This is a genomic window from Brevundimonas sp. UBA5713 (assembly GCF_002419815.1).
In the GTDB taxonomy this organism is placed as follows: Bacteria; Pseudomonadota; Alphaproteobacteria; order Caulobacterales; family Caulobacteraceae; genus Brevundimonas.
Genome location: NZ_DIGV01000061.1, coordinates 57,672 through 102,670 on the forward strand (window position 1 = coordinate 57,672; position 44,999 = coordinate 102,670).

Below are 44,999 nucleotides of genomic sequence, written 5' to 3' on the forward strand. Positions count from 1 at the left end.
AAGGCCAAGGAGAGCAAGGGCTGGAGCTTTGGCCTGTTCTGCGCGATCAGCGTTTGCGCCACCCAGATGCCGCTGCAGTTCCTCGTGTCGCTTCCGGTTCAACTGGGCCAGATCGACGCTGTTCCTGCCACTGTCGGTATCATCGGCTGGATCGGTGCCGCGATCGCCATCTTTGGCCTGATCTTCGAATGCATCGCCGACTGGCAGCTGAGCCAGTTCAAAAAGGATGCCTCGAACAAGGGCAAGGTCATGCAGGCGGGGCTGTGGCGCTATTCGCGTCACCCGAACTATTTCGGCGAGGCGCTGGTCTGGTGGGGTCTGTATATGATCGCCGCCGAGAGCTTTACCGGCCTGTTCGCCATTGTCGGTCCGGCCTTCCTGACCTGGACCCTGATGAAGTGGTCGGGCGCGCCGACGATGGAATACCGTATGCGCAAGACCAAGCCGGAATATGCCGACTATATCGCGCGTACCTCGGGCTTCATCCCGATGCCGCCAAAGAAGATCTGATCTTCCGGTCAACAGATAAGAAGAAGGGCGCGGGATCATCTCCCCGCGCCCTTTTTGTTTTGTGGCTGTTTCTAGCGACCCTGCCATGCCCCGGATGGGTAGAAGGCAAAGAAGCCTGCCGGAGCCGCCACGACATCTTGGACGCCGCGCAGGGCACCGGAGACCGTGGCATCGGTCAGCGCGCGGGACTGGGGCTTGGTGGGATCGCCTTCGTCGATGGAGAAGGTCATCGTCATGTTCGGGCGGCCCTTGATGTCCACGACCCAGTGACCGTTCGTATCCTTGCCATGCAGTTTGGGATCGGACGTCCAGATGATCGATAGGGTGAAGCTGACGTCTTGCGAATAGCGGGCGGACCAGCGCCATTCGGTGGCGGCCACGGTGCCCTGTTTGATGGTGCCAGCGCCGATTTCCATATCCTGTGGGGCCAGCGTCAGGGCGTGTTCGGGCGTGATCTCGATCAGATCGACATTCAGCGCCTTGCCGACAAAGTGCAGGATTTCGCTGAACAGCGAGGTGTACATGGCCGCCAAGGGGCCTTTGGTGATGTCATTGACAGCCGGGTCGGCGCCAAAGCCCATCAGGCCGAACACAAACTCCTTGGACACCATCTCCGAGGCATCGACGGTTTCACTGACGGTGATGCTGTCCAGTTTTGAGCTGAATCCGGTGGCGGCGAGCACGACACGCTCGATAAAGCCGCCGGGGTTCACGCCCAGACCCGCCAGCGTCGAGTTCCCCTTTTCGCAGGCCGCCTTCAGCGGGGCCCAGTAGGCTTCGTCATGCGCCAGAGGATAGTGGAAGCCCGCCGTGGAGATGACGTTCTTGCCGCTTTCCAGCAGGCGGATGACATCGGCATTCATCTTGTCATAGGGCAGGGTGATACGCGGCGTGTGGATCACCACATGGGCATCGAGCGCCAGAATCTCTTCGATATTGTTGGTGGCAAGAACGCCCGTATCGGGCCGCTTGGCGAGTTGGCCTGCATCGACGCCGTTCTTCTTGTCCGAATAGACATAGACCCCGACAAGCTCCAGGGCTGGGTCATCGATGATCCGGCGCAAGGCGGTGCGCCCCATCGATCCCGTTGCCCATTGTACGACCTTGATCACTCACAACTCCCCGACTTTTGCATTTTGGTCTTTTCAGACCGTAGTTAGTCTCTTTATGAAAGTAATACATAAGGGAGGGAAGCGCGATGATCGTGACAAGTGCCGAAAGGCTCGCAGATTTTCGCAAACGCGGTTGGTGGGGCGATCTGACGGTCGACGACCTGCTGCAACGAAATCGCAAGGACGTGCCCGAACGGACGGCTCTGGTTGATCCGTCCAACCGCGCGGCGCTGGATGGCGTCGAGCCGCGCCGCCTCACGTGGGCGCAAGTGGGGCAGGAGGTTGACCGCATCGCTGCGGCGCTGCTGGGGCAGGGGCTCAAAAAGGGCGATGTCCTCAGCTATCAACTGCCCAATGTGGTCGATACCGTGCTGCTGGCTTTGGCCTGCTCGCGTATCGGCCTGATCATCAGCCCTGTGCCCACCATGTATCGCGAGCACGAGTTTTCGTGGGTGCAGCAAAAGGTGAAGCCGCGGGCCATCGTCACCGTGCGCGAACTGGCCGGATTCAACCACGCCAAGATGATGAGCGAGCTTGCAGCTGGCCACGACACCAAGGTTCTGGTGTTGGGCGATGCCGAAGGCGAACAGATCGATTTCCGTACGGCCATTGCGGCAGCCGATCCGGCAGTAGCTGAGGCCGCGGCAAAGGCCGATCCGGCCAAGCCCGAAGAGGTCTTCACCATCTTCTGGACCTCGGGTACCGAAAGCCGCCCCAAGGGCGTGCCGCGTGACCACAATCTGTGGATCGTCAACGCCAAGATGGTCACGGAAGCGGCCGAAATCAGCGAAGGCGAGGTGCTGCTGAACCCGTTCCCGCTGGTCAACATCGGCTCGTTCGGTCTGGTGATGCCGTGGCTGTGGCAGAAGGGGACGCTGGTCCTGCACCACCCGTTCGATCTGGGCATCTATCTGAAGCAGATCGAGCAGGAGAAGGTGAACTATACCATCGCCGCTCCGGCCATTCTGAATGCCATCCTTAAGACACCCGCCATGGTCGAGAATATCGACCTGTCCAGCCTTCGGGCGATCGGTTCGGGGTCGGCACCGCTGGCCCCGTGGATGATCGAGGGCTGGGCGCAGAAGTGGGGCATCGAGGTGTGCAACATCTTCGGCTCTAACGAGGGGGCCTCCCTGTTCAGTGGCCCTATGCATGTGCCGGATCACACCGAACGCGCCCGCTATTTCCCGCGTATGGGGGCAGAAGGTATAGAATGGTCGGGCGATACGGCGTCCATGATCAAGACGCGTCTGGTCGATCCGGCAACTGAGCAGGTCATCACCGAACCCGGCGTTCCGGGTGAACTGCGCTTCTGGGGCGCTGCCACCTTCGAGGGTTATTTCGATGCGCCGGAACTGACCGCCAATGCCTTTGACGCCGAGGGCTACTATCGAACCGGCGACCTGTTCGAGATCGCAGGCGAGGGGCACCTATCGCGCTATTACCGCTTTGTCGGTCGCTGCAAGGACATCATCGTGCGCGGGGGTGTGAACATCTCTCCGGCGGAACTTGACGATTTGCTCTCGGGCCATCCGGCGCTGAAGGAAGCGGCCGTGTGCGGCATCCCCGATGATGTTCTGGGCGAGAAGGTCTGTGCAGCCATCGTTCCGGCAGGGGAAGAGGTGCCCGATGTCGCCTCGCTGGCCGAATGGCTGAAGGGGCAGGGGCTGGCCACGTTCAAACTGCCGCAAGCTGTGGTGCAGGTCGAAGCCCTGCCGCGCAACTCCATGAACAAGGTGGTTCGTACCGAACTGCGCGAACACGTACTGGGCCTGCTGAAGGCCTAAGGGGTAGATATTGAAAGGGGCGGCTTCCCCTCAGAAGCCGCCCCTTTCTCCCCCGAACCGGTGACCAGATTACGCGGCCACCACTCCGTTCTTGATATAGGCCCGATCGGCCCAGCAGGCGTGGGTGCCGCTGGAGATCTTGTGCGGCAGAGCAATGCGGCACACGGGGCCTTCTTCGAACTTCTTGCAGTCCACCAGAATGCATTCGGACGTGCCGGCATTCTCGTCGATGATGAAGCTGATCAGATAACCGTCGTCCTCGTCCTTGGCATTGATGCGCGGGACGAACGGGCTTTCGCTGGCATAGCGGCCATCGGGCAGGGTGATCTGCCAGCTTTCGCCGGTTTTCAGATCGTGCTTCACGAAGCCGTTGAACAGGAACCAGCCCGGCTTGGTCGTCGTCGAATAGCAGTAGCGGTTCTTGCGACCGGCATAGCGGTTGTTGATGACGCCGAACTCCAGCACGCGGTCATCAAGATGGCCCTCGGTGGTTTCGCCGGTCTTCAGGTTAAAGCGCCAGCGGTGCAGCTTGGACTTGAAGCTGTGCTCGTCCAGATAGGCCATCATGCGGTCCAGACCCTTGGGCTGACCGGCCAGCGGTTCGGGCATGGGGACTTCCTGGAAGTAGCCGTCCATGACGATCTCATCGCCTTCCTCATAGGCATTGAGGAAGTGCAGCACATAGGTCGGATCCGCCTCGAACCAGCGGATGTCCTTTTCGGTGCCATAGCGCGGGATAACCGCAAAGCGCGACGGCAGGTCATGCAGGCGGGCCGCGTGATAGCCCTTTTCCAGCAGGTCTCCGTCCCAGAACAGCGGGAAGTCGTTCAGGATCGAATAGTTCTCGCTGAACGTCATGTCGTGCGGCAGGCGCGGACCGGGCAGGGGCACAGGTGTGTAGTGGACCTGTTTGCCGTCCTTATCGATCACACCATAGTGCATGTAGGGCGCGTATTTCGAATAGTTGAAGAACAGCATCTCGCCGGTGCGTTCATCGGTCTTGGTGTGGGCCGACACGCCGTCCAGCGGCACCCACGGGGCCACGCCGACCTGTTCCAGCGTCTCGGGGTCCAGCAGATAGGCCTCGCCGCACTGATAGAAGGTCGAGACAGCCTTACCGCCATGGATGACGACGTCGGTGGAGGAGGAATCCTTCAGGCTGCCGTGCGCGCCAAAGCCGGGGCGTTTGGACGTGCCGGGGCCATCCTGAATGCCGCCCCACAGGGAGCCGCCCTCGATCTGTTCGGCGACGAAACCACGGGTGCGGACAAAGCGGTTGCGATAGTCCGCCTTGCCATTCTGGATGCTGATCTGGTGCAGCATGCCGTCGCCGTCAAACGGGTGATAGCGGCCCAGCGGCTGGTGCAGGGGGTTTTCGGTATTACGCAGATAGACCCCGTCGATATCGGTCGGGATCGTCCCCTCGATCACATCCAGATCAAGGGCGGTCACTTCCTCCCACTGGGGGGTCCACGGGCCGGTCATATACGGGTGGTTGGTCGGCCCCAGAGTGGTTTTTACTGGCTCAAGACGCTCGAGTTTCATCACAGCCCCATAAGGTTGATGGAACTGGCGTAACATCGTGCGTCTTTTTATGCAAGCGACCATTGCCGAGCGCGGTCACCCGACCCGCTACAGTCCTTGCAGGCTCTCGCGGGTCAGCTCTTCGCCGCAGTGTGAGCAGGTCAGAACTGGGGTGATGATATGACCGCACGTCTTGTGCCGGATATGTTCGGGCGGGCCTTCAGGGCCGCTCATCCAGCGGGCACCCCAGCGCACCAGTTCCAGCACCAGCGGGAACAGGTCGAGGCCCTTTTCCGTCAACCGGTACTCATAACGGGCAGGGCTTTCCTGATAGAGCTGCTGCTCCAGTATCCCCAGCGAGACGAGGCGGTTGAGGCGTTCTGACAGGATGTTGGTGGCCACGCCCAGATACTGCTGGAAGTCGCTGAAGCGGCGGTGGCCGTAAAACGCGGCGGCGATCACGTGCGAGATCCAGCGGTCGCCCAGAACCTCGACCGAGCGTTCGATCATGGCCGAGGTGCCGTTGTGGCCCTCTACGATAGAGCGTCGCTGGGCGCGAGCCTTGGGCGCGGGCTCCTTGCCATAGCCGGGCCCCGGTTCACCGACCGTTTCACGCGCGATCAGTTCCTGCCGGCAGTGGTTGCAGCGGCATTCGGGGATGAAGTCGTGACCGCACGAGTGTTTGATGTTGTGGGCGCGGACCTTGGGATCATAGTACCAGCGCTTTTCCCAGCGGATGATCATCATGCTGGGACCAAACAGGTCGCGGCCCATGTCGGTCAGCAGATACTCATAGCGAGGCGGGCGCTCGCAATACTGGCTGCGGACCAGCACGCCTGCGGTCTCCAGACGGCGCAGGCGGTCGGTCAGCAGACTGCGGGCAATGCCGATCCGTGACTGGAAATCCTCAAATCGGGTGGTGCCGACAAAGGCCTGACTGGAAATCATCAGTATCCAGCGGTCGCCCATCAGGTTCAGGGCACGGGCCGCTGAACTGGCATCGATCAGGCGGTGGGTGTCCTCGGCCTCTTTCGAGGTTTTGGCGGTCGAATCTACTGAGGTCATGGATCCCTTCAGGCGCTGCCCGTTGATGACCCTCATAGGGGCAACTGTCTAAGTCAAGAAAAGGCTGGGCGAGTCAAGAAAAGGGCGGGCCGTCTCCGACCCGCCCCGAAAGTTTCATGGGTAAGTTTCAGGGAGTTATTTAGTAACGCACGCCCAGACGGACACCGAAAGTACGTGGTGCGCCGAACAGCGAAACCTCGTCACCTGCGAACGGGATCACGCTAATGCGGTACAGTTCGTCGGTGATATTGCGGCCCCACAGGGTCAGGCTCCAGCGACCATCCTGCGAGGCGACACCGATACGTCCGTTAAGCTGGCCATAGCCGTCTTCGCGGTTGGTGTTTTCCGGCCCCCAGTACATCTGGTCCTGATAGGAGTAGTTGGCCGAGGCGATGAAGCTGAGCTTGTCGTTGATCGGATAATCGACGTCGGCCGCCACAGTGTACTGGTATTCCGGCGTGCGCTGGATGCGGTGGCCGTCATAGCTGATGCCGCGCAGCGGGTCGGTGTATTCCTGATATTCCGCGTCGATCAGCGAACCGGAGGCCGACAGGGTCAACCACGGGGTAACGCGGCCCTTCACTTCGAACTCGGCCCCCTGAATCAAGGCGTCGGCGGCGTTGGCCACGATCAGGGTCATCGACACGTCGTCCAGCAGTTCGACCTGCAGGTCTTCGAAGTCGGTGCGGAACAGGGCCAGATTGGTGCGCAGGCGACCGTTCAGCCAGTCAGCCTTCAGGCCCAGTTCCCAGCTGGTTGCGGTTTCCGGATCATAGGCTTTGTTTGCCGCAGCGGCATCGGGAGCGGCCCCTTGCCAGCCGCCGCCCTTATAGCCGGTGGAATAGGCACCATAGACGAGGATGTCGTCATTGGGTTTCCACTCCAGCGCCACGCGCGGGGTGAACTCGGACCAGTCTTGCGACGGAGTGATGTGATACTCTTCCAGCAGTGGAGCTGGAGAATACAGGTCGCCGTCCGGACCGAGGCTCAGGATCTCGGCGCGGCTGTCCAGCGACTTGTCGTCGGTGGTGTAGCGGCCGCCGACGGCCAGCGTCAGGTTCGGCATGATGTCGTATTCGATCTCGCCGAACACGCCGTAGCTGGTGGTTTCCGAAGAAGCGATATAGCGGTTGTCGCCATCCAGCGTATCGCGGGTGCTGCCCGGCCCGCCCGGAAGGAAGGAGTTGGCCGTGTTGCGCGACTGACGCTTCACATCTTCCTTCAGATAATAGACGCCGGTGGACCAGCGGAAGCGCTGTTCCGGATCGGATTGCAGGCGTAGTTCCTGCGTCAGGCCGGTGTAGTCTTCGTACTGGGTCAGGGTGGAGTCAGTGATCGACGGCGGAGAGCCGACGCCGGCTTGGGTCCAGCGGATATTGCCTTCACCGTTCCGCAGACCGGCCAGATAAATCAGGCTGAGATTGCCGATGTCCCATTCAAAACGAGCCGTCAGACCCGAGGTCTCGCGGTTGGCGTACTGCTCATACGGCGAATAATTGGTGCGCGGATCGTCCGAGATGTTCGGCGTGATGAAACCGAAGCCCGGTGCATTCGGATCATCCACCGCGTGGCGGGCCGAGCCGCCCGAATCCGACTTGCTGGCATCTGCCGTCAGGGTCAGCCGCATAGTGTCGCTGATGTCCCACAGCAGGGTGCCGCGAATGGCGGTGGACTCAAGGTCCTCCATCTCTTCGTCGCGCACCACGTTATGGGCATAGCCGTCGTGTTGCTCGTGATTGATGGCGATACGCGCCGATACCTTGTCGCTGATCGGGCCAGAGACAAAACCTTCGGCCAGAAGGCTGGAGTAGTTGCCGATGGCCAGAGAGGCACCGGCGTCAAACTCTTGCGTGGGCTTGGCGGTGATCATGTTGATCGCGCCGCCGACGACGTTCTTGCCGAAGATGGTGCCTTGCGGGCCGCGCAGGACCTCGATGCGTTCCAGATCGAAGATCGGCGGTGTAGCGGCACCGCGACGGCCGATGTAGATTTCGTCAAGGAAGGTGCCGATGGACGGATCGGCAGTGGCGCTGTTCAAGCGGACCGAGCCGACGCCACGGATAAACATTTCCGACTCAAGAGCATTCTGGGTCTGGAAGGTGAAGCTGGGCACCTGAGAGGCGACTTGCGAGATGTCGGTAATCAGCTGGGTGCGCAGTTCCTCGGCACCCATGGCCGACACGGCCAGCGGCACGTCCTGCATGGCTTCCTGACGGCGGCGGGCCGTCACGGTCACTTCTTCGATGGCGTAGGACTGCTCATTGGTCGGCACTTCCTGCGCCGAGGCCACGGCGGGCAGGCCGGCAGCGATTGCGATCGAGGCCACGCCGAGGCGCAGCCGCGTGGAAAGCGGCTTGTTCATTATGTGTCTCCTCCCTAAGCCAACTGGTGTTGGTCTTTTTATGCAAGCTATATGGAAGAAGGCACTTGTCAATCGACTTGTATAGAGATGAAATCAAGTCAGCGAGTTTTCGGAAATGATTACAACCCCGATTTCATCGCTTTCATAACCAGATGAATGATTTAGGGGAGGAGTACCACTTATGAGTGATAAGGACCAAAAGAGCCTGGCGGTGGCCCGCGAGATGGTTCAGGCCTGGAATGACCAGAACTGGGACAAGGTCGGCGAGCTGTTTGCGCCGGACGGTGTGCTGCACTCCATGATGCTGGATCCGATTGAGGGGCGTGAGGCTGTGGCCTCGCGAATCAAGGCTTTGGGCGCAGGTGTGTCTTGGATCGAGCTAGAGATCGAGCATATGGGCGTGATTGACGGTCGCGTCTACATGGAGCGCATGGACCGCTTTGTTTACAACGACCATCGCGGCAATGTGCCGGTCATGGGTGTGCTGGTCATCAATGACGATGGTCTGGTTCAGCTGTGGCGCGATTACTATGACCGCGCCCAGCTTCTTCGTGAAATGGGCGTAGACGACTTTACGCACTAAAACGATTACTGGAGCGGGTTTAGACCCGCTCCAGTACCATGGCGGCCCCGACGCCGACACCGCCTGTGGTGACAACCAGACCATGCTCGGCGTCTTTCACCTTCATGGCGTCCAACAGGGTGGTGAGCAGAATGGCACCGGATGCGCCCATGGGATGACCCATGCCGAGGTGGCCGCCCAGCACATTGACCTTGTCCCAGTCAGGCTGACGCGACTGGGCAAACATGACGGGCACGGCGGCAAACGATTCCATAAACTCGATGGCCCCCATATCCGACAGGCCAAGGCCCGCGCGAGCCAGCGCTGTGTCCATGGCCTGCAGGCCCGCAGTTAGCTGCAATACAGGGTCGCCTGACACATCGGCAAAGCTGCGGATGCGCGCGACCGGTTTCAGGCCATGGGCCTCTCCCGCCTCACGTGACCCGATCAAGGCCAGTCCGGCTCCGTCTGAAATGGGCGGGCAGTGGGCAATAGAGTGGATGTGTTCCACCGGTGCCAGATCGGGGTGGTGCTCGGCAGCAATGGCGTCAAAGCCGGCTTCGCCCATCTGGGCAAACACTGGCGGCATGATGGCCAGTTTGGACCCGTCGCCGAAATCCCGGATATTTTCATCGTGGGCGAGGGCCACGCTGCCATCGCCCGCCATCACCGGAATGACCCGATCGGCATAATGGCCCGCGGCCCAGGCTGCGGCTGCGCGGCGATGCGAGAGGAGGGTGATGTCGTCCAGAGCCTGACGCGAAATGCCGTGACGTGCCGCCAGCCAGTCGGCGGCCACCCCGACGGGCGTCCAGCCCATCCGGCGGGCCAGTGCCTGATCTTCGTAATAAGGGGCCTTGTCCTCAAGAAAGGGAATGCGGGACATCGATTCAACGCCGCCGCCAAGCGCCAGTCGCGCTTCGCCCGTGATGACGCGACGCGCGCCTTCGATAACGGCGCTCAGGCCGGAGACGCAGAAATTGTTCAGTGTGGCAGCCGCCATCGTGTCGGGCAGGCCCGCTTGAACACGTGTCGCCAGAGCCAAATGTCCGCCTTGATCTCCGACCTGTGTGACGGCACCCAAAGCCAGAGTTTCGGCGGCAACGACGGCATCGCCGTTGCGGGCTTTGAGCGCATCGACCAGCGTGATTACTAATTGAGCTGGGGCGATATCGTTCAGGCCTCCGCCCGGGCGACCCTTGCCGCGCGGCGTGCGTACGGCATCGAAAATAAATACCTCTGACATCATCCCCTCAATGTCCTGATTTCACCGTAAGTCTTATTGAGCAAGCTATCGAGTTTGATGGGGAGTGCAAGCGTCGAGAGGCGGTTCCGATAGCCAGCTCAAGGTCGCCGTATCGCTGTTCGATAAATAGATTAGCAAATCAATGTTCGGCGAACATAAGACTAAACGTTACAGCAATGACACAATACAAGGCAAAATCTCGCTGATTTTCCGAGTTAGGCAAAAATGTGCCTTTCAGCTTAGCGGCAAGCCCTTTAAGGCCGAATCTGTTCCAGTGTTCGCTGGTCCGTGGTGTGTGACCCTTGGGTGGTGAAAAATTCCAACACAACCGCAGGGGGAGTGCGATTTTTAGGAGGGGATCTCTTGAAGAAGGGATTTATGCGCGAAGCTTTGCTGGCTTCGACGATCATCGGGGGCGTGGCTCTGACGGGCCTGGCAGTGACCCCGGCAGTTGCTCAAACGGCTGAACAAGAAACCACCGAAGTCCAGTCCATCGTCGTGACCGGCTCGCGTATTCGCCAGCCGGGCTATGAGGCTTCGAGCCCGATTTCGTCGGTGGGGGCCGAAGAAATCTCGTTCAAGCAACCGGCTGCTGTTGAAGAGCTGGTCAAAGAACTGCCGGCATCGGTTCCGGCCGTCGGCACCGGCACCAACAACGGTTCGGGCGGCGGTGCAACCGTCAACCTGCGTGGTCTGGGTTCCAACCGTACGCTGGTTCTGATCAACGGCCGTCGCGTGGTGCCGTTCAACATGTCGGGTGTTGTCGACACCAACGTGATCCCGGTCGCCCTGGTTGACCGTATCGACGTGGTTTCGGGCGGTGCCTCGGCTGTGTACGGCGCTGACGCCGTGGCTGGTGTTGTGAACTTTGTTCTGAAGAACAATTTCGAAGGCATCGAACTGGCCACTTCGTACGGCCTGTCGGAAGAGAACGACGCCATCCGTCGCAAGGTCGACCTGACCCTGGGTGGCAACTTCGCTGAAGATCGCGGTAACGCCGTGGTCAGCTTCGGCTACACCAAGACCGATCCGCTGTATCAGGCCGACCGTCCGTGGGGCCTGGTGGCTCGCGACTCGAAGACCGGCAATCCGCTGGGTTCGGGCACCTCGGTTCCGGGCCGCTTCGGCACCAACCCGGTTGCAGGCGGTATCGCTCTGCCGCGGAACGCCGAGCTGAATCCGGCCACCGGCGCGCTGATCGGTGCTGATGACCCCGCCTACAACTCGGCTGGTTACAACTACAACCCGTTCAACTTCTACCAAACGCCTCTGAAGCGTTACCAGGTGAACGCTCTGGGTTCGTACCGCATCAATTCGGCGGCTGAAGTCTATTCGCAGGTGATGTTCGTCAACAGCGAGGTCCGTACGGCTCTGGCACCGTCGGGCACCTTCGCCAACACCTACGATGTGCCGATCGGCAATCCGTTCATTCCCGATGCCATGCGTCAGCAACTGTGCGACGCCCGCGGCATCAGCGCTGCGACCTGCGTTCCGGGCGCTGCTGGCAACACCATCGTTCCGCTGATGGTCAACCGCCGCTTCTCGGAGTGGGGTGATCGTCAATCGAGCTTCGAAAACAACACCTTCCAGATCACTGCTGGTGTCCGTGGCGACATCAACGAAAACTGGAACTACGACGTCTACGCCTCGCACGGCGAGACCGAGATGCTGTCGAACCGCATCAGCTGGGGTTCGCTGTCGAAGCTGCGCAACGCGCTGAACACTGTTTCGGCGACCGAGTGTCTGGCTCCGGGTGCTACCACGGCGATCGCCGGATGCGTGCCGATGAACGTGTTCGGTCCGGAAGGCTCGATCTCGCAAGAAGCCCTGAACTACATCGACCTGTCGTCGATGGTTAAGACCACCGTCGTGCAAGACGTGGCCTCGGCCTCGGTGTCGGGTTCGCTGCCGGAACAGTTCGCCAGCCCGTGGGCTGACCGTCCGATCGCTGCAGCGTTCGGTGTGGAATGGCGTCGTTCGTCGGCAGGCGTGAGCTCGGATGCTCCGGCTCAGCTCAACGGCGAAGTTCTGGGCACCGGTGCCCCGAGCCCGGACTCATTCGGCGAGTTCGAAATGCGTGAAGCCTTCGGTGAGCTGTCGGTGCCCGTCATCGCCAACATGCCGTTCGCCCACAGCGTGAACCTGGAACTGGGTTACCGCTACACCGAGTTCGAGGCCGGTGGCACCAAGAACGACTACGGCAGCTACAAGTTCGGTGGTGACTGGTCGCCGATCGAAGACCTGCGTATCCGTGCCATGTACCAACGCGCGACCCGTTCGCCGAACATCAGCGAACTGTTCAGCCCGGAAGTGACCGGTCTGGGCAACGCCGCTATCGATCCTTGCCAAGGCAACCTGATCAACGCTGCTGAGGCCAACACGGCTGGCACGCTGTCGAACCTGTGCCGCCTGACCGGCGTCATGCCGGGTGCGATCGGCTACGTCGCAGAGCCGAACTCCGGCCAGGTCAACACCCTGACCGGCGGTAATCTGGCCCTCGGCCCAGAAGAAGCCGACACGATCACCGTGGGTGCCGTGTGGCAGCCGGCTTTCGTTCCGAGCCTGCGTCTGAGCCTGGACTACTACGACATCAAGCTGGACAAGACGATCAGCCGCAACTCGATCGCGGACGTGATTGAAGGCTGCTACAGCGCCGATCTGAACCCGGGTCTGACCTTCAACGAGTTCTGCTCGCAGATCTTCCGTAACACGGCCAATGGCTCGCTGAACGGTGTTGAAGCCAAGGGCATCGCTCGTCCGTCGGCCAACCTCGGTCAAGAGCGCGTGTCGGGCTTCGACGTTGCCGCAAACTATCGCGTCAACCTGGACGACTACGGCTTCGAAAACGCTGGCCGTATCGACCTGAGCATGAACGGTAACTACGTTACCCGTAATGACTCGCAGCCGACCCCGAACGCTCTGAACCGCGACTGCGTGGGCTACTATTCGACCTCGTGCGGCGAACCCCGCATGAAGTATCGTCTGAACTCGCGCGCGACGTGGTCGAAGGACGACTACACCGTCTCGCTGGCCTGGCGTCACCTGGCTGACGTCGAAGTCGAGCCGATTTCGGGCACCTGGTACGCCCCGTACGCCAAGATCGGTTCGTACAACTACTTCGACCTGAGCGGCCGTTGGAACATCACCGACACCGTCCAAGTCACGGCAACCGTCGCCAACCTGTTCGACGAAGCGCCGCCGGAAGTGGGTTCGAGCATCGGTTCGACCTCGACCAACAACGGTAACACCTTCCCGCAAACCTACGATGTGGTGGGCCGTTACTATACCTTCGGTCTGCGCCTGCGCTTCTAATCGCAGTCTAGACTGAACGAAGAGGGGCGGAGGGCCATGGCCTTCCGCCCTTTTTTGTGGTCGATGCGCGAATTCCTCTAGTCAGTCCTGTTGAGCAAGTTACAGTGCAGGCGCTGTTCGAGGTGCCATATGCACCGCCAAGAGTGCGTTGCTCGAACCGCGCTTGAGGGGAGAGTGAGTATGAGCCAACAGGCCGAGGCCGCACCGAAAAAGGTCGGCGTATATCCCTATGTGGTCGTTCTGATCCTGGGGCTGGTTTACACCTTCAACTATCTGGACCGGCAGATTCTCGCCATTCTGGCCGAACCCATCAAGGCCGAGCTGAACTTGACCGACACCCAGATCGGCATGGTGTCGGGCCTGATGTTTGCGCTGTTCTATACGGTGTTCGGTATCCCCATCGCTTGGCTGGCTGACCGTAGCCACCGCGTCGGCATTGTGGCCGCGGCCTGTATGATGTGGAGCGTATTCTGCGGCCTATGCGGTCTGGCCCAGAACTATGTGCATCTGGTGCTGGCGCGGATCGGTGTCGGCATCGGCGAGGCCGGTGGCGCATCGCCGTCCATGTCTGTGATCTCTGACTATTTCCCGCCGCACAAGCGGGGCGGGGCCATTGGCCTGTTCTCGCTGGGCGTACCGCTGGGGGCGACGATTGGCGTAGCCTTCGGGGCGTGGGTGGCGGCCCACTATGGCTGGCGCCAGGCCTTTGTGGCCGTGGCCATCCCGGGTGTGGTGCTGAGCCTGTTGCTGCTGTTTATCGTGCGTGAGCCGAAGCGCGGTCGCTACGATCCGCCCGCCGAGGCGCAGGCCAAGCCCGCCTCTATCGCTGAATGCATCCGCACCTATGTGCGCACTCCAACCCTGTCGCTGCTGCTGCTGGCTGCGGGCACATACAGCTTTGTTTTCAACGCCTTTGCGGCGTGGGCTCCGGCACTCCTTCTGCGGGCCAAAGGCGCGAGCATGGCCGACATCAGCATGTGGTACAGCTTGGTGTTCGGCCTGGCCATGGCTGTGGGCATGTTCGGTAGCGGCTTTCTGGCCGACCGCTTTGCCCAGAAGAAACCCAGCGCCTATGCCATCCTTCCCGCGTGGGCCTTGGCCATCGGCGTGCCTTTCTTCATCGCAGGCGTGATGGCTCCATCGTGGCCTGTAGCACTGGGCCTTCTGGCGATCCCCATGGCCATGAACATGATGTTCGTCGCTCCCGGCTTTGCCATCTGTCAGAACGTGGCACCGGCCAATCAGCGCGCGACTATTTCGTCCATTCTGATGCTGGTGAATAATCTGGTCGGCATGGGTCTGGGCCCGTTGTTCGTCGGTGCGCTGAGCCAGTATTTCAGCAATGACATGGACAGCGGTGCGGCGCTGACCAAGGCCATGCTGTTCGTCGCGCCCTTTTATATTCCGGCCATCGGGGCGCTCATCCTCGTGGCGCGGGCGTTGGACAAGAGGCACAAGGCCTCTATGGCCTGAGGCTTGCTCTTGCATAGGTTTGTCCCGAAGCTGCGCGCGGGAGTAGGGCGCGGCGGATTCGCTGCGCCAGCGTAGAGGGACGAACCTATGAGCGATGCCGCGCCGACGCCGGTCAAGGCCGGATGGATCCGCCGATACTGGCTGGACGTACCCTTGTGGCGTCGCATTCTTATCGGCTTGGTGCTCGGCATTATCGTCGGTCTGTTGCTCAAGGAACGGGCCGCCGATCTGAAATGGATCGGCGACATATTCGTTCGTCTCATCCGTATGCTGGTGGTGCCGCTGATCTTTGTGACCGTGGCAGGGGGCGTAGCCTCCATGGGCGATCCGGCCAGACTGGGACGGATCGGCGGGCGCACCATGATCCTCTATTTCAGCTTGATGGTTGTAGGCTCTGCGGTGGGGCTGAGCGTCGGCAGTCTGATCCGGCCCGGCGATGGCGTGGATCTTAGCGGCGTGGTGCCCCAGACCATGGGCGAAGCCAAACCGCTGGGGCAGGCGCTGATGGAGATCATCCCGCTCAATCCCATTGCGGCATTGGCGGCGGGCGAAACCCTGTCAGTCATCTTCTTTGCCGTTCTGGTGGGCATGGGTCTGCTGTTCGTGGGCGAGGAAGGCAAGCCGCTAAAAGCGGTCATCCAGTCGGCATCCTCGGTCATGCTGAAACTGGTCTACTTCGTCATGGAGGTGGCTCCGTTCGGCGTGTTCGCCCTGATTGCGTGGGTCGTGGGCACCAGCGGACCGGCAGCATTCATCAACATCTTTAAACTGGCCATCTGTGTGGTGATTGGCTGCGCCATTCAGACGCTGCTCATCCATGGCGGGCTGATAAAGCTGCTGGCGCGCCTGCCGGTGCGGCCATTCTTTCGCGACATCGGCGATGCGGTGATGGTGGCGCTGTCGACCTCTTCGTCGTCGGCGACACTGCCGGTGGCCATGCGGGTGGCACAGCGCAATCTGGGGGTCAGCCCCGCTGTGGCCTCGACCGTTCTGCCGCTGGGCGTGACGCTTAGCATGGATGGCACGGCGCTGTATGTCGGCCTGCTGGCGACGTTTTCGGCGCAGGTGTTCGGCGTGGACCTACAGTTGGTGGACTATCTGGCCATCATGGCGGTGACGACTCTGGTGGCGCTGGGCACGGCACCGGTGCCATCGGCCTCGCTGTTCCTGTTGGCGGCGGTGCTGTCGGTGATCGGGCTGGGGCCGGAGCAGACAGCCCTGATCGTCGGCTTTATCCTGCCGTTCGACCGTCCTTTGGACATGCTGCGCACTGTGCCAAACTGTACGTCGGACCTGTCTGTCTGTGTGGTCGTCGCCCAATGGGAAGGCGATCTGGACATGGACAGCTATCTGGCAGCGCCGGTGGAGTGACGAGATGAAGCCTTGGCTTTGGGGGGTAGCTGTCGCGGCCTTGGTCGTCGGTGGATGCGCAGGACGGGCGGGCGGCGCGTGGGATTTCGTGCGCGGCCATATCGCGGCCAAGTCGACGGTGCTGGAAAACTGGACACCCAGTGATGACGCCGTCGCGCGCGGAGCCATGCAGTTTGCCTTTGGCGACTATGGCGGCCTGAACTCCGATGCCATGGAGACGGTGGCCCTGCCTTGGCGGCTGACGGCGGCGGCGCTGGTGCTGCACCTGTCGCCAGAGAATGTGTCTCGGGACGCGTTACGCCGTATCATGCAGGATTACGGCTTCTTCTATCCGGAAAGCATCGAGAACTGGCCTGCCAGTGCGGGGCCTGCGCCACGGCCCGAGGCGGCTATGGGCTTGGTTCTGGGCACCGGTACACGCTCCATCCCGCAGATCGAGGTGCAGATCGCCAGCACGGGTTGTGCCGCCTGCCATTCCGGCCCGACCTATGACGCGCAGGGTTTGCCGCAACCCACCAAAATCTGGCTGGGCGCGCCTAATCCGTCGCTGGATCTGGAGCGCTATACGCAGGACATCTATGCCGCCTTGGTGAAGGCATCGGGCGATGTGGATGGATTGATGGTGGCCACGCGCGCTCTCTATCCGCAGATGTCGGTGCGCGAGGAAAAGACCCTGCGCGATTTCGTCTGGCCGCGCGTCGAGGATCGGCTGCAAGCGATCGCCAGCACCGGCAACGGCCCTCTGCCGTTCCCTAATGGCCATGCGGGCGTGACCAATGGCGTTGCGGCCCTGAAGATGCAGCACGGTCAGCTGGTGGGGGATTCCGCCGCCTATGATCGCGAGCGGGGCTTTACCTCCATACCGCATCTGGCCGACCGGACGTTCCGGTCCATGCTGATGTGGGATGGCGGCTATGCGCCCGCCGGGGCGCCTGCGCGCGAGCGGGTCATTACGGCAGACGACATCACGCCCGACCATGTGGCCGATATCGCCAGCATCGCGGCCTATTTCGCCGTGCCGACCATGGGTGTTTCCAGCCCCACCGCCGTGCGCGCCATTCCTCAGGTGAAGGAGGCGTTCGGCTTTGTGGGCAGTGTGCGCCCGCAGCCCTTCCCGGGGCAGATCGACCTGACGCGGGCCGAGCGGGGGGCGCGCCGGTTTGAGCAGACCTGCTCTACCTGCCACGGCAACTATCAGGAAACGCCGCAGGGGCCGCGTCTGGTACGCTTCCCCAATGTGCTCAAGAGCGTCGGCACCGATCCGGTGCGGGCCGAAATGCTGGATCAGGCCTTGGTCGATGCGGTGAACCGTAGCGCCATACGCCCCTACATCCGCGCCGAAAGTACAGGACGGTACGCGCCTCCACCATTGACCGGAATCTGGCAAAGCGCGCCCTATCTGCACAATGGTTCGGTGCCGTCTCTGGCGGCCCTGCTGGGGCTGGAGGAGCGGCCAGTGACCTTCCGCGTCGGGGGGCACGCCATGGATTTGGACAAGGTGGGGGTGGCCTATCCGGCGGGCTATCAGCCCTATAGCCGCCGATCACAGGTCGACACCCGCCAGCGTGGCATGGGCAATGGTGGCCACACCCGCATGTTCGAGGCGCTAAGCCTCGAAGATCGACGCGACCTGCTGGAATATCTGAAGCGCCTCTAAGGCAGGATCAGCTCATTCACGGGCAAGCGTGCAGGCGGTGGCAGGCGCTGTGCGTCGACCATACCCACGCGTAAAACGGTCACGACGCGCTGGTCCGGCGACAGTTGCAGCCGCTTGGCCATTTCGGCTGCGGCCTCGGCATCATCGCCCAATATGGTCAGCACGCCAGCGCTCAATCCCAAGGCCGTCAACTCCAGCCACATTCGATGCCAGTCCCGGCCCGTCTGGAACGGGTCTGCGTCTCTGTCTTGTACAAAGGCGATCAGAGCGGCAGCACTTTGTGTGGCGGCAGCTTCGGCGGTGAGCGGACCGGCCAGTTTTAACGCATCCAGTATCTCGAAAAGCGGCCAGCTCAACACGGCACCCGCAGCCAGCGCCATGGGCGTCGGCATATTCATGGCCTTGGCGTTCAGCCCGTCGCGGTGCCAGTCGGGGTGGCGAGAGGTGAGCCGCATCCATGAGGTCAGCTCCTCGCGATAGGCACGATTGCGGAAAGCGCGCATGGTGGCCCGATCGGTCAGGCGAGCAATGCGGGCGATGTCGGTATCGTCCGAGAGGATGCGAATATCCGGTCGTGACAGGGCTGGGATTGCGGCACGGGCCTGCGTTTTGGCGGTCTTGTCGAAATGGCCCCGATAGGTGCGCCGCTGTGTCAGATAGGGAGCCAGCGGATCGGGAGCCGTAGTCCGTGTCACCCCAAGGCGGGCCACCTCATCGGATTCTGGGACTGTGACAGACAGGCCAATGCCGCGTGCGCTGGCGGCAATGATCATCCCCTCGGCAGCCGCACCGTGGCTGGCTGCGGCATCGCGGCCTGTGGGATCGCCCACCGGCAGGCGGCGCGTGGGCGACTGAACAAGGGCGACGGTGTTGGCATCAACCATGCGCCAAAGCGTCGGCTGGATGTTGTGGACGTTGGGCGACAGGCTGGCCTCGGCGACCAATTCGCGGAACAGGTCGGGGGTCATGCGATGGCCCTTCTGAACAGGTGGGTGCGATGCAGACGCCGCGCGCCCAGCCGTTCCATCTGGCGCAGCGAGGCCTTGTTCACATCGGCAATCCACGTCACGCCACAGGTCCTGTAGCGGCCCTTCTTCAGCGCCCCGACCACGCGATGGAGCATGGCGGCGTTCACACCCTTGCCCTGATGTTCGGGCATGACCGAATAGAGGATGATGACCGCACGTTTGGGCGTGAACAGGCCGCGCAGCCACGACCAAACCATTCGCACGCCATAACGCGCGCCTGCGTGGCGAACGAATGGATTAAGGTCGGGAATACAGATGACTACGCCCGCAGGTTTGCCCTGATAGTGAAGAATGGCAGCCAGTGACGGGTCCATCACCCACATCATCTCGCCCGCCTGAAACTGGAACTCTTCGGCGGTCAGGGGCACGAACATCGGGTTCTGGTCAAACCCGCCGTTCAAGCATAGGCGACCTTCCTCCATCCGCAGCTTGAAGTCCTTGCGGGTGATGGGCGCAAAGCTCCAGTCGGGCGAGGCGAGGATCTCGCGCGCGCCTGTGTTCAGCAGGGCTTCGGGATCGACCGTCTGCGGCGTGAACTCCCACGTCGACATGGGAAACTCGGCGGCAAACCCCAGTCGTTCGAGATGGGCTGCCAGATAGGGCGGTTGCCACATCATGTCGGTGGTGGGGGCGTTGTCGAACCCTTCGGTCACCATGCCAACCATCTGCATGGCCGTCAGGTTGAAGGGGCCGACGACCACGGTGTCGCCGTGGCGCTTGGCGAAATCCTCGATGGCGGTGAACAGCAGATCGATGGCCTCGGCATCGTCCGCCGCATCGAAATAGCCGAAGCAGGTGCGCGCCCAGCCGTGGCGTTCGTTGGATTGCAGATGGCGATGCGCAGTGGCGCGGGCGACGGGTCTGCCGTTGCGTTTCACCACATAGAACTCCAGCACACCGCCCGACTTCATCATCGGGTTCTGCTTCGGATCGAGGTACTTTTTCAGGTCCGAACGCATCATCGACACATAGGGCGACGATGCCGGATAGACCTCGAACGGTACACGGAAGAAGGCGTCGAAATCGCCGCGAACCAGTTCCATCGTCATCAGGCGATCTCTTTGGCGGCCAGCGGGGCGGCCAGTTTCTGGAATAGGGCCATAGCCCGCTCGTCTTCGTCCAGCAGGGCCGAGCCACCCAGCGCGACAAGGCCGATCTGCAAGGGCTGATGGCCAATCAGAATAGCGTGGGTCGAGTTGTGACGCAGCAGCAGGTCGCGCATCTGTTCGCGCGCATCGGCCAGTTCGTGATCGGCCCACAGGCTGGACAAATGCACGACCGGCTTACCCTCGAATGCAGCGGGAAGGAGGGCGGCGTCATAGTCGTTCAGATCCGCCCCCTGCGCCACGATCAGCCCTTCCAGCGGCGCGACGCGGCTGGCCTCGGCGATGAAGGCGGACAGGCTGGAGGTATCGGCGGCGATCACCGTTTTTTCAAACAGGCGGCGTTGTTGGTCATTACCGCCCGAGCGCAGGCGCAGCAGCACCGAAAGGGCCAGAATGGCCGCTACCGTTACAGCCAGCACCGATCCGGCCTCCAACCAGCTGGCCGGCGTGTTCAGCCATAACAAGGCACCGGTTAGCAGAAGCGCTGTCACAAAGGCCAAAGACAGCTCTTTGACGGTGTCCAGCCAGCCCTTGGGCGCATTGGCCCCCGCCGCTGCGGCATAGGCCAGCCCCAACATGCCCAAGGCCGACAGTCCGATAGGCGAGCCGATGCGGAAGTCCGTCACTGCCAGCAGTCCAGTCGCCAGTAGGGCACGCGCATAGGCGTTCAGCGTCGAGTTCTCCATCGGCGACAGGCTGTCCCGACGGCGAAACACGATCAAACCCAGCACCAGTAGCAAGGCGCACGGTACATAGATGGCGAGGCTGAAGGCACGCTCTATGCCGCTGCCTGCCAGCACCGCCGCCAGTATCCCCAGTACGGTGCCGCCGCCTATAACGATCTTGATCCACAGGGGCGCATGCCGACGCAGCAGGATTTCGGCTAGCAAAAGCGCCGCCGTCGGCAAGGCGCAGGCCAAAATCAGCGACAGGGCACTGAACATGCCCCAACCCGTCGCGGGCGACAGAAACCGGCACAGGTAAAACAGCCCCGACAGGCCGAACACCAGCAAAAGCACATTCTGCACGGTGGAGCGACGCGCGCGTCGCCATAGCACCAGCGCAACCGCCAGTGCGCCGATGGCACCAAAACCATCGACCAGCATCCGCGTGGTTTCTGCCAAAGATGTGTCCATCAGCCCGCCAGCAGCTTCTGCATAAAGCGGCGCACCACCATGGCCTTCAGCGCGCCGATGGGGGCGGGCAGGGGCCGCTCGCATCTGGCGTCACGGGTATTCATAAACCAGCCACGGCAGTCGGTTTTGGTCTTGCGGCCCATCAGCAGAGCCAGCGCCTCGCCCGCCATCAGGCATCCGGCGGTAGTGACCATGGGGGCAAAGCTCATGCGCTTGCGCTTGCCCGCGGCCATTTCGGCGGCGGCGGTCAGGTCGATATGGGTGTGACTGGAGGAGTGGGTCATCACCCATTCCAGCTCTTTCATGAAACAGTCGGCGGCCTGTTCCTCAGTGATGGCTTTCCAGTCCGTACCCCTGATCGGATAGCGCAGCCGCTCTTCCGGGCGCGGATCAGTGGGGCGAACCACAATCACCGAGGGCAGGGGCGAGGCATAGGCGTCTATCACCGTCGCGCCGTGCTGTTTGGCCTTGCGGTAAAGCTGCGCTGTGGCCGGAATGTCGTCACAGCCGTTGATGATGACGCTGTATTCGGCGCACAGTTCATCGAGTTTATCGGTCCATTCGGCCCCCAGAACCGTCAGGTCCAGTTCGGGATTGATGCGCTTCAGCCCTTCTGCGGTGACCTCGGCTTTCGGGCGGTCCACCGTGTCGGTAAAGGCGAATAGCTGGCGGTTCAGGTTTGATGTCTCGAAGGTGTCCAAGTCGGCAATGGCGATCTTGCCCACGCCCGCGCGCACCAGCATTTGCACCGCAGCCCCGCCCATGCCGCCTACGCCAACGACAAAGACGGCTCCGTCTTTCAGCCGCTGCTGCTCGGCATCAGAAATGAAGCCGATATTGCGGGTGGTCATTTCGGAATAGAAGTCGGTCATCAGCTCATCTTCGCAGGTCGCAGCACGCCCCAGGCGCGGTTGGGCGACAGCCAATAGATCAGGGGCAGGATGGCCATGCGCGCCCCCAGCAACAGGATCAGCCCCGTCAGCCCCATGGCCGTGGTCGGCGGGGCGACTTTACGCAGATACTGGCCCGCCGCAGCCATATCGATACGCCCGATCTGGATCAGGTCATCGCCGCGGTCATAGTCCAGCTGCTGACGGCAAAAGTCGTTGTATTTCTGTTTTCTGTGTGGGGCGGCCTGTTCGAACGTCTTCTTCAGAGCGTCGGAGCCGCCCGTATAGGCGTTGGTGATGACGAAGCGCCCCTCGTCAAAACCGGCCTCGTCGCCCACGCCGAACGCGGCGCGGTGCTTGGCCATGATCTGGCGGCCCAGCGACAGGTGATCAAAACTGCGCCGCGCATCAGGGCGAGGCGAGGGGAACACGTCGGTGAAGGTTTCGGTCACCATGCCCGCCACGGCAGGCACTTGGGTGACGTTGGAAATCCACATCGGCCGCCCCTGACCAGTCAGGAACATCAGCACGCAGGTCAGTCCGTACAGCATGGCCGAAAACCCGCGCCCGCGTGCGTTCGGGTCCACCATCACCAGCCCCAGATGCATAACCTGCGTCGGTCGGCTCGCCAGCTCTACATCCAGCAAGGACAGCACATTGAACGCTACCGGCTTGCGCGGGCCTTTAGGCGTATCGGATTGATAAACGACCGTGATGACGCAGTTGTCCAACCGCTCTCGATCACCGCCGAGCACGCCATAAGCCAGCTCTTCGTCCGTCAGCGTCAAAGACGCCACCCGGCGCAAATCTGCCACCAGCCGCGCTGTTTCCTCCGCCGGCAAATGCCGCCCCGGACGCTCCACGATCCGCGTCCACAACGTCCGGCCTGACCTCCACGTCAGATTGATCATCCGAACGCGCGCTCCCCTTCATGCACTGACGATATCAGGACCTCTCAGCGCAGGGAGGTCAATGGCAGCTTAGTGCGATGAGGGCAAACCAGACTCAACGTCATCGTTAAAGAAGCGAATACCAAGACCAGCTGTAGAACTTTAATGCAGAAGCACGACGAATTAGTCCCCGAAGGGATGGTGTTCTGTTCAAACTGTTCTGAAAAATCAGTCCCTTAGAGGGACCTGGCGGAGAGGGGGGGATTCGAACCCCCGGTACGCTTCCACGTACGCCGCATTTCGAGTGCGGTACATTCAACCACTCTGCCACCTCTCCGCGGGTCGTAGTCCCTAATGGGGCTGAGCGAGGAGCGCTATGTAGCCAAGGTGCCCTTGGGCTGCAAGCTGATTCTGCGGAAAAATTTCAGAAAATTCCGATATGGTTCAACGCTGTCCCGGAAGGGCCAGGCCAGGGGCGGAGCCGGTGGCCACATCGGGCCCGATATAGCGGAAAAGCTCGGCGGGCCGACCGCCTGTGTCGGTGGCCAGTTGGCCGGTCGCCGAGACCAGTCCTGTGCGCTCGACGCCACGGCGGAAATTCTGTTTATGCAGGGCCAGACCCGATACAGCCTCGGCGGCGGTCTGAAGGTTGGACAGGGTAAAGCGGTCCGGCATCAGGTCGAACAGCACCGGACGATATTTCAGCTTGGCACGCAGACGGCCCAGACCGGTCGCGACAATGCGCCGGTGGTCGGAGGCCATGGACAGGTCGCCCAGAGACGGTGGTGCGGGGCGATCATGGTCGCGCGAGGCCTCATCCACCAGACCTGCCTCATAAAGCAGCTCATAGCGCTCCAGCACGCGCTCTTCGTTCCAGCGGGTGTCGGGCGACAGGGGAAACAGACCGTCGATGCGCGACAGGCGGCGGGCGTCGTTGCCGGCCCAACGCTTCAGCCCATCAATGAGATTTGGCAGGCTGGCAGGCGGGCCGCAGCGCCAGTCTTCCCACGGGAAGATATCAAACAGGGGCGTCCATGCCGCAGCGCGGCCTTCGGTGGCGAAATCAGCGGCATTGGCGCTGTTGGTGGTCAGGGCCAGATAGCCGACTGACACTTCACGCGCGGCCTGTGGCCCCGGCGTGGCGCGCGGAGAGGCGCGGCCAATGTCGCCGAAAGTGTAGAGCTGTTCGACGAATCCCAGCGGAAAGCCGGTCTGCTCGGTCACGAACTGGCGCAGGGCCAGTTCGAAGGTGCGGTCTTTGACCGGATCGAAGGGACCGAAGGGCAGGGCGGGCGTGCCGTCAGGCGCACGGGTGGTGAGCACTACGGCCTGACGGTTATGCAGGGCGATGACGACCGCAGACAGGCCGATCCGCACGCCAACCTCGGCGGTATGGGGCGCGTCTGCGGATGATGGTGCCGTCATGCCAGCCCTGCGGAGTTCAGCCTAACGCGTTGATGCGATGCCGACAGCTTCGGACAGTTCGCGGTAGCGGTCCAGATAGGCCTTTTGTGCCTCGGCGGCGGGCATGGGCGTCAGGGTGACGCTATAGCCAGCGGGGGGCGCGCCGAAAATCTGCACCGACTCGCGCTTGGTAAAGCCCGCCAACTGGGTGGCTTCGAAGAAGGCGCTGGCTTTGTCGGCCTTTTTGATCAACGTCTTGATGTTAACCGGCGTCTTGGGCGGCAGCTGGAAGCGCACGTGAATGGCGGCTTCCAAGCGGGCCTCGAAATCCTTGTACGACGAGCCAAGCGCCGACTTGAACGGCGAGATCATGTCGCCGATGACATATTCGGAGGCATCGTGCAGCAGGGCCGCCAGCTGCCACTTGGGTTCCAGCCCCGGGCGAATGACGCGGCACAGTTCTTCGACGATCAGAGAGTGCTGGGCCACGGAAAAGGCATGGTCGCCGACCGTCTGGCCGTTCCAGCGGGCCACACGGGCCAAGCCGTGGGCGATGTCTTCGATTTCGATATCAAACGGCGAAGGGTCGAGGAGATCCAGCCGACGGCCCGACAGCATGCGCTGCCAAGCACGCGGGGGCTTTGGCGTGCGCGGCTTTTTCGGACGCGGTGCCAGCTCGTCGTCGATCTCTTCGGCCAAAAGTACAGTCCTGCTCATGTCGCAGGTCTGGTGAACCAGCTTGGTGGCCCTTTCAAGGGCGACCTCTGTAAAACCTCGGATTAATCCCCGACGTTCAGAGCCACCAGCGCCTTGGCGGCCTCGATCATGTCATCCGGGTCACGGTCGCGGCTGCGGTATGTGGCCACGACAATGGGGCCGCTGGACGGACCGCGCGCCTCATAGCCGACCACGCGCCAGCCGGAAGGGCCGGGGTTGGCGACCACATTCATCATGGTGGCGCGCACGGCGTTTTTGCTGTCGGTGCGGATTTCGGCGCCTGCGTCGGTGGCCTTGATAACCGCTTGCCGGTCGCCATCGGTGGCGGTGATATGGCTGCCGGTGTCGTCGGCGCGTATGGTCAGGCCGCCAATACGGATGTTGGCGCGGTCACCATCGGCTTCGATCTTCATGCCGGGCAGGGCGACAGTAGCGCGGTCACCCTGTGCATCGACCGACATACCCGGAAGGCGCACCGTGGCGCGATCGCTGTCACCGCCAGCGCTGGCCTCGGCGTCGCCGGCAAAAGCGTCCGTCTCTGTGACGGGGCCATCGGCAGCGGCGAGTTGCGCACCCATGCCCAGATCGTCCTGAAAACGTTTCAGAACCGCATCGGCCCCCTGACCGTCCAGCGAAACGAGATGCAGCTTGACCTCGGAGCCGCGGGGACCGGCATAGGTGCAGGTCTGACCGCCATCGCTGGCGGTGCCGCGACGGGTCAGAACGCCCTGATCGGTGGGACATTGCAGGGCGTCGATGACCTTAAGCACGGAACCGGAATCCGAGCTGGAAGTGGTGGTGATGCGCACATTGCTGTTGCTGTCGCAGGCGGACAGGGCCAGCAGGGCAACAATCGGCCAGATCATCTTCGACATCGGCAACTCCTATACGCGCAATACTGATGCGCATTCGACATGCGCACCAGTGAAAAGGCGGTAACCTGCGGTCAGACTTTAGCCACCCGGCCTCATGCCTTCGCGGCGGGCCAGAAAGGCCAATCGCTCGAACAGGTGGATGTCCTGCTCGTTTTTCAGCAGCGCGCCGTGCAGCGGCGGGATCAATTTGGTCGGCGATTTTTCGCGCAGGGTTTCCGGATCGATCTCGTCCACCAGCAGCAGTTTCAGCCAATCCAGCAGTTCGGACGTAGATGGCTTCTTCTTGAGGCCGGGGGTCTCGCGGATTTCATAGAAAGTCTTGAGCGCCTCGGACACCAGACGCGGCTTGATGCCTGGGAAGTGGACATCGACGATGTCCTTCATCGTCTCGGCGTCGGGGAAGCGGATGTAGTGGAAGAAGCAGCGGCGCAGGAAGGCGTCCGGCAGTTCTTTTTCGTTGTTCGAGGTGATGACCACCACAGGACGTACCTGCGCCTTGATGGTTTCATTGGTCTCCTGAACGTAGAACTCCATCCGGTCCAGTTCCTGAAGCAGGTCGTTCGGAAACTCGATGTCGGCCTTGTCGATTTCGTCGATCAGCAGAACGGGGCGCACGTCGGAGGTAAAGGCCTCCCACAGCTTGCCCTTTTTCAGATAGTTGCGAACGTCCTTGACCTTTTCGTCGCCCAGCTGGCTGTCGCGCAGACGGCTGACGGCGTCATACTCATAAAGGCCGTTGTGGGCCTTGGTCGTGGACTTGATGTGCCAGGTGATGAGCGGGGCGTTGAGCGCCTTGGCCAGCTCATAGGCCAGCACCGTCTTACCGGTGCCGGGCTCTCCCTTGATCAGCAAGGGGCGCTCCAGCGCCACGGCGGCATTGACCGCGACCTTCAGGTCGTCGGTGGCGATATAGTCGGACGTGCCTTCGAACCGGCTGCTCATACGAAACCTGCTCCTGAGATGTGTCTCAAGAGCAGGTAGCTTAAAGATACTCTCCTGAATAGATCAGGTGATATGTTTCGGCGACGGCGGATCGCTGGCGTCCATGGTTTCTTCGACGGCTTCGTCTACCAGAGCTTCCTGCCGGTTCTCGGCGTCCTTCAGCTTGTCTTCCAACTGATCGGGCTTTTCGTGTTTGTCCGGCTTTTGGTCGTCGCGGGGTTTATCGGTCATCTATTCCTCCTTAGTCGGGTTTTGGTCATTGGCCCCGTATCCCAGCGCGTCGATGTCCTGATCGGACAGGCGACGCGCTTCCCAGTGGGCCGCCGAGCCTTGGGCTCCGCGCTGGTTTCGCATCAGGCCGGTGTAGACCAGCTCGATTTCGGTGTCGGCGACGGGGCTGTCGTCGGTGTCTGTGTCCGGGGCCTCGATGCTTTGGCCGAGAAGATTATCGGCCTCGGCCTCCAAGGCGCGGCGGCTGTCTTCCGCACGGTTCTCGTGGGGCGTCAGGCGAGACGGATGGGGCAGGGCACCATCACCGCGTGTAGCGTCATAGACGTCATCCAGTTCGTCCAGCAGGGCATCGCCTTCGCCCTCATCATCCAGATGGGTTTCGTCGTAAATCTCGGCCGTATCCTGCGGATCGGTCTCCATGGCGGGGACACCTTCAGGATCAGTCATGTCTGCCTCCTGTCTCGTCTCTGCAAAGTGTAACGGCGGTGATTGACGGCTGTTCCGCCCCATCCGCCGATCGTGATCGTATCGCGAGGGGAACAAGTTCATGGGAAAGCCCCGGTTTCTGCCGTGGAAACTTGGCGGTGCGGGGCAAATCAGAATAGATGATTAACCACGTCGGGTTACGTTTCGTCAGCCGACTACCGTCACGGTGGACTTGATTACGGAGACTCCGCCCTTGCCTCTGAAACTGTCGCTGAAGCCCGGCGAGAAATTCGTGCTGAACGGCGCTGTTGTGCAAAACGGCGATCGTCGCGGTGTTCTGGTGCTTCAGAACAAGGCCAGCGTGCTGCGCGAGAAAGACATCATGCAGCCGGAGCAGGCCAATACGCCCGCCCGTCGCATCTATTTCCCCGTCATGATGATGTATCTGGACGAGGGAGATGCCCCGAAATTCTATGACGAGTTCGCGCTGCGTCTGTCGGAGTTCATGGGGGTAATTTCCAATCCGGAAATCCTGAACGAGTGCGTCACCTGCTCGCGCCACGTCATGAACCGCCAGTACTACAAGGCGCTGATGTGCGCCCGAAAGATTGTTGATTACGAGGATCAAAGGCTCGGCAATGTCGCTTCAAGCGTACAAAACAGCGTCGACGCGGGCTGAGACCCCGCGTCAGGCCGAATACCGCCTTTTCGGTCAGGTCACGCGCGCCCTGATGCATGCCTCGACGCTGGACAAGAACCAGTTCGCCGAGCGCATGGACGCGCTGGACTGGAACCGCCGTATGTGGAGTGCGCTGGCCACGGCCTGTTCGGAGCCGGGCAATCAACTGCCCGCCCCGCTGCGTGCCCACATCATCTCGCTCAGCCTGTTTGTGTCGCGTCACACCTCCGAGGTCGCGCGCGGTGATGATGATTTCTCGACCCTGATCGACATCAACCGCATGATCATGCAGGGGCTGAGTGGCCAGACCGAGTAGGGCAGCCGGTTAAAACAGGTTGCCGAACCAGTCGGCGATGCCGGTCAGGATGGCGACAGCCGCCCTCCACACGAACAGGAAATAGATGCCGCTGGCCACTGTGCCGGCGGCTCCGGCCAGAATGAACAGGCCGTCGCGCTGCAGCACGCCCATTCCGAACAGCGCCAGCGCAAAGCCCGGCAGCATGTCACCGCCGGGAACGGGCAGGGCCATCATGATCGCCAGAAAAATGCACGACACGCCGATCAGCACATCGGCCACCTCTCCTGTCAGCACCGGATAGCGCGGACGGGTCAGTTTTTCGACACGGCGCATCACGCTGATGGGCGTGGCGCTGTCAGGGCGCACGGCAACCTTGCGATTCAGCCAGCCGCGAAACCCCGAGCGCTTGGTGGACAACAGTCTGCGTCTTAGCCAGCGCGGCAGGCCAATGGGCGCATGCAACAGGCGGCGATAGGTGGCTCTGGAGACCTGCCGGTTCAAAATAGCGCGCGGCAACCACACGCGTGTCATCTGCAACGCCATCTCTGCCGAGATCAGGATGATCGGGATGGAAAAGATAGCCTTGCTGCCCGGTGGCCACGGAAAAAGCGCCAGCAAGGACAACAGCAGCACCAAGGCCCCGAAACCCCGCTCTCCAAAAGCGCTGACCAGTTCCCCCAGCTTCAGATGCGGGGATGCCCCATGGCTCAAACCTTCGAGCACATCGGAAAACTTCTGCTTTTCGTCGTAGGGCGGAATTGCGAGGGGTCGCGTCATTAAACGGGCCGAAGAAGGCAGATATGCCCACACGTTAAAGGGATATAGCAACGGTCGCCAAGGGGGATTTGCGACCTGTTTGCTTAACCCGCCAATGGTCCCGTCAGTTCCGCGCGCTGAGGACTTGTGTTGTGGCTTTAGTCGGACGTTTACCCGCACCATAGGCCCAGATGGCCACCCCGATCAGGGCAACCCCCAGAACCACCAGTCCGCCGCCGATGAGCGCACCGTGTGTCTCGGTCAGGTCTGAGCCAATGCCTTGCTTAAAGGCCGTGATCGACGCCAGCCCCACCATGAGCCCGACGCCGCCCAACAGCGCCGCCGAGGCGATGCTTTGCCAGTCGATTTCGGGCGTCTTGCGACGTCTGGGCGGGGTGTGGGGCGTGGTCTCGAACAGGCAGACGGTATCTTCGTGACGCACGACACCAGTCTGGCCAAAGGGAACTTCTGGCGCGGGCAGCACCAAATCATCGCCCGGTCGGAATATCGGGGCCAGCAGGATGCCTTGGGCAGTGACGGTCATCTGCTCCGGCGTTTCGAACAAGGCGCGTTCGGCGCTACGACGGCGATAGGGCAGGTCGGAAGGGGGCGGCTTTCGGTCTGGCACCGCCGCCAAGGCTGCTGCGGCCTGTTCCATCCGCCCCTGACGCAGGTGCGTCAGCACGTCAGACCGGCGGAAACGGTCTAGTCCGATGTTGAAGATAAAACTGATCAGGGCATCGAACTGATGCTGGTTCAGTTCGTGGGCGATCCCGTTGTGGAGGAAATCCACAATAGGGATCAGATCGTGCATCAACAGCAGCTCGGCTTCGGCCTCGACAATCTCGACATCGGCGCGGGCGGACTGGGTGTGGCCATAGCCAATCGTCAGCACGCCATCGCGGCGGGTGACCGCGCGCGGGCGAAAGCCCTCAAGGCTTTTGATCAGAAGCAGCCCCTCGCGGGACAGCTTGCGTTTCCGCAAGGATGCTTTCGCTGACACGGTGTGATCCAAATCGAAACGAAGTGCAGGTTTCGGGAGCCAACCCAGCAAGCCGCATTCCACGGCCCGGTTCGATTTCGAGAGAGGGGCTGCCTTAAAGCAGGACGATGGTCGCCAGACCCAGAAAGATCAGGAAGCCGAAGAAATCGGTCGTGGCCGTGACGAACACTGCCGAGGAGACAGCCGGGTCGAACTTCAGCTTGCTGAGGGTCAGAGGCGTCACCACGCCCACAATGGCCGCCACCAGCATGTTCAGGATCATGGCGGTGGTGATGACCGCCCCGATCTGCCAGTTCTGGAACCACAGGCCCGCGGCCACACCGACCAGAGGCGACAGGATCAGGCCGTTCAACAGGCCCACCGTCAGTTCACGCCAGAAGGTGCGCACGGCGTTGGACGAGTTCAGCTCGCGCGTGGCCAGCGCACGCACTGTCACGGTCAGTGCCTGCGTGCCCGCATTGCCGCCAATGGCCGAGACGATCGGCATCAGCACGGCCAGAGCCACAATCTCTTCGATGGTCCCTTCGAACACAGCGATGACCGCTGCGCCCAAAATGGCGGTGAACAGGTTGATACCCAGCCATGGCACGCGCGAACGCACGATTTCAGCCACCGAAGACGAACGGTCTTCGTCGGCCACACCGGCGAGGCGCATGAAGTCCTCGCGGTTTTCTTCCTGAATGATGTTCACCACGTCATCGACGGTCAGCTGACCGACCAGACGACCGGCGACATCCACAACAGGGGCCGAGATCAGGTGGTATTTTTCGAAGATGTAGGCGACTTCTTCCTGATCGACGTTGACGGCGATTTCGTTCACCGGCTCCATCAGGTCGGCCAGTGCGGCAGTGCGCGGGCTGCGCAACAGGCGGCTGATCGCCACGCTGCCGACAGGGCGGTTCAGCGGGTCGACCACATAGATATCAAAGAACAGCTCGGGCAGGTCGTCGCCATGCTGGCGCACGTGATCGATGGTATCGCCTACCGTCCAGAACTGCGGCGCGGCCATGAACTCGCGCTGCATAAGACGACCGGCGGTGTCTTCATCGTAGCCCAGCGAGGATTCGATGGCGGCACGGTCGGTTTCCGGCATGGCAGCCAGAACCTTCTCGCGCTGATCGTCCTCAAGGTCTTCGACAACTGCAGCCGCGTCGTCTGAATCCAATTCCTGCAGGGCCTCGGCCAGTACGCCGGAGGGAACGCGCTCTAGCACTTCCTCGCGGATACCGTCGTCCATTTCCGGCAGGGTTTCGGCCAGAAGCTCGGGCGGGAGCCATTGGACCACAACGGCGCGATGTTCGGCCGTCAGGAAGCCCATCAGATCGGCGACGTCGGCGGGGTGGAGGTCTTCCAGAAGGCCACGCAGACGCATGCCGTCGCCATCGTCGGCGGCATCCACCACCATCTCGACGAAGTTGGCGGTCAGGGCGTAGTCATCGCCCAGAGCGACATGCTCCTCGGCAATTTGCTCGAGGGCGATGTCATTCTCTGTTTGAGAGGGGTTCAGATCAGGTTTCAGGTCGGCGGGGTCCGTGTGTGTCACGTCGTAGCCTCCCTGAGGTGTTTCGTCAGCTTGGTAGTAGCCGAGATTCGTCCTGTCTGATCAATGGTGCGGTCGAGAAGACTCGAACTTCCACGGGTTGCCCCACAGCGACCTCAACGCTGCGCGTCTACCAATTCCGCCACGACCGCTCGCATCGGAGGCCGCTGAATAGGCGAGGCTTTTGAAAAAGGAAAGCCCGAAAATGCATGGGATGGTTGATGTTTTTGACCCTAGCCACGCGAAACCCAGCAAAAAGCCCGCCGAAGCGGGCTTGGATGCATCAAATAAAACGCGGCTATCAGGCCTGACCGGCCATATAGTCATAAACATCGGCGGTACGGGTGACCGTGATCGCGATTCTGTCGTCGCGAATCTCGATCTCGCCGCGCGCGACGGGATGGTTGTTAGCCAGAATCCAGACCTCGTCCTTTTCAGACGCATCCAGCGGAATGACCGCGCCACGGCCCATACGCAGAAGTTGCTGCATCGGCAGGACGGAACGGCCCAGTACGACGGAGATCTCGACGTCAACAGCTTCGATTTGGCTCACGGAAGAACACTCACCATTTGAAAGACGGCCTTGCCATGCCGTTCATCGCGGCACATTGAACCCGCTATGCTTGCTGAGCCGTTAAACATGTCCGAATCCGCATTGATCCGTGCCGATGGCCGTCCGGTCGAATGGGCCGTCTCGACCGGCTATGTCGACTATGAACAGGCCGAGGCCGCCATGGAGGCGCGCGTCGCGGCGATCGCGGCGGGCGAGGCCAATGAGCTGGTGTGGCTGCTGGAGCATCCGCCGCTGTACACGGCGGGCGTATCGGCCAAGGCCGAGGATTTGCTGACGCCGGGCCGCTTTTCGGTCTATAAAACGGGTCGGGGCGGACAGTTCACCTATCACGGCCCCGGCCAGCGCGTGGCCTATGTGATGCTGGACCTGACACAGCGCGGGCGTGATGTGCGCGGCTTTGTTCACGGCATGGAAAACTGGATCATCAGCGCGCTTGACCGCTTCGGCGTCGAGGCCGGCATGCGCGAAGGCCGTGTCGGTGTCTGGGTCGAGCGCAAGGGCGCAGGCTGGGCGCGCGAGGACAAGATCGCCGCGATTGGCGTAAAGGTGCGAAAATGGGTCAGCTTCCACGGCATCAGCCTGAATGTTGAGCCGGACCTGGATCACTTCGGCGGTATCGTGCCGTGCGGCATCACCGAACATGGCGTCACCAGCCTGATGGACCTTGGCATTCTGGCGTCGATGGATGATGCCGATGATGCGCTGAAATCATCCTTCATCAACCACTTCGGCCCTGTGGTTGCAGGCCTGCCGCCGGTCTAGGCCGAGGGTTTTGGCGACGAGGGTGGAGGGCCATACCGGTTAAACGCCTTCTGGCCCGGCATCAGGGCCAGATCGATCAGCCAGCCGGCCGTCACCAGGGCTCCGATAATGCCAATCGGCGTCACCGTCCCCATGGTCAAGGGCCAGAAAAGGCTGAAGCCCAGCAGGATCACCCACCCCCACCAGCCCGAACGCCCACGGTCGTGCAGACGCAAGGACAGCACGCACAGGCCGCAATAGGCGATCAGAAGTTTAAGCGGGACGGTCGCCCATAAGGACCACCCCCACGCCGCCAGTTGATCTGTCCCCCACAGGGCTGTCACCAGAATCGCCGCACCCGTCGCGAAGCCGCGACGCCCGACGCGGTGCGTCGAATGCAGAAAGAGGGTGGGGAGGTGGATCATATATTGGGGGTAAGGAACTGAATCTGCGGCCTATTCGGGGCATGATTGCGGGTGTTTGTGACAGAAATAGCCGCCCTGCGTTCGATTGGCACCTGACGAAAGCTTGATAGCTGGATTGTGGGCGTGGGAGGCCAGCGGGGCAAAGGCACTGGCCGCGCCGTGCAGGTGTGCCTATTTATAAAACATGAGCACCACAGATACCCCCCGCATTTCCGCTGCCGGATTTGATCTGACCCCGCCGAGTGACGAAGAGCGTCGCGCACTGGAGGCTGATCTGAGCGAAGAGGAAAAGCGCGTTCTTCTGGCCCACGGCACCGAGGCCCCTTTCTGCGGGACCCTGCTGGGCGAGAGTCGCCAAGGTGTGTTCTGTTGCCGCCAATGCGGTCTGCCGCTGTTCCAGTCGCGCACCAAGTTCGAAAGCGGCACCGGCTGGCCCAGCTTTTGGGAGCCTGTCGATCCTGACCATGTGAAGGGTGTGCGCGATACCAGCTATGGCATGGTGCGGATCGAGACCCGTTGTGGCCGCTGCGACAGCCATCAGGGCCACGTTTTTCCCGACGGCCCGCCGCCGACCGGCGACCGCTACTGCATCAATTCGGTGGCATTGAGCTTTACACCCTCTGGCGAACCCTATCCTGATCCTCTGGATCGCGGAGACGGTCGCGCGCCCGAATAAGGCCGTCTTTGGGGCGCTAGTCTAACGATCGAGGGTTTTCGGATTACAGATGATGATCGAACTGGTTTCCGCACTGGCACTGATGTCGGCCCCGCTGGCCGATAACCCCGATGGCGTCGTCACCACCGCACGCGAAGGCGTGGGGGCCTTGCCGGTAGCGGAACAGCCCATCCAGACCGCCAGCCCGTCCTCGACCGTGTCCAGCGCCGCCCATGGCCTGACGACCGAACAGCAGATCGATCGCTGGTTGGGCGATCGCCCTGTGGTCGACGATGCGCCGGTCTGGCGTGAAGCCAGCCAGCCCCGCCGTATGACCGGCGAGGTCAATCTGGGCATTGGCAGTCAGGACTACAGCCATGCCTCTGCACAGGTGACGCTGCCTTTGGGCGAGACCGGATCGCTGAGCCTTGCCTATAGCCAGACCAAAAACGGCTACATGTATCGCCCCTATGGCGTGGATGGCCTGTTCTGGAGCCCGCGGGACGAATGGTTGGGTCCGCAATGGACCACGGCCACGGGACGTAGCTATAGCCCGCTGGCCGCGCCCAGCCGTCTAAGCCCGCACGATATGCGGATGAACGGCGATGTCGAACACGGCCGGAGCCCGCACGCGCACGACTAATGTCGGGGGCGGGGCGCGTCGTTTCCGACACGCTGATGCGACATATTAGGTCGGCGTCGCATCGCCGCATTCCTTCGGGAGTGCGGCAGCACTAAGTGTCCGGCGTTGCCGGATTCAGGAACAATATGGACAGTATTCTAAGTACGATCGCCGATTTCATCGCGCGTAATGCGGTATGGGCCGGTCTGATTCTGGGGAGCATAACCTTCCTTGAATCTCTGGTGGTGATCGGGGCCTTTATTCCCGCGACGGGTTTGCTGGTGGTGGCGGGCGGCATGGCTGCGGCCGGTATTCTCGACCCATGGAACGTGGTGGTCGGCTGTGTGGTCGGTGCCGTTCTGGGCGATGCGGTTTCGTATTGGATCGGTCGCAAAATGGGCAGTCAGGTGCTGCATCACCGCCTGCTCGCGGCGCATCGCCGCAAGGTGGCTTGGACCCGCTTGTACTGCCGTCGCTATGGCATTGCGGCCATCTTCATCGGTCGCTTCTTTGGGCCGCTGCGGGCTTTTGTACCGGTCATGGTGGGCGTGCTGAGCATGCGCCACCTGAAGTTCCAGATCGCCAATGTGACATCGGCGATTGTCTGGGTGGTGGCGATGGTCGCACCCGGTTGGTTGGCGGCCAAGGGGCTGTCGCATCTGGCGGAGGGGCAGGGGACCACAGCGGCGATTGTCGCCTTTGTCGTGGCTGCTGTGGCCATTCTTGGCATACAGCGGTACTTGAAGGGGCGCAGTGCCGCCAAGAACCGCATCCTCAAGAATGCAGTCGATTAAGAGGCTCGGCTAACAGTCTGAAGGCAAAGAAAAAGGCCCCGATCCTCAGATCGGGGCCTTCTCGTTTGGCCGTTGCCCTTAGTTGTGGGTGTGGCCGTGCGTGTTGGAATAGGTTTCCAGTGCGGCCTCGGTCACTTGCGTGCTGTGAGCCGGGTTCTGCCCATCCGTTGCCTCGAACCAGAACGGTTTGCGGGCGGCTCCGCCCACCTCGTTCATACGGTTGTCGTACAAACGACCGTTCAGCATGGTGGCGCTGATCTCGCGGGTGTTGCGGATGTTCTCCAGCGGGTTGGCATCCAGCACGACCAGATCGGCCAGCTTGCCGACTTCCAGCGAGCCGACGTCGCGGTCCATACCCAGAGCGCGGGCACCGTTGATGGTGCCGGTGGCCAGAACCTTCATCGGTTCCATGCCGCCCTGATGGTACATCCACATATCCCAGTGCGAGCCGAGGCCTTCACGCTGGCCGTGGGCACCGATCTGGACGTCAATGCCGAGGTTGTTCAGCTTGGTCGCTTCACGCGCGACGTTGATGTGGTTCAGTTCCTCGAACGGCACCTTGGTCGGGCGACGGGCGACCGAATCCAGCAGCGGACGCGGGACGTACTGGGTCAGGATCGGATCCTTCCAGACGTCGGTGGTTTCGTACCAGTGCATTTCGCCCCAGGCACCGCCGAACGACACGACCAGAGTCGGGTTGTAGGCGGTTTGGGTTTGCGACCACAGTTGCAGGGCATCGTCATACATGACGGCGACCGGCACCGAGTGCTCAATGGTGGTGTGACCATCGACCAGCATCGACATGTTGTGGTGATACAGGCTGCCGCCTTCCGGCACCACGCTCATGCCCAGTTCGCGGGCGGCCTGAATGATCTGCTGGCGCTGGTCACGGCGAGGCTGGTTATAGCTCTTCACCGAATGGGCACCCGATTCCTGCAGGCGGCGCAGGTGGCCACGGGCATCGTCCAGATTGTTGACGACAGCGGTGGTCGGCGTGGTCGCACCGTACAGGATGGTACCTGTCGAGTGCATACGCGGAGCCGTCACCAGACCGGCCTTGGCCATCTCGCTGTGGGCGAAGAAGTTGGTCGTTTCCGAGGACGGGTTGTGCAGGGTGGTCACGCCGAAGGCCAGCGAGGCGTAGTTGATCCAGCTCTGCTGTGGGATGATGTCGCCAGCGCTGACGCCGCCGTGCCAGTGGGTGTCCACCAGACCCGGGATGATGGTCTTGCCAGCCATGTCGTGCGTGGTGGCACGGGCAGGGATGGTGACCGAACCACGCGGGCCGATCGATTCGATGCGGTTGCCGTTGATGACGATGACGCCATCCTCGATCACTTCATCACCCTTCATGGTGATGATGCGCGCACCGGTTAGCACGGTGTAGCCTTCCGGCTTGTCGTGCGCGACCTGGAAGCCCAGCGGGATGCCTTGTTCCGGCGGGGTCGGAAGAGCCTCGGCAGCACCTTCAACGAAGCTGAAGCTGTCGGTCAGCTTGCGCTGGAATAGCTGCGGGCCGTGCGACCATTGCAGGGCGCTGGAATCTGCCGACCAGTGCAGCCACTTGCCTGCGTCGCGGGTCATGCGGGTCTGCGGTAGGGCCTTTCCGTCTGCCGACAGGGTGATCGCGCGGCCCGACGAGGCGAACGGAGCCACGTAGGCGTTGAAACGCTCGTTCCATGCCACCCACTGTTCGTCCGGCGAGACGGCGAACTCTGCAGCCCATTCGGAGATCAGGTGATCACGGCTGTCCGAACCGTCGAGGTCCATCGAGCGCAGCACGCGCTTGCCGTCCGCCGAGGCATTGACGAACAGGCGGTCATTGCGCGCGCCGAATTGCGGCTGGCTGCCGCTGGTGGTCACGAGGGTCGGCTCACCGCCACGAACCGGCACAGCGTAGATGCCCGGGTTCATGCTCCACAGCGGGGTGGTCAGATAGCCACCGGTCGCTGCGCGATAGACGATGGTCTGACCGTCCGGCGAGAAGGTCGGCTCGACGTAGTGACCCGGCTTGCTGGTCACGACACGGCCTTCGCCGCCCGAGGCCGGAGCCACGCGCACGGTGCCGAGGGTTTCATCGTTCCAGGTGGTGTAGACGATGTTGCGACCGTCACGCGACCACTTGGGCTGGCTTTCGAAATTCTCGCTCTGGCGGGTCAGACGACGGGCCGGACCTGCGGTGCCGTCGGCACGGATGTCGCGCACATAGATGCGGCCCAGAGCCTCGAATACCACCTTGGTGCCGTCCGGCGAGGTGTTGGCAAAGCGGATTTGCTTCACATCGAACTGGTCAGGGGCGACCTCGACCGAGGCGCGGACAGTGTCCTGCACGGTACGGGTGTCGTTGACGCGGAACGGGATTTCCGTGGCTTGGCCGGTGGCAGCGTCAACGCGGCGGATCTTGCCGCCAGCCCAGATGATGATGGACTTGTTGTCAGGCGTCCAAGCGAAGTCCGGATAGACGCCGTGGACAGCCCAGGTTTCCTGCATGTCGCGGTCCAGACCCGAATAGATCGGGGTCTCGCGGCCCGATTCCAGATCCTTCAGGTACAGGACCGACTGGTAGCGGTCGCGACGGATGAAGGCGAGGGTCTTGCCGTCCGGCGACGGGGTCGGGGTGATCGAACCGCCCGGGCCGGTCACGAACGGCGCGATGCGGCCGGTTTCGCGATCAAGGCGCTGGATCACATAGATCTGCTTGTTCGGGTCTTTCGAATAGTCGAACACACCGCCCGGCGTGGCGTCGTCGCTGAAATACAGATAGCGGCCGTCCGGCGAGAAAGCGGGTTCGCCCGTGTCTTTCTGCTGGGTGCGACGCTCGGTCAGTTGAACGCCCGAGCCACCGCCATTGCGGTGCCACATCCACATTTCACCAGCGCCCAGCGAGCGCGAGGAGGTGAAGTGCTTGCGGCCGACGATGAACTGGCCATCCGGCGTCCAGGTCGGCTGGGTGATCAGGCGGAACGATTCGTTCGAAATCTGGCGCGGGTTGGAGCCGTCGCGGTCCATGACCCAGATGTTGTCGCCACCGCCACGGTCGGACGTGAAGGCGATGTGGCGACCATCGGGCGAGAACTTGGGCTGCATGTCCCATTGCACGCCGGAAGCGATCGCGCGCGCCTGACCGCCGCTAACCGGCATCACATAGATGTCGCCCAGCAGGTCGAAAACGATCTCTTGACCGTCAGGGCTGACGTCCAGCGACATCCAGGTGCCCTGATCGACGTTGATGCTGACATCGCGGGTCTGGCCCGTCAGCGTCTGCACGTCCCATTTCGGCGTAGCCGTGTCCTGCGCCATGGCCGGAAAGCCAATGGCCAGCGCTGCGGCGGTGCCCAGCAAAATGCGTTTCATAAACGCCCCCTCCCTCAGATGCGTAAGCGAAATACAGAGGTATGAAGCTAGCGGCGCGAAGGTGGGGTTGGCGAGGGGGGTAGTGGTGAATTCACTGCAGCCTTTCAGCGCAGTTCCCGAATAAATGTCGAATTCGCCTGAAAATGGACCGGCCCTCTGTGCGTAAACACAGAGGGCCGGATGGTGCCGCCGGGCAGGATTGAACTGCCGACCTCAGCCTTACCAAGGATGCGCTCTACCACTGAGCTACGGCGGCGACGACGAAACGGATTCCCGTTCGTTCATTTTAATCAGGACACTACACCAAAATGGACCGGCCCTCTGTGGGTCGCACAGAGGGCCGGATGGTGCCGCCGGGCAGGATTGAACTGCCGACCTCAGCCTTACCAAGGATGCGCTCTACCACTGAGCTACGGCGGCGTGTCGCTGAGGAGGCGGCTTTTAGCCAACGACTCTTGGAGGGCGCAAGAGTAAAAATGCGCGCTTGATCAAAATCTTTGCACGATGTCTGCTGTGAGGATGGATATCTCAGATCATGATAGCGACGGTATGTCGGACGAGACTGAAACCCCCACCGCAAAGCCTGCGCCGAAAAAGCCTATGGATGCCAAGGCCGAGCGCGCCGCGCGACTGGCAGCGGCCCTGCGCACCAATTTGCGCCGCCGCAAAGCACCCGGCGCAGCGGCCCGCCCGCAGGCGAAGGATCAGCACTGACCCCGCCGGTCGAGCCCGAGATCAGGGGATTGCATCGCTTTTCACGAATGGCGACGATTCAACCCCTTTCAACACGGGCAACGGCCTTGCTAGATAGCCAATCCACCGAACCACAGTGGTCCGGTTTGTGAGTGTTTCCATGGACAGCATCGTCATTCGCGGTGGCAATCGCCTGAACGGCTCGATTCCCGTAAGCGGCGCAAAAAACTCCGCCATCAAACTGATGGCTGCATCGATTTTGACGCCAGAGCCTCTGCGCCTGACGAACATGCCGCGTCTGGCCGACACGCGCTTTCTGGGTGCCCTGCTGCGCCAGTTCGGCATCAGTGTCACCGAATCGGACGGTGCCGATGGCCAGCAGACGGTGTTTGATGCCAAGGAACTGACCTCGACCTTCGCGCCCTATGATCTGGTGCGCCAGATGCGCGCCTCGTTCAATGTGCTGGGCCCGCTGCTGGCGCGGACCGGACATGCCAAGGTTTCCCTGCCGGGCGGCTGTACGATTGGTGCGCGTCCGGTGGACCTGCATCTGATGGCCCTGTCGGCCATGGGCGCGGTGATCGAACTGGAAGAGGGCTATGTCACGGCTCAGGCCCCCAAGGGGCTGCGCGGGGCCGAGATCGAGTTCCCGTTCGTGTCCGTGGGAGCCACCGAGCACGCTCTGCTGGCCGCAGTCATGGCCAATGGCACCACGGTGCTGAAGCGCGCCGCCAAAGAACCCGAGATCGGCGATCTGGCCCGTTGTCTGATCTCCATGGGGGCCAAGATCGAAGGTCTCGACACCGATGAACTGGTGATCACGGGCGTGAGCAGCCTGTCGGGCACCGACTGGTCGGTCATCCCTGACCGGATCGAAATGGGCACCTATGCCGTGGCCGGTGCGATGGCAGGCGGCGAAGTGCGCCTGACCAAGGGCCGTGCCGACCTGATTGTCGCTCTGACCGACCTGATGCGTCAGGCGGGCGTGGACATCACCGAAGAGGCCAACGGCGACTATGTGATCCGCCGTGACCCGACCCGCCGCCTTCAGGCCGTGAATGCCACCACCGAAATCTATCCGGGCTTTGCCACCGATCTACAGGCCCAGTTCATGACCCTGATGACGCTGGCCGAGGGTGAAAGCGTTATTCAGGAAACGATTTTCGAAAACCGTTTCATGCATGCGCCGGAACTGATGCGCCTTGGGGCCGATATTACTGTGTCGGCGGGCGAGGCGCGTGTCCGCGGGGTGGAGGCTCTGCACGGCGCGCCGGTGATGGCGACCGATTTGCGCGCCTCGATGTCGCTGGTGATTGCCGGTCTGGTTGCCGAGGGTGAAACCACGGTGTGCCGCGTCTATCATCTGGATCGCGGCTTCGAGCGGATGGAAGAAAAGCTCGGTGCTTGCGGGGCTGATGTGAAAAGGATCAAGGGCGAGGGCGATGAACACTGAGATCAAGGCCACCGCGGAGCAGCTGGAACAGGTCGAGGGCCAAAACAGCGCCATCGCCCCTTTGCGCCTGCTGGCCGAGGATGCCCATGATCTCCAGATCATCTCTGCGGCCCTTCAGGACGCTGTCATGCGCCCGGTCGACATCCGCTGGGAGAAGGCGCAGCGCCGCCTGACGGTGGTGCTGTCGCGCTTTTGCTGGGAATGCGGGGGCACGCGTGTCGCTGCGGCTCTGCAGTTTGGCGATGTGGAAACGGTCAAGAGCCGCCGCCTGCCGCGCGCGCCGGAATCGGCGCTGGAGCTGCTGGCGATGGACTTTATGCCAACCGAAGCCCCTGGTGGCCGCATCATTATGATGTTTGCCGGCGGTGGCGATCTGCGTATCGACGTGGAATGTCTGGATGCGGTTCTGACCGACCTGTCCGAACGCTGGCCCACCCGTGTGGCCCCCGAACATCCGGCAGATGAGGCCTGATCGATGACCCAAGACCTGCACGCGATTGAAATCGACAACGGCTCCTTGCCTGCCGCCACGGCCGAGATCGAACACGAGCGCCGCGTGGCCATCTTCGATCTGGTCGAGGACAACCACTTCAAGCCGGAAGGCGGGCAGGGTGGCCCGTACAAGCTGAAGCTGTCGTCGCAAGACAATCGTCTGGTGTTCGACATCACCGGTCCGGATTTTGCCCGCACCCACGCCCTGTCGCTGACCCCGCTGAAGACGGTGATCCGCGACTATGGCCTGATCTGCGAAAGCTATTACGAAGCGCTAAAAGGCTCGTCGCCCAGCCAGATCGAGTCGGTCGATATGGGCCGTCGCGGCTTGCACAATGAGGGCGCAGAACTGCTGAAATCCCGGCTCGAAGGGAAAATCGAGCTGGATAAGGAAACCTCGCGCCGCCTCTTTACGTTGGTATGCGCGCTGTATCGTCGTGGATAACCTCGACTAATCCGCAGTTTTAGTGCATTAGGGCGACCCCTATTCCAAGCTCGCGTCCAATGCCCGGCGCGGGCTTGTTGCTGTTTCAACGGGCGAGAGAGGCCGCATGGCTAAGGAAGAACTGCTTGAGTTCCCCGGCGTGGTCAGCGAACTGCTGCCGAACGCGACGTTCCGCGTCACGCTGGAAAACGATCACGAGATCATTGCCCACACTGCGGGCAAGATGCGCAAGAACCGCATTCGCGTTCTGGCGGGCGACAAGGTGCTGGTCGAAATGACCCCGTATGACCTGACCAAGGGTCGTATCACCTATCGCTTCAAGTAAGGACGCGCCTTGTCGCGTCCTGACGCCCCGGCTCCGAAGCTTGTCCTGGCTTCATCGAGCCCGCGCCGGATCGAGCTTCTGGCGCAGATCGGGATTGTTCCCGACCTTGTGGACCCCGCAGACATTGATGAAGCGCCGCTAGCCAATGAGCTACCGGCGCGTCTGGCGCGCCGCCTGGCCTGTTCCAAGGCCGAGGTGGTGGCCGGTCGTCACCCGGATGATGTGGTTCTGGCCGCCGATACTGTGGTGGCCGTAGGACGTCGCTTGTTGGAAAAACCGGCAGACGAGGCCGAGGCACGGCGATTCCTGTCGCTGCTTTCGGGCCGCAATCACCGCGTCTTTACCGGCGTGGCGGTTGTGACGGGCGGGCGTACCGTCTGGCGCGTGGTGGAAACCCGCGTCTCCTTCAAAGTGCTCAGCGATGCCGAGATCAGCGCCTATGTCGCCTCTGGCGAATGGCGCGGGAAGGCGGGCGGTTACGGCATTCAGGGCCGCGCTGCGGCTTTCGTCCAGCGCATTGTCGGGAGCCATCCGGCTGTCATGGGCCTGCCGCTGTTCGAGACCACCAATTTGCTCAAGGGTGCCGGCTGGCATCCAGCGGCCTGATCCACTGTGGCGGACGTCGAATATTTTCTGGATGAGACCCCCGGTGAAACGCGCGGCATCGTCGCGCGCGGGGGCGAGTATCACGCTCTATATATAGAGCGCTCCAGTGATCCGGTTCAGCACCGCCGTGGCACGCGCCAGATTGGCCGTGTCGCGCGGGTCGAACCGGGCTTGAAAGCCGCTTTTATAGATTTGGGCGTGGGCGATCCGTTCGCCTTCATGGCCTTGCCCAAAAACATCCGTCTGGATGTCGGGGCCAAGGTCGAGATTACGGTCTCGGCCGAGCCTCGCGAATCCAAGGGAGCAGTCGTCAACTATGTCGCCCCTGCCTCGGGGGATGTGCGGGTGCTGGAGGCCGGGCCGTCGGTCCGCGATCGGATGCAATCCATGGCGGGTGATCAGCTGATTACAGGTTTGCCCGCCCTGCGCGCCTCGCTGGAAGCGGAAGAAGCGGCCCTGACAACCGTCTTCAAAAAGGCCGAATTCGGACTAGATATGTCGGTAGAGCGGACGCGCGCATTGGTTTCAGTCGATATCGACTATGCGCCGCTGCCGGGCCGCGACTCGCGCAAGGGCCGCGAGGCGGTGAATCGGGCTGGTCTGTTCGAGGCGGCACGTATCATTGGCCTGAAAGGGTGGGGCGGTCTGGTAGTTGTCGATCTGGCCGGTGTCTATCTGCAAGCCGAGTCGGTGAATCAAGCCGCGCGTCAGGCTTTTGCTCAGTTCGAGGACGTGGCCTTTGGACCGCTAAGCCGTTTTGGGGCGCTGCAACTGTCCCTACCATGGCATGGACGGCCCGTTGACGAAGTTTTACGTGATTCCGTCGCAGCGCCGCTTGGCGCTTTGAGACGACTTAATCTGGCGATTCACGAAGATCGCACCCAGCCGGTTTGGACGCTGGAAGCGGGGCCGCAGTGGTCAAACCTTCTTAAGCCTCTGGTTGCCGAATTGGGCCCCAGGGCGCGTTTAGTCATAAAAGAGCAGGGCGCTGCCCTGAAAGTTTCGAAAGGCTAATTCCATGGCCCAATGCCCGATCTGCCGCCAAAAGCCTGCCGTTCCCGAATATAAGCCCTTCTGCTCGCGCCGGTGTGCCGACGTGGACCTCCAGCGCTGGTTTTCGGGTAGCTATGCTATTCCAGCGGAAGAAGTTGAGCTCGACGAAAAAGATCGCGGAATTGAGTGAATTAGCCTCTAGACAGGCCGAAACACTCCCCCTATAGACACACACCTCGCCGCGGCGCAGACGCCCGCAGCGAAGACAAGATGCCCGGATAGCTCAGTTGGTAGAGCAGCGGATTGAAAATCCGCGTGTCGGTGGTTCGAATCCGCCTCCGGGCACCATCTTCTCTTAAAATCGAAAAAAGCCAGCGTTTGCATAACGCTGCTCTTTTTATGCCACAAAATGGCCCTTATTTTGTCACGGGGCGCGTCATGCGCGCCAAGTGGTGCTTTGAGCAATACTCTTGCAGCGTGGCTGCTGGATTTCGAAATCTCTTTCCTTATCGGGCGTGCGTCACATGGCGGCGGGGTAAAACCTATTTTCCGGCCTTGACGCTGAGTTTGCCGTTCGTCAAAGGGACTTTAACCGCATTTCCTGACTTGCAGGGTTGGAGAGCCGCACTATGGTGAGGTCAGCCGACTTTGCTGGTGCTCTCGGGCGCAGGCAGGGAATGAGGCACCGACCGGCGGGGGAGAAATCCGGCGGTGGGAAGATTTCATTTGAGAGGCGTTCGACTGACGCGGGCGTCTCTTGGGTTCCACGAGTCAGACCAAAGCAGGAACTGGCGAAACATGCTCGATAGCAAGAAGACGAATATCCTCCTGGCCATGGCCGGCGCTGCCGTCCTTATGGCAGGTTCGCCGGCTCTGGCGCAGGAAGCCGCTCCGGCCGCTCCGGCCGCCGAAGCCGCTGCCGCTC

The 44,999-nt window shown here is 61.9% G+C and carries 43 protein-coding genes and 5 tRNA genes (1 of these 48 only partly in view); 22 read left to right on the forward strand and 26 right to left on the reverse strand.

Features of this window, described 5'->3' with window-relative positions:
• Positions 1–510: the 3' portion of a DUF1295 domain-containing protein gene (locus tag B3B04_RS14255; protein ID WP_292043829.1), read on the forward strand. The gene continues 288 nt to the left of window position 1, outside the view; only the last 510 of its 798 coding nucleotides appear in the window; its start codon lies beyond the left edge, outside the window; it ends in the stop codon at positions 508–510.
• Between the two features lie 71 nt (positions 511–581).
• On the opposite strand, the gene B3B04_RS14260 is transcribed toward B3B04_RS14255, so the two are convergent.
• Positions 582–1,622: a hypothetical protein gene (locus tag B3B04_RS14260; protein WP_292043830.1), complete on the reverse strand. Its 1,041-nt coding sequence runs from the start codon at positions 1,620–1,622 to the stop codon at positions 582–584.
• Between the two features lie 86 nt (positions 1,623–1,708).
• Between B3B04_RS14260 and B3B04_RS14265 the strand changes: the two genes are divergently transcribed.
• The gene (locus B3B04_RS14265) at positions 1,709–3,409 is read left to right on the forward strand and encodes a class I adenylate-forming enzyme family protein (protein ID WP_292043832.1); all 1,701 of its coding nucleotides are present in this window, start codon (positions 1,709–1,711) and stop codon (positions 3,407–3,409) included.
• 69 nt (positions 3,410–3,478) lie between these two features.
• On the opposite strand, the gene B3B04_RS14270 is transcribed toward B3B04_RS14265, so the two are convergent.
• The 3 genes from B3B04_RS14270 to B3B04_RS14280 all read right to left on the reverse strand — a co-directional run bounded on the left by B3B04_RS14270 (position 3,479) and on the right by B3B04_RS14280 (position 8,360).
• Positions 3,479–4,954 carry a carotenoid oxygenase family protein gene (locus B3B04_RS14270; RefSeq protein WP_292043833.1) on the reverse strand — a complete coding sequence of 492 codons (1,476 nt, stop codon included), beginning with the start codon at positions 4,952–4,954 and terminating at the stop codon, positions 3,479–3,481.
• Positions 4,955–5,041: 87 nt separating this feature from the next.
• Positions 5,042–5,998, reverse strand: a complete 957-nt coding sequence (locus B3B04_RS14275) for a winged helix-turn-helix transcriptional regulator (RefSeq protein ID WP_292043834.1) — start codon at positions 5,996–5,998, stop codon at positions 5,042–5,044.
• Positions 5,999–6,137: 139 nt separating this feature from the next.
• On the reverse strand, positions 6,138–8,360 hold the full coding sequence (locus B3B04_RS14280; RefSeq protein WP_292043835.1) for a TonB-dependent receptor: 2,223 nt from the start codon (positions 8,358–8,360) through the stop codon (positions 6,138–6,140).
• A 181-nt stretch (positions 8,361–8,541) separates the two neighbouring features.
• Between B3B04_RS14280 and B3B04_RS14285 the strand changes: the two genes are divergently transcribed.
• Positions 8,542–8,943 (forward strand): nuclear transport factor 2 family protein, encoded by a 402-nt coding sequence (locus B3B04_RS14285; protein ID WP_292043837.1) that lies wholly within the window; start codon positions 8,542–8,544, stop codon positions 8,941–8,943.
• Between the two features lie 19 nt (positions 8,944–8,962).
• Here B3B04_RS14285 and B3B04_RS14290 read toward each other — a convergent pair whose 3' ends face one another.
• Positions 8,963–10,168: an acetyl-CoA C-acyltransferase gene (locus tag B3B04_RS14290; protein ID WP_292043838.1), complete on the reverse strand. Its 1,206-nt coding sequence runs from the start codon at positions 10,166–10,168 to the stop codon at positions 8,963–8,965.
• A 378-nt stretch (positions 10,169–10,546) separates the two neighbouring features.
• On the opposite strand from B3B04_RS14290, the gene B3B04_RS14295 reads away from it, so the two are divergent.
• From B3B04_RS14295 to B3B04_RS14310, 4 genes are all read left to right on the forward strand, one after another.
• Entirely contained in the window at positions 10,547–13,480 is a 2,934-nt protein-coding gene (locus B3B04_RS14295; protein ID WP_292043840.1) for a TonB-dependent receptor plug domain-containing protein, read from the forward strand.
• A gap of 180 nt (positions 13,481–13,660) precedes the next feature.
• Positions 13,661–14,953, forward strand: a complete 1,293-nt coding sequence (locus tag B3B04_RS14300) for a spinster family MFS transporter (protein ID WP_292043841.1) — start codon at positions 13,661–13,663, stop codon at positions 14,951–14,953.
• Between the two features lie 87 nt (positions 14,954–15,040).
• A complete protein-coding gene (locus B3B04_RS14305; protein ID WP_292043843.1) occupies positions 15,041–16,324 on the forward strand; it encodes a dicarboxylate/amino acid:cation symporter in 1,284 nt (427 codons plus the stop codon).
• 4 nt (positions 16,325–16,328) lie between these two features.
• A complete protein-coding gene (locus B3B04_RS14310) occupies positions 16,329–17,981 on the forward strand; it encodes a hypothetical protein (protein WP_292043845.1) in 1,653 nt (550 codons plus the stop codon).
• Here B3B04_RS14310 and B3B04_RS14315 read toward each other — a convergent pair.
• The 12 genes from B3B04_RS14315 to B3B04_RS14370 form a co-directional block, all read right to left on the reverse strand.
• A complete protein-coding gene (locus B3B04_RS14315; protein WP_292043847.1) occupies positions 17,978–18,949 on the reverse strand; it encodes a hypothetical protein in 972 nt (323 codons plus the stop codon). The genes B3B04_RS14310 and B3B04_RS14315 overlap by 4 nt on opposite strands.
• On the reverse strand, positions 18,946–20,058 hold the full coding sequence (locus B3B04_RS14320) for a GNAT family N-acetyltransferase (protein ID WP_292043849.1): 1,113 nt from the start codon (positions 20,056–20,058) through the stop codon (positions 18,946–18,948). Before B3B04_RS14320 ends, B3B04_RS14315 begins: the two co-directional genes overlap by 4 nt.
• On the reverse strand, positions 20,058–21,251 hold the full coding sequence (locus B3B04_RS14325) for a hypothetical protein (protein ID WP_292043852.1): 1,194 nt from the start codon (positions 21,249–21,251) through the stop codon (positions 20,058–20,060). Before B3B04_RS14325 ends, B3B04_RS14320 begins: the two co-directional genes overlap by 1 nt.
• A complete protein-coding gene (locus B3B04_RS14330) occupies positions 21,251–22,123 on the reverse strand; it encodes a HesA/MoeB/ThiF family protein (RefSeq protein ID WP_292043854.1) in 873 nt (290 codons plus the stop codon). The genes B3B04_RS14325 and B3B04_RS14330 overlap by 1 nt, the downstream gene beginning before the upstream one ends.
• Positions 22,123–22,956, reverse strand: a complete 834-nt coding sequence (locus tag B3B04_RS14335) for a hypothetical protein (RefSeq protein WP_292043855.1) — start codon at positions 22,954–22,956, stop codon at positions 22,123–22,125. The genes B3B04_RS14330 and B3B04_RS14335 overlap by 1 nt, the downstream gene beginning before the upstream one ends.
• Before the next feature lie 322 nt (positions 22,957–23,278).
• Positions 23,279–23,368, reverse strand: a tRNA-Ser gene (locus B3B04_RS14340).
• Between the two features lie 107 nt (positions 23,369–23,475).
• Positions 23,476–24,456, reverse strand: a complete 981-nt coding sequence (locus B3B04_RS14345; RefSeq protein WP_292043857.1) for an NUDIX hydrolase — start codon at positions 24,454–24,456, stop codon at positions 23,476–23,478.
• A gap of 21 nt (positions 24,457–24,477) precedes the next feature.
• Positions 24,478–25,053, reverse strand: a complete 576-nt coding sequence (locus B3B04_RS14350; protein ID WP_292043895.1) for an HD family hydrolase — start codon at positions 25,051–25,053, stop codon at positions 24,478–24,480.
• A gap of 161 nt (positions 25,054–25,214) precedes the next feature.
• Positions 25,215–26,027, reverse strand: a complete 813-nt coding sequence (locus B3B04_RS14355) for a methyltransferase type 11 (protein WP_292043859.1) — start codon at positions 26,025–26,027, stop codon at positions 25,215–25,217.
• 78 nt (positions 26,028–26,105) lie between these two features.
• Positions 26,106–26,969: an AAA family ATPase gene (locus B3B04_RS14360; protein WP_292043861.1), complete on the reverse strand. Its 864-nt coding sequence runs from the start codon at positions 26,967–26,969 to the stop codon at positions 26,106–26,108.
• 63 nt (positions 26,970–27,032) lie between these two features.
• Positions 27,033–27,200 carry a hypothetical protein gene (locus B3B04_RS14365; protein ID WP_292043864.1) on the reverse strand — a complete coding sequence of 56 codons (168 nt, stop codon included), beginning with the start codon at positions 27,198–27,200 and terminating at the stop codon, positions 27,033–27,035.
• Positions 27,201–27,647 carry a hypothetical protein gene (locus B3B04_RS14370; protein WP_292043865.1) on the reverse strand — a complete coding sequence of 149 codons (447 nt, stop codon included), beginning with the start codon at positions 27,645–27,647 and terminating at the stop codon, positions 27,201–27,203.
• 232 nt (positions 27,648–27,879) lie between these two features.
• Between B3B04_RS14370 and flbT the strand changes: the two genes are divergently transcribed.
• Together flbT and flaF are read left to right on the forward strand one after the other, a co-directional pair.
• On the forward strand, positions 27,880–28,305 hold the full coding sequence (flbT, locus tag B3B04_RS14375) for a flagellar biosynthesis repressor FlbT (protein WP_292043867.1): 426 nt from the start codon (positions 27,880–27,882) through the stop codon (positions 28,303–28,305).
• Positions 28,265–28,621 carry a flagellar biosynthesis regulator FlaF gene (flaF, locus tag B3B04_RS14380; protein WP_292043868.1) on the forward strand — a complete coding sequence of 119 codons (357 nt, stop codon included), beginning with the start codon at positions 28,265–28,267 and terminating at the stop codon, positions 28,619–28,621. Before flbT ends, flaF begins: the two co-directional genes overlap by 41 nt.
• Before the next feature lie 9 nt (positions 28,622–28,630).
• Here the strand turns inward: flaF and B3B04_RS14385 are convergent, their stop codons facing one another.
• From B3B04_RS14385 to B3B04_RS14405, 5 genes are all read right to left on the reverse strand, one after another.
• On the reverse strand, positions 28,631–29,380 hold the full coding sequence (locus B3B04_RS14385) for an exopolysaccharide biosynthesis protein (RefSeq protein WP_292043869.1): 750 nt from the start codon (positions 29,378–29,380) through the stop codon (positions 28,631–28,633).
• Positions 29,381–29,483: 103 nt separating this feature from the next.
• Positions 29,484–30,362 (reverse strand): lysozyme, encoded by an 879-nt coding sequence (locus B3B04_RS14390; protein ID WP_292043870.1) that lies wholly within the window; start codon positions 30,360–30,362, stop codon positions 29,484–29,486.
• 94 nt (positions 30,363–30,456) lie between these two features.
• Positions 30,457–31,905: a magnesium transporter gene (mgtE, locus tag B3B04_RS14395; RefSeq protein ID WP_292043871.1), complete on the reverse strand. Its 1,449-nt coding sequence runs from the start codon at positions 31,903–31,905 to the stop codon at positions 30,457–30,459.
• A gap of 64 nt (positions 31,906–31,969) precedes the next feature.
• Positions 31,970–32,054 (reverse strand) — tRNA-Leu (locus B3B04_RS14400).
• A gap of 149 nt (positions 32,055–32,203) precedes the next feature.
• Positions 32,204–32,455, reverse strand: coding sequence for a FliM/FliN family flagellar motor switch protein (locus tag B3B04_RS14405; protein ID WP_292043872.1), 252 nt, complete (start codon positions 32,453–32,455; stop codon positions 32,204–32,206).
• Between the two features lie 66 nt (positions 32,456–32,521).
• Here B3B04_RS14405 and lipB point away from each other — a divergent pair, with 66 nt between their 5' ends.
• The gene (gene lipB / locus B3B04_RS14410) at positions 32,522–33,238 is read left to right on the forward strand and encodes a lipoyl(octanoyl) transferase LipB (RefSeq protein ID WP_292043874.1); all 717 of its coding nucleotides are present in this window, start codon (positions 32,522–32,524) and stop codon (positions 33,236–33,238) included.
• Here lipB and B3B04_RS14415 read toward each other — a convergent pair.
• Entirely contained in the window at positions 33,235–33,642 is a 408-nt protein-coding gene (locus B3B04_RS14415; RefSeq protein ID WP_292043876.1) for a DUF805 domain-containing protein, read from the reverse strand. The genes lipB and B3B04_RS14415 overlap by 4 nt on opposite strands.
• A 184-nt stretch (positions 33,643–33,826) precedes the next feature.
• On the opposite strand from B3B04_RS14415, the gene msrB reads away from it, so the two are divergent.
• From msrB to B3B04_RS14430, 3 genes are all read left to right on the forward strand, one after another.
• Complete coding sequence (gene msrB, locus B3B04_RS14420; protein WP_292043877.1) at positions 33,827–34,318, forward strand: peptide-methionine (R)-S-oxide reductase MsrB; 492 nt, start codon at positions 33,827–33,829, stop codon at positions 34,316–34,318.
• A 49-nt stretch (positions 34,319–34,367) separates the two neighbouring features.
• Complete coding sequence (locus B3B04_RS14425; RefSeq protein WP_292043878.1) at positions 34,368–34,940, forward strand: hypothetical protein; 573 nt, start codon at positions 34,368–34,370, stop codon at positions 34,938–34,940.
• A 125-nt stretch (positions 34,941–35,065) separates the two neighbouring features.
• Positions 35,066–35,713 (forward strand): DedA family protein, encoded by a 648-nt coding sequence (locus tag B3B04_RS14430; RefSeq protein ID WP_292043879.1) that lies wholly within the window; start codon positions 35,066–35,068, stop codon positions 35,711–35,713.
• Positions 35,714–35,791: 78 nt separating this feature from the next.
• On the opposite strand, the gene B3B04_RS14435 is transcribed toward B3B04_RS14430, so the two are convergent.
• The 3 genes from B3B04_RS14435 to B3B04_RS14445 all read right to left on the reverse strand — a co-directional run bounded on the left by B3B04_RS14435 (position 35,792) and on the right by B3B04_RS14445 (position 39,487).
• On the reverse strand, positions 35,792–39,067 hold the full coding sequence (locus tag B3B04_RS14435) for an amidohydrolase family protein (RefSeq protein WP_292043880.1): 3,276 nt from the start codon (positions 39,065–39,067) through the stop codon (positions 35,792–35,794).
• A gap of 181 nt (positions 39,068–39,248) precedes the next feature.
• Positions 39,249–39,323 (reverse strand) — tRNA-Thr (locus tag B3B04_RS14440).
• 89 nt (positions 39,324–39,412) lie between these two features.
• Positions 39,413–39,487: transfer RNA gene (locus B3B04_RS14445), tRNA-Thr, on the reverse strand.
• Between the two features lie 129 nt (positions 39,488–39,616).
• Here B3B04_RS14445 and B3B04_RS14450 point away from each other — a divergent pair.
• From B3B04_RS14450 to B3B04_RS14490, 9 genes are all read left to right on the forward strand, one after another.
• The gene (locus B3B04_RS14450; protein WP_292043881.1) at positions 39,617–39,781 is read left to right on the forward strand and encodes a hypothetical protein; all 165 of its coding nucleotides are present in this window, start codon (positions 39,617–39,619) and stop codon (positions 39,779–39,781) included.
• A gap of 139 nt (positions 39,782–39,920) precedes the next feature.
• Entirely contained in the window at positions 39,921–41,213 is a 1,293-nt protein-coding gene (gene murA, locus B3B04_RS14455) for a UDP-N-acetylglucosamine 1-carboxyvinyltransferase (RefSeq protein ID WP_292043883.1), read from the forward strand.
• On the forward strand, positions 41,203–41,685 hold the full coding sequence (locus B3B04_RS14460) for a DUF2948 family protein (protein WP_292043885.1): 483 nt from the start codon (positions 41,203–41,205) through the stop codon (positions 41,683–41,685). Before murA ends, B3B04_RS14460 begins: the two co-directional genes overlap by 11 nt.
• Positions 41,686–41,688: 3 nt before the next feature.
• Positions 41,689–42,150, forward strand: coding sequence for a UPF0262 family protein (locus B3B04_RS14465; protein ID WP_292043888.1), 462 nt, complete (start codon positions 41,689–41,691; stop codon positions 42,148–42,150).
• 106 nt (positions 42,151–42,256) lie between these two features.
• Positions 42,257–42,475 carry a translation initiation factor IF-1 gene (infA, locus tag B3B04_RS14470; protein WP_003164348.1) on the forward strand — a complete coding sequence of 73 codons (219 nt, stop codon included), beginning with the start codon at positions 42,257–42,259 and terminating at the stop codon, positions 42,473–42,475.
• A 9-nt stretch (positions 42,476–42,484) separates the two neighbouring features.
• Positions 42,485–43,081 carry a Maf family protein gene (locus B3B04_RS14475; protein ID WP_292043890.1) on the forward strand — a complete coding sequence of 199 codons (597 nt, stop codon included), beginning with the start codon at positions 42,485–42,487 and terminating at the stop codon, positions 43,079–43,081.
• 6 nt (positions 43,082–43,087) lie between these two features.
• Positions 43,088–44,095, forward strand: coding sequence for an RNA-binding protein (locus B3B04_RS14480; RefSeq protein ID WP_292043892.1), 1,008 nt, complete (start codon positions 43,088–43,090; stop codon positions 44,093–44,095).
• 4 nt (positions 44,096–44,099) lie between these two features.
• Positions 44,100–44,264: a DNA gyrase inhibitor YacG gene (locus B3B04_RS14485; RefSeq protein ID WP_292043893.1), complete on the forward strand. Its 165-nt coding sequence runs from the start codon at positions 44,100–44,102 to the stop codon at positions 44,262–44,264.
• 82 nt (positions 44,265–44,346) lie between these two features.
• Positions 44,347–44,422: transfer RNA gene (locus B3B04_RS14490), tRNA-Phe, on the forward strand.
• Positions 44,423–44,999: the final 577 nt, after the last annotated feature.

Coding starts and splice junctions, on each gene's coding strand:
- B3B04_RS14330 (WP_292043854.1), bottom strand. CDS start 22,123: ATGACCGACTTCTATTCCGAAATGACCACCCGCAATATCGGCTTCATT.
- B3B04_RS14465 (WP_292043888.1), top strand. CDS start 41,689: ATGACCCAAGACCTGCACGCGATTGAAATCGACAACGGCTCCTTGCCT.
- B3B04_RS14430 (WP_292043879.1), top strand. CDS start 35,066: ATGGACAGTATTCTAAGTACGATCGCCGATTTCATCGCGCGTAATGCG.
- infA (WP_003164348.1), top strand. CDS start 42,257: ATGGCTAAGGAAGAACTGCTTGAGTTCCCCGGCGTGGTCAGCGAACTG.
- B3B04_RS14460 (WP_292043885.1), top strand. CDS start 41,203: ATGAACACTGAGATCAAGGCCACCGCGGAGCAGCTGGAACAGGTCGAG.
- murA (WP_292043883.1), top strand. CDS start 39,921: ATGGACAGCATCGTCATTCGCGGTGGCAATCGCCTGAACGGCTCGATT.
- B3B04_RS14450 (WP_292043881.1), top strand. CDS start 39,617: ATGTCGGACGAGACTGAAACCCCCACCGCAAAGCCTGCGCCGAAAAAG.
- lipB (WP_292043874.1), top strand. CDS start 32,522: ATGCTTGCTGAGCCGTTAAACATGTCCGAATCCGCATTGATCCGTGCC.
- B3B04_RS14350 (WP_292043895.1), bottom strand. CDS start 25,053: ATGCTGTCGGGCCGTCGGCTGGATCTCCTCGACCCTTCGCCGTTTGAT.
- B3B04_RS14435 (WP_292043880.1), bottom strand. CDS start 39,067: ATGAAACGCATTTTGCTGGGCACCGCCGCAGCGCTGGCCATTGGCTTT.
- B3B04_RS14385 (WP_292043869.1), bottom strand. CDS start 29,380: ATGACGCGACCCCTCGCAATTCCGCCCTACGACGAAAAGCAGAAGTTT.
- B3B04_RS14300 (WP_292043841.1), top strand. CDS start 13,661: ATGAGCCAACAGGCCGAGGCCGCACCGAAAAAGGTCGGCGTATATCCC.
- B3B04_RS14265 (WP_292043832.1), top strand. CDS start 1,709: ATGATCGTGACAAGTGCCGAAAGGCTCGCAGATTTTCGCAAACGCGGT.
- B3B04_RS14270 (WP_292043833.1), bottom strand. CDS start 4,954: ATGAAACTCGAGCGTCTTGAGCCAGTAAAAACCACTCTGGGGCCGACC.
- B3B04_RS14285 (WP_292043837.1), top strand. CDS start 8,542: ATGAGTGATAAGGACCAAAAGAGCCTGGCGGTGGCCCGCGAGATGGTT.
- B3B04_RS14310 (WP_292043845.1), top strand. CDS start 16,329: ATGAAGCCTTGGCTTTGGGGGGTAGCTGTCGCGGCCTTGGTCGTCGGT.
- B3B04_RS14275 (WP_292043834.1), bottom strand. CDS start 5,998: ATGACCTCAGTAGATTCGACCGCCAAAACCTCGAAAGAGGCCGAGGAC.
- B3B04_RS14365 (WP_292043864.1), bottom strand. CDS start 27,200: ATGACCGATAAACCCCGCGACGACCAAAAGCCGGACAAACACGAAAAG.
- flaF (WP_292043868.1), top strand. CDS start 28,265: ATGTCGCTTCAAGCGTACAAAACAGCGTCGACGCGGGCTGAGACCCCG.
- msrB (WP_292043877.1), top strand. CDS start 33,827: ATGAGCACCACAGATACCCCCCGCATTTCCGCTGCCGGATTTGATCTG.
- B3B04_RS14425 (WP_292043878.1), top strand. CDS start 34,368: ATGATGATCGAACTGGTTTCCGCACTGGCACTGATGTCGGCCCCGCTG.
- B3B04_RS14485 (WP_292043893.1), top strand. CDS start 44,100: ATGGCCCAATGCCCGATCTGCCGCCAAAAGCCTGCCGTTCCCGAATAT.
- B3B04_RS14325 (WP_292043852.1), bottom strand. CDS start 21,251: ATGGACACATCTTTGGCAGAAACCACGCGGATGCTGGTCGATGGTTTT.
- B3B04_RS14290 (WP_292043838.1), bottom strand. CDS start 10,168: ATGTCAGAGGTATTTATTTTCGATGCCGTACGCACGCCGCGCGGCAAG.
- B3B04_RS14280 (WP_292043835.1), bottom strand. CDS start 8,360: ATGAACAAGCCGCTTTCCACGCGGCTGCGCCTCGGCGTGGCCTCGATC.
- B3B04_RS14345 (WP_292043857.1), bottom strand. CDS start 24,456: ATGACGGCACCATCATCCGCAGACGCGCCCCATACCGCCGAGGTTGGC.
- B3B04_RS14320 (WP_292043849.1), bottom strand. CDS start 20,058: ATGACGATGGAACTGGTTCGCGGCGATTTCGACGCCTTCTTCCGTGTA.
- B3B04_RS14315 (WP_292043847.1), bottom strand. CDS start 18,949: ATGACCCCCGACCTGTTCCGCGAATTGGTCGCCGAGGCCAGCCTGTCG.
- B3B04_RS14355 (WP_292043859.1), bottom strand. CDS start 26,027: ATGTCGAAGATGATCTGGCCGATTGTTGCCCTGCTGGCCCTGTCCGCC.
- B3B04_RS14415 (WP_292043876.1), bottom strand. CDS start 33,642: ATGATCCACCTCCCCACCCTCTTTCTGCATTCGACGCACCGCGTCGGG.
- B3B04_RS14305 (WP_292043843.1), top strand. CDS start 15,041: ATGAGCGATGCCGCGCCGACGCCGGTCAAGGCCGGATGGATCCGCCGA.
- B3B04_RS14360 (WP_292043861.1), bottom strand. CDS start 26,969: ATGAGCAGCCGGTTCGAAGGCACGTCCGACTATATCGCCACCGACGAC.
- B3B04_RS14295 (WP_292043840.1), top strand. CDS start 10,547: ATGCGCGAAGCTTTGCTGGCTTCGACGATCATCGGGGGCGTGGCTCTG.
- B3B04_RS14370 (WP_292043865.1), bottom strand. CDS start 27,647: ATGACTGATCCTGAAGGTGTCCCCGCCATGGAGACCGATCCGCAGGAT.